Origin of the sequence: Moheibacter sediminis, assembly GCF_900176425.1 — a bacterium.
GTDB classification, from domain to species: domain Bacteria; phylum Bacteroidota; class Bacteroidia; order Flavobacteriales; family Weeksellaceae; genus Moheibacter; species Moheibacter sediminis.
In genome coordinates this window covers 1-57,671 of record NZ_FWXS01000012.1, presented here as the reverse complement: position 1 = coordinate 57,671, position 57,671 = coordinate 1, and the positions used below count along the sequence as shown (strand labels likewise).

The 57,671-nt window shown below is 39.7% G+C and carries 51 protein-coding genes (1 of these 51 running past the window's edge); 37 read left to right on the top strand and 14 right to left on the bottom strand.

The window, feature by feature from the left end:
* Positions 1-26, bottom strand: the 5' end (the start) of a protein-coding gene (locus B8977_RS15140; RefSeq protein WP_123842502.1) for a hypothetical protein. It extends 163 nt beyond the left edge of the window; 26 of the gene's 189 nt are visible here — the first part of the coding sequence; its start codon is at positions 24-26; the stop codon falls past the left edge of the window.
* Between the two features lie 545 nt (positions 27-571).
* Here B8977_RS15140 and mobA point away from each other — a divergent pair.
* From mobA to B8977_RS14325, 27 genes are all read left to right on the top strand, one after another.
* Positions 572-1,003: a conjugal transfer protein MobA gene (gene mobA / locus B8977_RS14455; RefSeq protein WP_084019006.1), complete on the top strand. Its 432-nt coding sequence runs from the start codon at positions 572-574 to the stop codon at positions 1,001-1,003.
* 8 nt (positions 1,004-1,011) lie between these two features.
* Positions 1,012-2,298: a conjugal transfer protein MobB gene (gene mobB / locus B8977_RS14450; RefSeq protein ID WP_084019005.1), complete on the top strand. Its 1,287-nt coding sequence runs from the start codon at positions 1,012-1,014 to the stop codon at positions 2,296-2,298.
* A 100-nt stretch (positions 2,299-2,398) separates the two neighbouring features.
* Entirely contained in the window at positions 2,399-4,399 is a 2,001-nt protein-coding gene (gene mobC, locus B8977_RS14445; RefSeq protein ID WP_084019004.1) for a conjugal transfer protein MobC, read from the top strand.
* A gap of 149 nt (positions 4,400-4,548) precedes the next feature.
* Complete coding sequence (locus B8977_RS14440; RefSeq protein ID WP_084019003.1) at positions 4,549-4,923, top strand: ArsR/SmtB family transcription factor; 375 nt, start codon at positions 4,549-4,551, stop codon at positions 4,921-4,923.
* A complete protein-coding gene (gene merTP, locus B8977_RS14435; RefSeq protein ID WP_084019002.1) occupies positions 4,920-5,522 on the top strand; it encodes a mercuric transport protein MerTP in 603 nt (200 codons plus the stop codon). The genes B8977_RS14440 and merTP overlap by 4 nt, the downstream gene beginning before the upstream one ends.
* The gene (locus B8977_RS15225) at positions 5,522-5,728 is read left to right on the top strand and encodes a GDCCVxC domain-containing (seleno)protein (RefSeq protein ID WP_084019001.1); all 207 of its coding nucleotides are present in this window, start codon (positions 5,522-5,524) and stop codon (positions 5,726-5,728) included. Before merTP ends, B8977_RS15225 begins: the two co-directional genes overlap by 1 nt.
* A 79-nt stretch (positions 5,729-5,807) precedes the next feature.
* Entirely contained in the window at positions 5,808-6,146 is a 339-nt protein-coding gene (locus B8977_RS14425; protein WP_072885930.1) for a hypothetical protein, read from the top strand.
* Between the two features lie 6 nt (positions 6,147-6,152).
* Positions 6,153-6,560 (top strand): Fur family transcriptional regulator, encoded by a 408-nt coding sequence (locus B8977_RS14420; protein WP_084019000.1) that lies wholly within the window; start codon positions 6,153-6,155, stop codon positions 6,558-6,560.
* Positions 6,561-6,618: 58 nt separating this feature from the next.
* Positions 6,619-6,945 (top strand): DUF6660 family protein, encoded by a 327-nt coding sequence (locus B8977_RS14415; protein ID WP_084018999.1) that lies wholly within the window; start codon positions 6,619-6,621, stop codon positions 6,943-6,945.
* A 252-nt stretch (positions 6,946-7,197) separates the two neighbouring features.
* Positions 7,198-11,565 carry a CusA/CzcA family heavy metal efflux RND transporter gene (locus tag B8977_RS14410; protein WP_084018998.1) on the top strand — a complete coding sequence of 1,456 codons (4,368 nt, stop codon included), beginning with the start codon at positions 7,198-7,200 and terminating at the stop codon, positions 11,563-11,565.
* Positions 11,566-11,571: 6 nt separating this feature from the next.
* Positions 11,572-12,858: an efflux RND transporter periplasmic adaptor subunit gene (locus B8977_RS14405; protein ID WP_084018997.1), complete on the top strand. Its 1,287-nt coding sequence runs from the start codon at positions 11,572-11,574 to the stop codon at positions 12,856-12,858.
* A 165-nt stretch (positions 12,859-13,023) separates the two neighbouring features.
* On the top strand, positions 13,024-13,470 hold the full coding sequence (locus tag B8977_RS14400; RefSeq protein ID WP_198418292.1) for a methyltransferase family protein: 447 nt from the start codon (positions 13,024-13,026) through the stop codon (positions 13,468-13,470).
* A complete protein-coding gene (locus B8977_RS14395) occupies positions 13,470-15,506 on the top strand; it encodes a heavy metal translocating P-type ATPase (protein ID WP_084018996.1) in 2,037 nt (678 codons plus the stop codon). The genes B8977_RS14400 and B8977_RS14395 overlap by 1 nt, the downstream gene beginning before the upstream one ends.
* Positions 15,507-15,866: 360 nt before the next feature.
* Entirely contained in the window at positions 15,867-16,691 is an 825-nt protein-coding gene (locus B8977_RS14390) for an RteC domain-containing protein (RefSeq protein ID WP_084018995.1), read from the top strand.
* A 115-nt stretch (positions 16,692-16,806) separates the two neighbouring features.
* Entirely contained in the window at positions 16,807-17,370 is a 564-nt protein-coding gene (locus tag B8977_RS14385; RefSeq protein ID WP_070566701.1) for a helix-turn-helix domain-containing protein, read from the top strand.
* Between the two features lie 89 nt (positions 17,371-17,459).
* The gene (locus tag B8977_RS14380; protein ID WP_084018994.1) at positions 17,460-19,874 is read left to right on the top strand and encodes a heavy metal translocating P-type ATPase; all 2,415 of its coding nucleotides are present in this window, start codon (positions 17,460-17,462) and stop codon (positions 19,872-19,874) included.
* A gap of 98 nt (positions 19,875-19,972) precedes the next feature.
* Entirely contained in the window at positions 19,973-20,194 is a 222-nt protein-coding gene (locus B8977_RS14375) for a heavy-metal-associated domain-containing protein (RefSeq protein ID WP_084018993.1), read from the top strand.
* A gap of 261 nt (positions 20,195-20,455) precedes the next feature.
* Complete coding sequence (locus B8977_RS14370) at positions 20,456-20,635, top strand: hypothetical protein (protein WP_084018992.1); 180 nt, start codon at positions 20,456-20,458, stop codon at positions 20,633-20,635.
* Positions 20,636-20,903: 268 nt separating this feature from the next.
* Positions 20,904-21,779 carry a DUF3347 domain-containing protein gene (locus B8977_RS14365; protein WP_084018991.1) on the top strand — a complete coding sequence of 292 codons (876 nt, stop codon included), beginning with the start codon at positions 20,904-20,906 and terminating at the stop codon, positions 21,777-21,779.
* A gap of 14 nt (positions 21,780-21,793) precedes the next feature.
* Positions 21,794-22,099 carry a hypothetical protein gene (locus B8977_RS14360; protein ID WP_013407366.1) on the top strand — a complete coding sequence of 102 codons (306 nt, stop codon included), beginning with the start codon at positions 21,794-21,796 and terminating at the stop codon, positions 22,097-22,099.
* Positions 22,100-22,138: 39 nt separating this feature from the next.
* Positions 22,139-24,238 carry a heavy metal translocating P-type ATPase gene (locus B8977_RS14355; protein ID WP_198418304.1) on the top strand — a complete coding sequence of 700 codons (2,100 nt, stop codon included), beginning with the start codon at positions 22,139-22,141 and terminating at the stop codon, positions 24,236-24,238.
* 6 nt (positions 24,239-24,244) lie between these two features.
* Positions 24,245-24,910 (top strand): DUF3347 domain-containing protein, encoded by a 666-nt coding sequence (locus tag B8977_RS14350; RefSeq protein WP_084018988.1) that lies wholly within the window; start codon positions 24,245-24,247, stop codon positions 24,908-24,910.
* Between the two features lie 10 nt (positions 24,911-24,920).
* A complete protein-coding gene (locus tag B8977_RS14345; RefSeq protein ID WP_084018986.1) occupies positions 24,921-25,445 on the top strand; it encodes a DUF305 domain-containing protein in 525 nt (174 codons plus the stop codon).
* Positions 25,446-25,469: 24 nt separating this feature from the next.
* On the top strand, positions 25,470-25,886 hold the full coding sequence (locus B8977_RS14340; protein ID WP_078797523.1) for a hypothetical protein: 417 nt from the start codon (positions 25,470-25,472) through the stop codon (positions 25,884-25,886).
* A gap of 32 nt (positions 25,887-25,918) precedes the next feature.
* Complete coding sequence (locus B8977_RS14335) at positions 25,919-26,374, top strand: heme-binding domain-containing protein (RefSeq protein WP_072885944.1); 456 nt, start codon at positions 25,919-25,921, stop codon at positions 26,372-26,374.
* Positions 26,375-26,387: 13 nt separating this feature from the next.
* Positions 26,388-28,661 (top strand): multicopper oxidase family protein, encoded by a 2,274-nt coding sequence (locus tag B8977_RS14330; RefSeq protein ID WP_084018984.1) that lies wholly within the window; start codon positions 26,388-26,390, stop codon positions 28,659-28,661.
* Positions 28,662-28,922: 261 nt separating this feature from the next.
* Positions 28,923-29,735 (top strand): RteC domain-containing protein, encoded by an 813-nt coding sequence (locus B8977_RS14325; RefSeq protein WP_084019043.1) that lies wholly within the window; start codon positions 28,923-28,925, stop codon positions 29,733-29,735.
* A 6-nt stretch (positions 29,736-29,741) separates the two neighbouring features.
* Here B8977_RS14325 and B8977_RS14320 read toward each other — a convergent pair whose 3' ends face one another.
* Together B8977_RS14320 and B8977_RS14315 are read right to left on the bottom strand one after the other, a co-directional pair.
* Positions 29,742-35,180, bottom strand: coding sequence for an N-6 DNA methylase (locus tag B8977_RS14320; RefSeq protein WP_084018982.1), 5,439 nt, complete (start codon positions 35,178-35,180; stop codon positions 29,742-29,744).
* Positions 35,167-35,604 (bottom strand): DUF1896 domain-containing protein, encoded by a 438-nt coding sequence (locus B8977_RS14315; protein ID WP_048499054.1) that lies wholly within the window; start codon positions 35,602-35,604, stop codon positions 35,167-35,169. Before B8977_RS14315 ends, B8977_RS14320 begins: the two co-directional genes overlap by 14 nt.
* 226 nt (positions 35,605-35,830) lie before the next feature.
* Here B8977_RS14315 and B8977_RS14310 point away from each other — a divergent pair, with 226 nt between their 5' ends.
* Genes B8977_RS14310 through arsB form a run of 5 tightly spaced genes read left to right on the top strand, consistent with a single transcriptional unit; the run spans position 35,831 to position 38,932 of the window.
* Positions 35,831-36,160: an ArsR/SmtB family transcription factor gene (locus tag B8977_RS14310; RefSeq protein WP_047094742.1), complete on the top strand. Its 330-nt coding sequence runs from the start codon at positions 35,831-35,833 to the stop codon at positions 36,158-36,160.
* Between the two features lie 59 nt (positions 36,161-36,219).
* Positions 36,220-36,684 carry a DUF6428 family protein gene (locus B8977_RS14305; RefSeq protein ID WP_084018980.1) on the top strand — a complete coding sequence of 155 codons (465 nt, stop codon included), beginning with the start codon at positions 36,220-36,222 and terminating at the stop codon, positions 36,682-36,684.
* 43 nt (positions 36,685-36,727) lie between these two features.
* Positions 36,728-37,501: a metallophosphoesterase family protein gene (locus B8977_RS14300; protein ID WP_084018978.1), complete on the top strand. Its 774-nt coding sequence runs from the start codon at positions 36,728-36,730 to the stop codon at positions 37,499-37,501.
* Between the two features lie 17 nt (positions 37,502-37,518).
* A complete protein-coding gene (gcvH, locus tag B8977_RS14295) occupies positions 37,519-37,896 on the top strand; it encodes a glycine cleavage system protein GcvH (protein WP_084018976.1) in 378 nt (125 codons plus the stop codon).
* Positions 37,897-37,903: 7 nt separating this feature from the next.
* Complete coding sequence (gene arsB, locus B8977_RS14290) at positions 37,904-38,932, top strand: ACR3 family arsenite efflux transporter (protein ID WP_084018974.1); 1,029 nt, start codon at positions 37,904-37,906, stop codon at positions 38,930-38,932.
* Between the two features lie 75 nt (positions 38,933-39,007).
* Here the strand turns inward: arsB and B8977_RS14285 are convergent, their stop codons facing one another.
* The 6 genes from B8977_RS14285 to B8977_RS14260 all read right to left on the bottom strand — a co-directional run bounded on the left by B8977_RS14285 (position 39,008) and on the right by B8977_RS14260 (position 45,293).
* Positions 39,008-39,889, bottom strand: coding sequence for an ORF6N domain-containing protein (locus tag B8977_RS14285; protein WP_084018972.1), 882 nt, complete (start codon positions 39,887-39,889; stop codon positions 39,008-39,010).
* A complete protein-coding gene (locus B8977_RS14280) occupies positions 39,879-41,972 on the bottom strand; it encodes a type IA DNA topoisomerase (RefSeq protein WP_013632654.1) in 2,094 nt (697 codons plus the stop codon). Before B8977_RS14280 ends, B8977_RS14285 begins: the two co-directional genes overlap by 11 nt.
* Before the next feature lie 6 nt (positions 41,973-41,978).
* On the bottom strand, positions 41,979-43,439 hold the full coding sequence (locus B8977_RS14275; protein WP_084018970.1) for a DUF3945 domain-containing protein: 1,461 nt from the start codon (positions 43,437-43,439) through the stop codon (positions 41,979-41,981).
* Positions 43,440-43,522: 83 nt separating this feature from the next.
* Positions 43,523-43,831, bottom strand: a complete 309-nt coding sequence (locus tag B8977_RS14270; protein ID WP_084018968.1) for a helix-turn-helix domain-containing protein — start codon at positions 43,829-43,831, stop codon at positions 43,523-43,525.
* 12 nt (positions 43,832-43,843) lie between these two features.
* Positions 43,844-44,197, bottom strand: a complete 354-nt coding sequence (locus B8977_RS14265; RefSeq protein ID WP_013632656.1) for a helix-turn-helix domain-containing protein — start codon at positions 44,195-44,197, stop codon at positions 43,844-43,846.
* A 250-nt stretch (positions 44,198-44,447) separates the two neighbouring features.
* Entirely contained in the window at positions 44,448-45,293 is an 846-nt protein-coding gene (locus tag B8977_RS14260; RefSeq protein WP_084018966.1) for an RteC domain-containing protein, read from the bottom strand.
* A 377-nt stretch (positions 45,294-45,670) separates the two neighbouring features.
* Here B8977_RS14260 and B8977_RS15135 point away from each other — a divergent pair, with 377 nt between their 5' ends.
* From B8977_RS15135 to B8977_RS14240, 5 genes are all read left to right on the top strand, one after another.
* A complete protein-coding gene (locus B8977_RS15135; protein ID WP_159447504.1) occupies positions 45,671-45,808 on the top strand; it encodes a hypothetical protein in 138 nt (45 codons plus the stop codon).
* A 147-nt stretch (positions 45,809-45,955) separates the two neighbouring features.
* A complete protein-coding gene (locus B8977_RS14255) occupies positions 45,956-47,653 on the top strand; it encodes a glycoside hydrolase family 28 protein (protein WP_084019042.1) in 1,698 nt (565 codons plus the stop codon).
* 91 nt (positions 47,654-47,744) lie between these two features.
* Positions 47,745-48,686, top strand: coding sequence for a pectinesterase family protein (locus B8977_RS14250; RefSeq protein WP_084019041.1), 942 nt, complete (start codon positions 47,745-47,747; stop codon positions 48,684-48,686).
* A 12-nt stretch (positions 48,687-48,698) separates the two neighbouring features.
* A complete protein-coding gene (locus tag B8977_RS14245; protein ID WP_084018964.1) occupies positions 48,699-49,664 on the top strand; it encodes a pectinesterase family protein in 966 nt (321 codons plus the stop codon).
* Positions 49,665-49,679: 15 nt separating this feature from the next.
* The gene (locus B8977_RS14240) at positions 49,680-50,417 is read left to right on the top strand and encodes a rhamnogalacturonan acetylesterase (protein WP_084018962.1); all 738 of its coding nucleotides are present in this window, start codon (positions 49,680-49,682) and stop codon (positions 50,415-50,417) included.
* Positions 50,418-50,578: 161 nt separating this feature from the next.
* On the opposite strand, the gene B8977_RS14235 is transcribed toward B8977_RS14240, so the two are convergent.
* From B8977_RS14235 to B8977_RS14215, 5 genes are all read right to left on the bottom strand, one after another.
* Complete coding sequence (locus tag B8977_RS14235) at positions 50,579-51,781, bottom strand: DUF4861 family protein (protein ID WP_245828575.1); 1,203 nt, start codon at positions 51,779-51,781, stop codon at positions 50,579-50,581.
* 20 nt (positions 51,782-51,801) lie between these two features.
* Positions 51,802-52,818 (bottom strand): glycoside hydrolase family 43 protein, encoded by a 1,017-nt coding sequence (locus tag B8977_RS14230; RefSeq protein WP_084018960.1) that lies wholly within the window; start codon positions 52,816-52,818, stop codon positions 51,802-51,804.
* A 114-nt stretch (positions 52,819-52,932) separates the two neighbouring features.
* The gene (gene xylE, locus B8977_RS14225; protein WP_084018957.1) at positions 52,933-54,360 is read right to left on the bottom strand and encodes a D-xylose transporter XylE; all 1,428 of its coding nucleotides are present in this window, start codon (positions 54,358-54,360) and stop codon (positions 52,933-52,935) included.
* Positions 54,361-54,363: 3 nt separating this feature from the next.
* Positions 54,364-55,692, bottom strand: a complete 1,329-nt coding sequence (xylA, locus tag B8977_RS14220; RefSeq protein WP_084018955.1) for a xylose isomerase — start codon at positions 55,690-55,692, stop codon at positions 54,364-54,366.
* Between the two features lie 20 nt (positions 55,693-55,712).
* Positions 55,713-57,206: a xylulokinase gene (locus tag B8977_RS14215; RefSeq protein WP_317043220.1), complete on the bottom strand. Its 1,494-nt coding sequence runs from the start codon at positions 57,204-57,206 to the stop codon at positions 55,713-55,715.
* Between the last annotated feature and the right edge of the window lie 465 nt (positions 57,207-57,671).

The window sequence follows — 57,671 nt, the reverse complement described above, 5'->3', positions numbered from 1 at the left end:
TTCGTTCCGTCCGTCATTCTATCCATCACGCAGGCTTGATTGTCTGATAGCAGGCTGTCACGCTTTCCGTCATTCCTGCGCTCTTGGTTTCTTGCATTCCTGCAATCTTGCAGGCAGGATAACCTGCCATCTTGAATGTATGCCGTCTGCTCGTCCTGAAGCACGGGCTGCCTGCCTGCCTGCCTGTCAACATTCAGGGGCAAAGAACTCATCAAATTCAATCGGTTGTATAGCGGTGGCAGTGTTTGGCGTTCAGAGGCAGCATTTGGCACTGTGTCACAGTGCAACGCTATCGTAAACAGGGCTTTACTTTGTATTGTGATTTTTATTAACGGATTTATGCAAAAGTCTTTTGACATATCAGGGGGTAACGGGAACGGCAACGAGCCGTTTTTCCCTGTTACATTCAATCCGTCCCGCAGGGCGGATTTTTGTGTTCACCGGAACACGGCAAGTTGTGTTTTGAGCATCTCGGAATGATTTCCGATGCTCAAAACAACTTGCCCTTTGCAGGGGGCAGAAAACACCTTCCAAAGTCAGGGTTTTGTATGGATTTTAAAATGGATTAGTGATGAACGATAACAACAAAAAGCAATTGAAAAAGACCGGACGTCGCCCCAAAGAAGACCCGGCGACCATCCGCTATACGATTTCCTTTAACGAGCAGGAACACGCCCATTTTCTTGCCCTGTTTGATAAATCAGGTATGCAGGTAAAGGCTCATTTCATAACGTCCTGCATCTTTGACAAGACCATAAAAACCATTCAGATTGACAAGGGAACGGTTGATTTTTATATGCGGCTGACCTCTTTTCACAGCCAGTTCCGCTCCATAGGTGTAAACTATAACCAGATTGTAAAGCTGTTGTACAAGAATTTTTCGGAGAAAAAAGCCGCAGCGTTCCTGTACAAATTGGAAAAACAAACGGCTGAAATGGCGATGCTATGCCAAAAAATCATTCAGATAACCGAAGAATTTGAAGCAAAGAACCTGAAAAAATAGCAGTACAGATGATAGCAAAGATTGGCAGAAGCGGGAATTTATACGGTGCATTGGCGTACAATCAGCTCAAAGTAGAGAATGAAAACGGGAAAATTCTGTTCGCAAATAAGATAATCGAAACGCCAACTGGAGCATATACTGTTGCACAATTAGCACAATCTTTTGCACCTTACCTGATTGCCAACCGCAATACGGAAAAGCATACGTTGCATATTTCGCTCAATCCCGACCCGAAAGATAAGGTTAGCGATGACAGGTTTCGGCAAATGGCGGAAGAATATATGCGGGAAATGGGCTACGGCGAACAGCCTTTTGTGGTATTCAAACATACCGATATCGACCGCAGCCATATACACATTGTATCGGTTTGCGTGGACGAGCAGGGCAAAAAGATTTCGGACAAATTCGAGAAAATGCGGTCTATGAATGTGTGCCGTGAACTGGAAAGACAACACGGCTTGATACCCGCAACCGATAAAGAACACAAGCAGAACGACAAGATTTTCCGTCCGGTAGGTTATCGGGCTGGCGATGTAAAAAGCCAAATTGCTTCCGTCGTTCGCCACTTGCCGAACTATTACCAATACCAAACTTTAGGCGAATACAATGCTTTGCTTTCCCTGTTCAATATTACCACCGAAAAGGTAGAGGGCGAATTGCAGGGAAAAATGCAGCAAGGCTTATTGTATATTCCGCTAAATGAAAAAGGCGAAAGAGCCGGGCATCCGTTCAAGGCTTCGCTGTTCGGAAAAAGCGCAGGGCTTCCGGCTTTGGAATTGCATTTTGCGAAATGCAAAACGGCTTTGAAAGACAGCCCAACCAAACAGACCCTAAAATCTGCCGTTACTATTGCCCTGAAAACCACGAGCGCTGAACAGGCTTTTAAGAAGCAATTAGCGGAACAGGGCATTAACGTTGTGGTTCGTAGAAATGACACAGGGCGTATTTACGGAATAACTTTTATTGACCACAATTCTAAAACGGTTTGGAATGGTTCAAGATTGGAAAAAGAACTTTCTGCCAATACCTTTAATGATTATTGGAACAATAACATCAAACCAGATATTAAAGAACCTGCCGTTTTAGAACCCAAACTGTCCACATCAAATGATGCGGATCTTCCTGCGGAAGAACCACACCATTTGTTTGACTTCTTAGCTATTGACAAACACGAAGACGGCTTGATTGAAGCATTGGGCGGCTTACTGTCCGAAACCCAGGGCGACGATTACGAAGAACAGGACTTTGCCAATAAGATGAAGAAGAAACGCAAACGTCAAAGAGGGCAGAAATAATATTTAGCCAAATACTGCCACACAACGCCACAGACTGCCACATTCTTATAGCCACTCCATAGAGCCTTTAAATTCAGGCCCGAACATTAAACTTAAAATAATGCAGGGAGAAGACGATTTAAGAGGACTTGCCAAGATAATGGCTTTTATGCGGGCTGTCAGTATTCTTTTGGTGCTGATGCACCTTTATTGGTTCTGCTACGGTTTCTTTTTAGAACGTGGTTGGACGTTGGAAGTAATCAACAAGATATTAGTCAATTTCGACCGGACGGCGGGTTTGTTTTCACATACCCTTTACACCAAAGCATTCGCTTTGGTTTTACTGGCTTTAAGTTGCTTAGGAACAAAGGGCGTAAAAAATGAGAAAATAACCTGGTCTAAAATTTACGTGGCGTTGGGCGTTGGCTTTGTGCTGTTCTTTCTAAACACACCGTTGCTAAAGTTATTTCCGGCAACAGGCACATTCCTATATATCCTTACTATCTCATTAGGCTATATCGCTTTGCTGATGGCAGGTGTATGGATGAGCCGCTTGCTCCGCACTAATCTGATGGACGATGTTTTCAATAACGAGAACGAGAGCTTTCAACAGGAAACCAAGCTGATGGAAAACGAGTATTCCGTCAACCTGCCCACCAAATTTTACTACAAAGGCAAATGGAACAACGGTTGGATAAACATTGTAAATCCTTTCAGGGCATCAATCGTGTTGGGTACTCCGGGTTCAGGTAAATCTTATGCAATCGTAAATAACTACATCAAGCAGCAGATAGAGAAAGGCTTTAGTATGTACATTTACGATTTCAAGTTTGATGACCTTTCAACCATTGCCTACAATCATCTACTGAAGCACAGGGACAAGTACAAAGTTCAGCCGAAATTTTACGTGATAAATTTCGACGACCCACGCAAGAGCCACCGTTGCAATCCACTCAATCCCGATTTTATGACGGACATTTCTGATGCCTACGAAGCGGCTTACACCATAATGCTGAACCTCAACAGGTCGTGGATACAGAAGCAAGGGGATTTTTTCGTGGAAAGCCCAATCATTCTTTTAGCTGCCATTATTTGGTATCTGAAAATCTACGAAGATGGTAAGTATTGTACGTTCCCACACGCCATTGAATTACTGAACAAAAAGTATTCGGACGTATTCACGATTTTAACCTCGTACCCTGATTTGGAAAATTATTTATCGCCCTTTATGGATGCTTGGCAAGGTGGAGCGCAAGACCAATTACAGGGACAGATTGCATCGGCAAAAATTCCTTTGTCAAGAATGATTAGTCCACAGTTATATTGGGTAATGACTGGCGATGATTTTTCATTGGACATCAACAATCCTAAAGAACCAAAAATTTTGTGCGTGGGTAATAATCCCGACCGTCAAAATATCTACTCCGCAGCTTTGGGCTTGTACAATTCAAGGATTGTAAAGCTGATTAATAAAAAGGGACAGCTTAAAAGTTCCGTTATCATAGATGAGTTGCCTACGATTTATTTCAGGGGGCTGGATAATCTTATAGCAACGGCGAGAAGTAATAAGGTGGCGGTATGCCTAGGATTTCAGGATTTTTCGCAATTAACAAGGGATTACGGCGACAAAGAGAGTAAGGTAATACAAAATACAGTCGGTAATATATTCAGTGGTCAAGTGGTTGGCGAAACAGCAAAGAGCCTATCGGAACGCTTCGGTAAGGTATTGCAGAAACGCCAAAGTATGACGATTAACCGCAATGATAAATCAACTTCTATTTCCACACAGTTAGACAGCCTTATTCCAGCTTCCAAAATTTCAACGCTTACACAGGGTATGTTCGTGGGTTCTGTATCGGATAACTTTGATGAACGTATCGAGCAAAAGATATTTCACGCCGAAATTGTGGTGGATAATGAAAAGGTAGCAGCAGAAAGCAAAGCCTATCAGCAAATACCGCAAATCTTATCTTTTGTGAATGAGCAGAGCGAGGATAAGATGAAGCAGGAAATTGAAAGTAATTATAAACAAATAAAAGCAGACATCCTGAATATTGTTTCAAGTGAAATGGAGCGCATCAAGAATGACCCGAACTTACAGCATTTGGTACAGAAAGAATGATTATACTAAATATTTTTGTGATGTCTCTGTTAATATATTGTTAGAAGAATTGAAAGAAACGGCACCATTACATCAACATATAAAATACCAAATTTTAATACTTATATTTTAGCATTTGCTTAAATAAGAAAATTAGCTATATTTGCATTATGGATAATACTTCTTGCATAAGACAACAGGCTGACATTAAACAAATCAATCGCTGTAAAGAACGAGTTTCAGAACTCCACGGCTCGTTTGACTATTTGTCGAACGGACTTGAGTTGACGGGAAACAATGTAAGACTGAAAATTCTGTTTCTTCTTTTTGAAGAAAAACGACTTTGTGTTTGTGATTTAAGCGATATTCTTGGTATGACAATTTCAGCAATTTCTCAGCACTTGAGAAAACTCAAAGACCGAAAGCTTATTGAAACCGAAAGAGAAGCGCAAACCATTTTTTACTCGTTGACGAAAGAGTATGAAAAAATGTTGGAACCATTTTTTAAAATACTTGACGACAACAAAATTTTAGAAACAATATGAAAACGGACAACAAACTAATCGGGACTGGACTTTTGACAGCAATTGTAGCTTCATTGTGTTGCATTACACCTATTTTAGCTCTCATAGCAGGGACGAGCGGACTTGCTTCAAACTTTTCCTGGCTCGAACCTTTCCGACCATATTTTATCGGTTTAACAATTTTAGTAATTGGTTTTGCTTGGTATCAAAAGTTGAAACCGCAAAAGAAAATTGACTGTAAATGTGAAACAACTGAAAAAATAAATTTTATGCAAACAAAATCATTTTTAGGAATTATTACCCTTGTGGTGGCTTTACTTTTATCATTTCCAATTTACGCTCACATCTTTTTTCCAAAGCCCGAAAACAAAACAATTATTACCCAAAGTTCCAAAATTCAGAAAGTTGAGTTTACAATTAAAGGAATGACTTGTTCAGGTTGTGAACATCATATTAAAACAGAGGTTAGCAAACTAAAAGGAATTATCGAAGTTGTCGTTTCCTATGAGAAAGGCAACGCTATTGTCAAGTTTGATAATAAGCAAACCCGTATTGCTGAAATCGAAAAAGCTATCAATTCGACAGGTTATAAATCACTAGAAAGTAAAGTTATATCATAATGGAAATTAAATTACAATCAATAATAACTTGCCCAAAATGTGGGCACAAAAAAGAGGAAACAATGCCAGTTGATGCTTGTCAGTATTTTTATGAATGTGAAAATTGCAAAACAAGGTTAAAACCACTACAAGGCGACTGCTGTGTGTATTGTAGCTATGCCAGTGTTCCTTGTCCACCAATACAACAGGATAAAAAATGTTGCTAAATAGAACGCATTTTATAGAAATCACATAAAAAATCGGTAGGTTTTACTAATTATTTGTAAACACTTATAAAAATAACTTATGCTATCAACAGAAAAAACATTATCAGAGGTAATTGAAATATTAAGACTAAGAGGTTATACCGAAGATTTTAACCTATTGGAAGAAAATATCTCATACAAAATAGGAGGCGAAAAGGTCAATTTAAGTGACATAGTTATTGATAAAATTTATCGTTTTACAGGACTGAATGACTTGGAAGATGAAGCTATCTTGTATGCGATGAGAAACCAAAAAGACGGAGCAAAAGGGATTTTCGTAAATGGCTATGGCACGTACTCCGACAGTGTATCGAACAGCATCATAGAGCAAATAGCAGTTAACGAAGATGACAAGGATGATTGGACAATAGAAATTTGAATTAGAATGACTGAATTAGAAAATGTTTTACAACAAAGAAATATAAAACCTACCGCAATGCGCTTGTTGGTGGCAGAAAAATTGATGCAGCAACAATACGCCATCAGTCATAAAGAATTGGCAGAACAGTTCGAAAATGCAGATAATGTCACTTTGTTTAGAACTTTAAAAACATTTTTAGAGCACAAACTTATCCATACAATCGATGATGGAACGGGTGTTGTAAAATATGCACTTTGCCAATCCGGCTGCAGTTGTAATCCTTCGGAGCAGCACACGCATTTCCATTGCTCACAATGCAAACGAACTTTTTGCCTTACAGATGCAGAAATTCCCAACATCAATATTCCTCTAAACTTCAAATTAGAAGGTATCAATTTGGTGCTTAAAGGAAGGTGTGACAGATGCAATTAAAATAATCTGAAACTTTGCAATCCGATTGCACAAATTATTTTTCTATATTTGTACCCTAATGAAATGGTTTCTCACAATATGGACTTTTTACCTGATGGTACTCGCAGCGTTGCCTTGCAGCGATGCAAGCAATCAGTGTGAAGATACCGTTCCTAAATTTGAAACCGCCCAATCTCACGACCATAACCAGGATAGCGACGACAATTGTAGTCCTTTTTGCTATTGCAGTTGTTGCAGTGTAAGCATCGGGTCTTTTAATTTCAAGCCTTTTGAAATCAAGCAACCTAAACTTGCTTTCGTTACTAAAAAAATCACAATCCGTGATTACACCTTAATTTCCCGCTACCAAGGAAATATCTGGAACCCACCCAAGTTTAATGTTTAATTTTTACAGATTTTCCAAATGCTGTTGATGGCTGATGTTTAGCCTTAACTGATGATGCTCCTGTCATTCATTTTATAATGATATGTGCAATCCATTTAAGTTTTCCTGTTTGTTTCAGATAAATCCATAAAGCTTTTGCTTTTGTGATAATAGGCAAATAGTACGTTTTCCATTCCATAGACATTCATAAATCTGTTGGCTGCTTACCACAAGTGGCAAGTATATTTTTTGTAAAATATTAAACAGAAATACGTGTTAGATAACATTATAAAATTCAGTATCAAGAACAAGCTTGTCGTTGGTATAATGACCTTGTTGCTCATTATTTGGGGAGTGTGGAGCGCCACAAAATTACCCATTGATGCCGTACCCGATATTACTAATAATCAGGTACAAATAATTACGGTTTGTCCCACATTGGCGGGGCAAGAAGTAGAACAATTAGTAACTTTTCCTATTGAACAAAGTATTGCCAATATTCCAGATTTAGAAGAAACACGGAGCATTTCGAGGTTTGGTTTGTCGGTAATTACGGTTGTATTTAAAGACAATGTAGATATTTATTTTGCCCGGCAATTAATCAATGAAAAATTAAAAGAAGCCGAAGAGAAAATCCCGAAAGGAATTGGTACGCCGGAACTGGCTCCCGTAAGTACAGGTTTGGGCGAAGTGTATCAATACATCATCCATCCCAAAAAAGGAAGCGAGAAAAAATACGATGCCAAAGAATTGCGCACAATGCAGGATTGGATTGTAGCCCGACAATTGTACGGAACACCAGGAATTGCCGAAGTCAATAGCTTCGGTGGCGAGCTGAAACAATATGAAGTAGCCGTGAACCCGAACCGCCTTAGAGCAATGGGTGTAAGTGTTACTGATATTTTTACGGCATTAGAAAAAAACAATCAAAATACAGGCGGTGCCTACATTGATAAAAAACCAAATGCTTATTTCATTCGTGGAATTGGCTTGGTTACTTCTTTAGATGATGTAAAAAATATCAGTGTAAAAAATGACGGTGGCAGTATTCCTATTTTTATTAAAGATGTAGCCGATGTAAGATTTGGAAGTGCGGTAAGATATGGCGCAATGACTTATAACGGCGAAGTAGATGCAGTGGGCGGTGTGGTAATGATGCTGAAAGGCGAAAACAGTAACGAGGTTGTCAATCGTATCAAAGAAAAACTACCCGTTATTCAAAAATCTTTACCCGATGATATTATCATTGAACCTTATTTAGACCGCACCGATTTAGTAGGCAGAGCAATGAGTACCGTAGAAAAAAACCTGATAGAGGGTGCATTGATTGTCATCTTTGTATTGGTTATTTTCTTGGGAAATTTCAGAGCGGGATTGATTGTCGCTTCCGCTATTCCTTTAGCGATGCTATTTGCTTTAGCCTTGATGAATGTCTTTGGCGTGAGTGCCAATTTAATGAGTTTGGGTGCGATAGATTTTGGTTTAATTGTAGATGGTGCGGTAATTATTGTAGAAGCCACTTTGCATCATTTGGGTTTAAGAAAATCTAAGCAAAAACTTACACAATTGGAAATGGATAACGAAGTTTTTACATCCGCTTCTAAAATCCGTAGCAGTGCAGCTTTTGGCGAAATCATTATCTTAATCGTTTACATTCCTATCTTGACGTTGGTAGGTGTTGAAGGAAAAATGTTCCGTCCTATGGCGCAAACAGTAGGTTTTGCAATATTTGGCGCATTGATTTTATCCCTTACTTATATTCCGATGATGTGTGCTTTGTTTTTATCTAAAAAGCCGATGCACAAAGAAACCATTTCAGATAAAATGATGAATTGGTTGCAAAAAATGTATCAGCCTTTATTAGAAAAAGCCATCAAAATAAAATATTGGTTAGTGGGCATAACCGTTGCTGTATTTGCTTTTACACTATTTCTATTTGGCAGAATGGGTGGCGAATTTATACCACAATTGCAGGAAGGCGATTTTGCCTTTCACTGCATTTTACCACAAGGAAGTTCATTAAGCCAAAGTATCGAAACATCAATGCAAGCTTCAAGAATTATTAAAGAATTTGATGAAGTAAAAATGGTGGTCGGTAAAACAGGAGCAGCAGAAGTACCCACCGACCCAATGCCACCCGAGGCAACCGATATGATGATTTTGCTGAAACCTCAAAGCGAATGGAAAAGTGGCAGAACTTACGATGAATTAGCAGATGCCATTAATGAAAAATTAGAAGCAATACCTGGAGTATTTTTTGAAAAAAACCAACCGATACAAATGCGTTTCAATGAATTGATGACAGGCATTCGACAAGATGTGGCAGTAAAAATATTCGGAGAAAATTTAGATACATTGGCGTTGAATGCCGATAAAGTAAGCAAAGTTATTCAAACCGTAGAAGGTGCTACAGCTCCACAAGTAGAACGTGTAAGCGGATTACCACAAATTAATGTAGAATATGACCGAACTCGTTTAGCCAATTACGGCATTAATGTAGAAGACGTAAACAACGTTGTAAGTACCGCCTTTGCAGGGAAAAGTGCAGGTGTGGTTTTCGAAAATGAAAGAAGATTTGATTTGGTGGTTCGGTTAGATAGTATTCACAGAAGCAGTATTGAAGATGTAAATAATTTAATGATACCAACTTCCACAGGCAATCAAATTCCGTTATCACAAGTTGCTACGATTGATTATAAATTAGGTCCGGCGCAAATAAGTCGTGAAGCAGGAAAAAGAAGAATTGTAATCGGGTTCAACGTTGCAGGCAGAGATGTGCAAAGTGTGGTTGAAGAAATTCAACAAAAATTAAATGCACAGGTAAAATTACCACCAGGTTATTATTTCACTTACGGCGGTCAGTTTGAAAATCTGAAAGAAGCCAGCAATAGATTAATGATAGCCGTTCCTATTTCCTTGTTATTAATTTTTGTGTTGCTCTATTTCACGTTCCGTTCCTTTAAGCAAGCAGGTTTAATATTTACCGCAATTCCGATGAGCGCCATTGGTGGCGTATTGGCTTTAATGCTTCGTGGAATGCCTTTCAGCATCAGTGCAGGAATTGGTTTTATCGCCTTGTTTGGTGTAGCCGTTCTTAACGGAATTGTATTGATAGGCACTTTCAACCAATTGGAAAAAGAAGGAATAAAAGATGTTTTCAAACGAGTAATCGAAGGAACAAAAATAAGACTTCGACCTGTATTGATGACGGCAACCGTTGCGAGCTTAGGATTTTTACCGATGGCACTAAGTAGCAGTGCAGGTGCAGAAGTTCAAAAACCTTTAGCAACCGTAGTAATCGGTGGTTTGGTTACGGCAACTTTCCTTACGCTGTTCGTTCTGCCTTTACTCTACATCATTTTCAATTCAAAAATTAATTTAAAAAGAAAACCCAAAGTGAAACCTATTGCAACTATCATTGTATTGCTTCTGTCATTAACAGGCTTTACAGCAAATGCACAAACACAGCATTTATCAAGTGTTGATGATGCGATAAATATTGCGCTTCAAAATAATCAAGCCATTAAAGCTTCAGATTTAGAAATTGATGCCAGCAAAGCGTTGAAAAAAACAGCCGGAGAATTACCTAAGTTGGATATTAATGCACAGTTGGGACAGTACAACAGCACCAAATTCGACCAGTCTTTTCAGGTGTCACAAACCATTCCTTTTCCGTCATTATTCGGAGCAAAAAAGGAGTTGATTAATGCTGAAATTAAAGGTAAAGAATTGCAGAAGAACTTGAGTGTTTTAGAATTAAAAAACCAAGTACGTACTTATTATTATCAAATTTTGTACTTGCAACACAATCAAAAACAACTACAGGAATTAGACAGTTTGTACAACAATTTCATAGGCATTGCAAAGCTTCGTTACAAAACCGGCGATACCAAAAAAGTGGACATCAGTACGGCAGAAGCCAAGAAAGGCGAAATCAATTTGTTATTAAAACAAAATGAAGTTTTCTTAAATAATGCCGTTGCCAATCTGAAAACATTGATGAATACGAAAGAAGATTTTACCATATCAGGAAATGGAAATTTTCAGCCTTTACAAATTTCAAATTTGTTGGATAATGATGCAGTAGCCAATCATCCTGCTATTCAATCTTTGTATCAGGAAGCAGTTATTGCGGAAAAAACCAAAAAAGTAGAACGGGCACAAGGTTTACCCGATTTTACGATTGGGTATGTCAATCAGTCTTTAATTGGTTTTCAAAATGTGAATGGAGCTGAGAAGTTTTTCAATGGCGGAAACCGGTTTAATTCTGTAAACATCGGCATTGCAATTCCCATTACTTACGGTGCTACCAAAGCCCGAATAAAATCTTTGGATTATAGAAAGCAAGCAGCCGAAGCCAATGCACAACAGCAACAGAGAACGTTGGCAACGCAAATGCAAAATGCTTTGTTGCAATACCAGCAGGATATGAAGCAGTTCAATTATTTTCAGCAAGAAGCTTTGCCTAATGCTAAAGAAATTGTTTCAGCAGCACAATTAGGTTACAAAACAGGCGACATCGGTTATGTAGAATATCTTTTTGCCTTGCAAACCGCAACCGATATTCAGTTGAATTACCTCAAAAGTATTCAGCAGGTCAACCAATCTGTAATCAATATTTATTCATTCATCAATCAATAAGTACAAATGAAATTCAATATAAAAAAAATCACGTTGATGACAGCCATAGCTGTTTTACTATTTGCTTTTTCTGCCTGTAAAAATGATAAGAAAGCAGAAGATAAATCTGCCGAAACCAAAACTGCAGGAAAAGAAGAAGCACCACACGAGGAAGAAACGCCAACCATTGCCACACTTACCGAAGAACAAATAAAAACGGTAGGCATACAATTAGGCACCATTGAACACAAGGAATTAACAGCAACCATCAAAGCAAACGGAAATCTGAAAGTTCCCAATAACAATAAAGCCAACGCCACTTCTTTGTATGGCGGTGTGATAAGAACACTGAAAGTTCAAATTGGAGATTATGTAAGAAAAGGTCAGGTTATTGCAACCATTGCCAATCCGCAGTTCATCCAATTGCAGGAAGAATATTTGAGTACAGCAAGCAGAATTACGTTTGCAGAACAGGAATTAGCAAGGCAAAAAGAACTGAATGAAGGCAATGCAGGTGCAAAGAAAAATCTGCAAAGTGCTACTGCCGAATTAAGCAGTTTAAGAACCCGCAGAGCTTCCTTGCAACAGCAGATACAATTAATGGGCATCAATCCAGGTTCGGTATCAAACGGAAATTTAAAATCCGCATTGGTCGTAACCAGTCCGCTGAATGGTACGGTTAGCAACGTTTTTGCCAAAATTGGAAGTTATGTAGATGTTTCTTCGCCGGTTATCGAAATTGTAGATAACAGTTCATTGCATTTAGATTTACAGGTGTTTGAAAAAGATTTACCACAGGTAAAAGTTGGACAAACTATTCATTTTACTTTAACCAATAATCCTACTGCTGAGTATGATGCTACAGTTTTCAGCATTGGTTCATCCTTTGAAAACGAGAGCAAAACCATCGCCGTTCATTGTCGTGTAAATGGTAATAAAAGTGGTTTAATTGATGGAATGAATATCACAGGAATTGTAAGCCTTAATAATGTAACAACGCCTGCTGTACCAACTGATGCGATTGTAAATGCCGATGGCAAATACTACATTTTTGTACAAACCAATAAAGAAGCAGAAGCCCATCACGAAGAAGGCGAAAAAGAAGGCGACCACAAAGAGGGCGAAGAAAAAGACCATAAAGAAGATAAAACTGCTAAGAATTTTGAAAAGGTAGAAGTGCTGAAAGGCGTATCTGATATGGGTTACACCGCTGTAACTTTTGTAAATGAAATTCCTGCCAATGCTAAAATTGTAGTTAAAGGTGCGTTTTTCGTCAATGCAAAACTAAGCAATGCAGGTGGTCACGAACATTAAAAATTGAACGCTATGGTTTGGTTAAAATTTTATTTGCCGGTGTATTTGGTGTTGTATATTATGGTAGCTTTTGTGCTACCATAATACCGAACCTACAAGCAAACGGGCATCAATCCCATAACTTTTGGCAAAACAGATATTGCACACGACTATATCGGTTTTGTGATGAAAGTATTGATAGCATTGCTTTTCGTTGCGGTATTCATCTATTCGTTCAGCGATAAAATGTATCAATATTTAGTACCGATTTCTTATTTAATGAAAGACGTGTTTTTAATCATTGCATTAATACTGATACACCTTTCATTACTATGGATTTCAGTAGCGCAATATCAAATGAGTAACAGTTGGCGTGTCGGTATTGATGAAAATAACAAAACCGAATTAATCACAAAAGGATTATTCTCTTACAGCCGGAACCCGATTTTTTTGGGAATGATAATCAGTGTTGCAGGAATATTTTTTATACTACCCAATACACTTACATTTTTCCTGATGCTTACTACCTATATCGTTATTCAAATTCAGATAAGACTGGAAGAAGAGTTTTTGGAAAAACAACACGGAGAACAATATTTAATTTATAAAAAAACAACTAAAAGACTACTCTAATGGAACACAAACATAAATACGATGCACAAGGCAAACAGCTTTGCTGCACACCACAGGAAGAAAAAATATATACCGATGCTAATGCTAAAAAATTATTAGAAAAGCATCACAACAATGACGGTCACAACCACGAACACAGCGATGATGACGGTCACAACCACGGAAGTACCGACAAATCTACCTTTCAAATGTTTTTACCTGCCATTATCAGTTTTGTTTTACTGATGATTGCTATTGCTTTTGATAATTGGCTACCGCAATCCTGGTTTACAGGTTGGGTAAGAATTATTTGGTATGCAATAGCCTATTTACCTGTTGGATTTCCTGTAATTAAAGAAGCATTTGAGAGCATCCGCAAAAGCGATGTATTTTCAGAGTTTTTATTGATGAGCATTGCCACTATCGGAGCTTTCGCCATTGGCGAATATCCCGAAGGTGTTGCCGTTATGCTGTTTTACGCCGTTGGCGAAGTGTTCCAAACATTAGCCGTAACAAGAGCCAAAGCCAACATTAAAACCCTGCTCGACCAAAGACCCGATGAAGTAACGATTTTAGAAAATAACCAACCTAAAACTGTAAAAGCAGCAACTGTAAGCATCGGCAATATCATTCAATTAAAACCCGGAGAGAAATTAGGATTAGATGGCGAATTATTATCCGAAACGGCAGCATTCAACACCGCAGCATTAACTGGCGAAAGCAAACCCGACACCAAAACCAAAGGCGAAACTGTTTTAGCAGGAATGATAAATTTAAACACAGTTGCACAGGTAAAAGTAACCACGGCATATACCGATAGCAAGCTTTCAAAGATTTTGGAATTGGTTCAGAATGCTACTGCACAAAAAGCACCAACAGAGTTATTCATCAGAAAATTCGCAAAAATCTATACACCAATTGTTGTGTTATTAGCAGTGCTTATTACTGTTGTTCCTTACTTTTTTGTTGATAATTATTTGTTCAGTCAATGGTTATACAGAGCATTAGTGTTTTTGGTTATTTCTTGTCCGTGTGCTTTGGTTATCAGTATTCCTTTAGGGTATTTTGGTGGAATTGGTGCCGCTTCAAAAAATGGGATTTTATTCAAAGGAAGTAACTTTTTAGATGTGATTGCAGGTATTCAGAATGTTGTGATGGATAAAACCGGAACAATGACCGAAGGCGTTTTCAAAGTACAGGAAGTTAATTTGAAACCTGAATTAAATAAAGACGAAATTCTGAAATTGGTAAATGCCTTAGAAAGTCAAAGTACACATCCTGTTGCCACAGCCATTCATCAATATGTAGGAGAAATTGACAATTCCCTAAAATTAGAAAACACAGAAGAAATAGCAGGTCACGGTTTAAAAGCCAACGTAAACGGAAAAGAATTATTGGTAGGTAATTTCAAATTGATGGACAAGTTCAATATCAGTTATGATTTAGACCCAAGTACGATTGTTTACACTTTAATCGCCATTGCTTACGATGGAAAATTTGCAGGCTACATTACCATTGCCGACAGTATTAAAGAAGATGCACAGATTACAATTGACAAACTAAAAGCATTAGGCGTAAAAACTACAATGTTGAGCGGAGATAAAAGCACCGTGGTAAAATTTGTTGCCGATAAATTAGGAATTAATAATGCCTTTGGCGATTTATTGCCGGAAGACAAAGTAAATAAAGTAAAAGAAATCAAAGCCAAAAACGAAACCGTAGCATTTGTTGGCGATGGCGTGAATGATGCGCCTGTAGTAGCTTTGAGCGATGTAGGAATTGCAATGGGTGGTTTAGGAAGCGATGCCACTATTGAAACTGCAGATGTTGTAATTCAGGATGATAAACCAAGTAAAATCCCAATGGCAATCAATATCGGAAAGCAAACCAAGAAAATAGTTTGGCAGAATATCATTTTAGCATTTGGTGTAAAAGCTGTCGTTCTCGTTTTAGGAGCAGGTGGTTTAGCCACAATGTGGGAAGCTGTTTTTGCAGATGTAGGTGTAGCATTATTGGCAATTTTGAATGCTGTAAGAATACAGAGGATGAAATTTTAGAATTAAGCTTATTCTAATAATGAATAAAACTAACAATGCATAGGAAAGGCAAAAGTTATCAAAAAGTACCTCCGTACAAAAGATACAAAGCTTCTAAACCCTCAAATGGTAATTTGTTGAAGTCGAAAAAACCTTCGCTCTTTATGATACTTTTTGGGATATTTTTAGCTGTGTGCCTTATTGCTTTGATATACATAAAAATTAGACACTATTATATCTATCACTATCACTAAAAGTGGAATTATAAGTTATCAAGCAAAAACCAAAGTTTCAAAAGAGAAGCCTGAAAATGTAAATTCTTTTCAAATATTACAGTATTTAGGCTTCTCAATTATTTTTTTAATAGATTTAAGATAAGGAATGGACAAATTCTACAAAGAAACACTCTCTAAACTGGAATTAGAAATTAGCGAATTGGAGGTTGAAGTCGATTGCTCCTTACAACGTATTGAAGCTGCCATACACCTTATTCTCGAATGCCTTTCGGAATTAAAGGAATACGTTTTGAAAAAAGGATTTAAGAATACTAATGAAGAAATCCGCTTTTTCAAATATCAGAAACCTGTTATTGTTTCAAAGCTCATCTACTACAACGCCATTTATAAAATAGAAACGAGAAGACCGTATGGGAATAAGCGCATCAGGAAATATTTTATCAAAGAACTGAAAAAGCTAAAAAGGTTCTTTGATAACAACCTTGATTTTTATAAGTATTACCGAAGCAATAATTCTTTTGTGGATGAAAAAATATTTGTACGGGGAAAACACGATATAAGGCTATGGTTAGATACCTTTTATTTTGAGGCAGACCATACTTTTTCTACTTCGCACGATTATAAGGTTGCCAAGATAATTGCCAATGATCTGATACAGGTTTATTTGGAAGACAAGTTGAATAACCTTAATCTAAAAAAGACTTCAGAAAATTCGTTGAAATGGACGGCAAGCAAAACAGCACTGACGGAACTTATTTATGCACTATATTCCCAAAGTGTATTTAACAATGGGAATACAGACATAAAATTGATTGCTAAAGCATTTGAAGATGCCTTTAATATTGAATTAGGTGATTTCTATCACACGTTTATGGAACTGAAAGCCCGCAAAATAAACCGAACGAAATTCCTTGACAATCTATGTGAAGCACTGATTAAAAAAATGGACGAACAAGACGAAAAACAGTAAACATATATGTACAACGCCTTTATTCCTCGTGACAAGAAGTCATAGTAATTAAACTTAAATCGTAAATTTGTTTATTGTTTTTATATTAAATACAAAATGTGGGCAGAGAATAAATATGAATACACTCTTTATAAAAAATATGGTCTGTAACCGCTGCATTATAGTGGTGCAAAATGAATTGGAAAAACTCGGTTTAGGCATTAAGAATATAAAATTGGGCGAAGTAACCTTAGCACAAGAGATAACCCCTACAAAAAAAGATGCTTTGGTAAAAACTTTAGAGCCATTGGGATTTGAGATAATTGACGATAAAAAAAGTAGGATAATAGAGAAGATAAAGAACACTATCATTGACTTGGTACACCATCAAGATAATGATGTAAAAATCAATCTTTCAGATGTATTGAGCGATAAATTGCATCACGATTATAATTACCTGTCCAATCTGTTTTCAGAGGTAGAGGGTACTACTATTGAAAAATACTTTATTGCCCAAAAGGTTGAAAAAGTAAAAGAATTGCTGGTGTACGATGAGTTGTCTTTGAGTGAAATTGCTTTTCGTCTGAACTATTCGAGTGTATCCTACCTAAGCAATCAATTCAAAAAAGTAACAGGACTGACACCGAGCTATTTCAAACAGATAAAAGAAGATAAAAGAAAGCCATTGGATAAAGTGTAAATAAATTTTACAAATCAATTCCAAAATTTCACAATAGCACCCGTTGATATAATAGCCAATTTTGCATTGTTAATTAAAGCAAGCAGAATATGGCAACTAATAATAAAGAAACAATATACATTCCATTGGAGGATGTGGAAAGCGAACATTGTGCATTAATCGTTGAAAAAGGGTTGACACAAGTAAAAGGCATAGAAACCCACAAAGTAGAGCTAAATAACCGCAGGGCAGCTATTACAGTAGATAGCAATGAAACAGTAGGCGAAGCTGTTAAGGCAATTAAAGATTTAGGTTACGGAGTTCCTACGGTTAAAAGTGCTTTTCCGGTATTGGGCATGACCTGCGCATCCTGTGCGGGCAGTGCCGAAAGCATTGTTAAATACCAATCGGGAGTAGTTGATGCTTCCGTGAATTTTGCAACGGGTAATCTTACGGTAGAATATCTACCAAACATGACCAATGCTTCAACGCTGCAAAAAGCAGTACAAGGAGTTGGTTATGACTTATTGATTGAAGACGAAACCACACAGCAGGAAACGTTAGAAGCTATTCACACCGAGAAATTCAGGAAACTCAAAAACAAAACCATTTGGGCAATCATCCTCTCTTTGCCTGTGGTAGTAATCGGTATGTTCTTTATGGATATGCCTTATGCAAACCTGATAATGTGGCTTTTCTCAACTCCGGTACTTGTCTGGTTAGGAAAAGACTTTTTTATCAATGCGTGGAAGCAGGCAAAACATCGTTCTGCCAATATGGATACACTGGTTGCATTAAGTACTGGTATTGCTTACCTGTTCAGTGTATTCAATATGTTATTTGCAGACTTTTGGCATCAAAGAGGGCTACACTCTCACGTTTATTTTGAAGCCGCTGCCGTAATTATCGCATTTATCCTCTTGGGGAAACTGTTAGAGGAAAGAGCCAAAGGAAATACATCTTCAGCCATTAAAAAGCTAATGGGCTTACAGCCTAAAACGGTTATTGTGATAGAAGCTGATGGCACAGAAAGACAGAAGGCTATTGAAGATGTAAGTGCAGGTGATATTATACTCGTAAAGCCCGGCGAAAAAATTGCGGTGGATGGTATGGTAACATCAGGTAATTCCTATGTGGACGAAAGTATGCTAAGCGGTGAGCCTGTGCCTGTGTTGAAAAAGGAAAATGAAAAGGTATTTGCCGGAACGATTAACCAAAAAGGCAGCTTTCAATTTAAAGCGGTGAAAGTTGGCAAAGAAACCATGCTTGCACACATCATCAAAATGGTACAGGATGCACAGGGAAGCAAAGCTCCAGTACAGAAGCTGGTAGATAAGATTGCAGGCATCTTTGTTCCGGTAGTAATGGGTATTGCTATCCTTACATTTATCTTATGGTTGGTGTTAGGGGGCGAAAACGGAGTTGTGCAAGGCTTGCTGGCAGCCGTTACGGTATTGGTTATTGCCTGCCCTTGTGCTTTAGGCTTAGCGACCCCGACCGCCATTATGGTAGGCGTTGGCAAAGGTGCTGAAAACGGTATTTTGATTAAGGATGCGGAAAGCCTTGAACTGGCTAAAAAGATAAACGCAATTGTATTGGATAAAACCGGAACCATTACCGAGGGAAGACCACAAGTAACAGATATTGCCTGGCTGAACAATGACGATATGACCAAAAATATTTTATTAAGCATCGAAAAGCAATCGGAACATCCATTAGCGGAAGCAGTAGTAAAACATTTGAACGGAGCAGGAAACGCAACTTTATCATTGTTCGACAGCATTACAGGTAAAGGCGCAAAAGCAGACCATAACAACGAAACCTATTATGTAGGAAATAAAAAGCTATTGGCAGAAAACAACATCGCTATTGCTGACGAATTACAAAACAAAGCCGAAGAATGGGGCAAACAATCCCAAACCGTTATTTGGTTTGCAAACGGCAAACAGGCTCTGTCTGTAATTGCCATTTCCGATAAGATTAAAGAAACATCGGTGCAAGCTATCCGGGAAATGCAGGATATGGGTATAGACCTGTATATGCTGACCGGAGATAATGAAGCAACCGCCAAAGCCATTGCTGCGCATACTGGCATTAAACATTACAGAGCCGAGGTATTACCACAGCATAAAGCCGATTTTGTGAAAGAGCTACAAAGCAAAGGTAAAATAGTGGCAATGGTAGGTGATGGTATCAACGATAGCACCGCATTGGCAACAGCCGATGTAAGTATCGCAATGGGCAAAGGTTCGGACATCGCAATGGAGGTAGCCAAAATGACCATCATTTCATCAGACCTTACCAAGATACCACAGGCAATACGATTGTCAAAACAGACCGTAGCCACCATTAAGCAAAACCTGTTTTGGGCGTTTATTTACAACCTAATCGGTATTCCGGTGGCAGCGGGCATCCTTTACCCAATTAACGGCTTCTTGCTAAACCCGATGATAGCGGGCGCAGCAATGGCGTTGAGCAGCGTGAGCGTGGTAAGTAACAGCCTGCGGTTGAAGTGGAAGAAGTAAAACAGTAAAAATCACAAATCAAATAAGAAATTACACAACAATTCTGAACCAAATAGCACTGAAATTTGCATTATCAATAACTCTTAAATTTATTAGCAATGGAAAATAAACAATTTCAATTCAAGACAAACATTAATTGCGGCGGTTGTATCGCATCTGTAAAACCACACTTGGACAAGGCAGAGGGCATCTGCCATTGGGACGTGGACACCAACAATAAGGACAAGGTGCTTACCGTGAAGTCCGAGGGAATTACCGAGCAAGAAGTAATATCCACTGTGCAAAAGGCAGGCTTCAAAATAGAGCCTTTGAACGTCTAATCCAAAGTCTTTTAAAATGCCCTTTTCTGACCGAACTTTTACAAGGGTAGGCTTTCAGGAAAGGGTATTTTATCAATTCTGAAAAAAGACTGAAAGGCTATTGCGGATGTAGTATTTTTTGTTTATATAGCAAAAAAAAGGCAAAACGATAAAAAAAAACCAATCTTATTTGTAACTTTGTAGCGTTGAAAAATTTGAGAATACATATAAGCATTTTAACACTTTTCTTTTTGGGTTTCTTCCTGATGCCCAATCAGAGTTATGCTTGTTCCAAAAAATCAACACAAACCGAGCAGTCTTCCTGCTCAAAAGAAAAATCCAAAAAATCAGAACATAAAAAAGGTTGCAAGGGCAAATCCTGTAAAAAATGCAAAAGTGACAATTGCGGGGGCGGTTGTTCACACAGCTCTTGCAGGTGCGGTGCTTCAATCACTTCTTTAAGTTTACCAGTTATAATCGAATTAAAAGCAAAAAATCAATTTGCAGCAAGTAAAAAGCAAAAATTCGGTTTCAAAGAAGCCTATTATTCTTCGGGCTTTTTCTCCATTTGGCTACCGCCTAAAATAAGCTAAAACTATGGCCTGATAGCCATAGGTGTGTCCTGTCAGAAGCTGTTCCGGCTTTTGCAAATCCCCTATTTGTATCATTTACTTAAAATTTAAAACAGAAACGGGTTTATCAATCCCCCGTTTCTCAAAATGTAATTATTATGAAATCATTATCAAAAATAGTGATGGTAATCGCCGTGTTACTATCATCAATAAACGGCTTCGCACAAATCAAGAATGCGAAAACAGAAACCGTAAAGATTTACGGCAATTGTGGTATGTGCAAAACCACCATCGAAAAAGCAGGTAACGTAAAAAAGGTAGCCAGCGTGGACTGGAACAAAGATACCAAGATGGCTACGCTCACCTATGACGGCGACAAAACAAATCAGGATGAAATCCTGAAACGTATTGCTTTGGCTGGTTATGACAGTGAGAAGTTCCGTGCGCCGGATGACGTATATGCTAAACTGGCTGGTTGCTGCCAGTATGATAGACCCGTGAAGACGGTTGCCAAAAACAAAGAGGCTGGCATGGACATGAATGCCGGACATGGCAATCACGACCATAGCCAAATGGCAGCTAATAAAGATGCAGCTCAAAACCAATCACAGCTAAAAGCTGTATTTGACAACTACTTTTCAGTGAAAGACGCTTTGATAAAAACCGATGCGGCGACCGCATCTGCCAAAGCCGCTGAATTGGCTGCATCCCTTAAAGCAGTCGATATGAACAAGCTATCGGCAGAGGAACATACGGCTTGGATGAAAGTGATGCAGGATTTGACGGCCAATGCGGAAAGCATTTCAAAATCAAAAGATGTTGCAAAACAAAGAAGTTCTTTTGCGGCACTTTCGGAAAGCATCTACACACTTGCCAAAGTTTCTAAACAGGACACCCCCATTTATTACCAGCACTGCCCTATGTACAACGGAGGTAAGGGAGCCAATTGGCTAAGTAAAGAGAATGCGGTTAAAAATCCATATTACGGCTCACAGATGCTCACCTGCGGAAGTACGGTCGAAACCATTAAATAACAGGTCTGAAAGCTATGGTACAGTACAATGACATGGTGCAGGCGCTTAAAGACCTAAGACAACGTGGGTACAGTATGGACTTTAGTCTGTTGCCGGACTGTCTGTACTGTACGTCAAGGAGCCTGAAACTAAAACCGGAGGATTTTACGGTTACGGAAACTCATAGGTTTGAAAGCCTCGACAGCAGTCCTGATAACAATGCCGTAATTTATGCCATATCGTCTAATGATAGTAAGAATAAAGGCGTACTTGTTGATGCCTATGGTACTTATGCCGAAGAAATGACCCATGAGATGGCAAAAAAATTAAGTGCAACATAACTTTTAAAACCCCTTGTTATGAAAAAATATACTTGTCCTATGCACCCACAGGTGCTAAAAGACGAACCGGGCAAATGCCCGCTCTGTGGCATGGCATTGGTTCCCGTTGGCGGTGCGTCAGTTTCTCATGAACACACATCAGAACATGGGCATTCCGGGCATTCTCAACATGGCCATGCTGACGAAAACTTTAATAAACATGAGGGACATCATACAGGTGATTTCCTCACTCGTTTTTGGATAAGCCTTGTCATTACAATCCCTATACTGCTCCTGTCGCACATGATACAGCAATGGTTAGGTTTCTCGCTTGCTTTCAATGGCGATAAATATGTGTTGCTGGCATTGGGTACGGTGATTTATTGCTATGGAGGCTTACCATTCCTAAAGGGAATGATTGGCGAGGTGAAAGCCAAAGCCATAGGGATGATGACACTTGTTGCTATCGCCATATCCGTAGCCTATGTCTATTCCGTAGCCGTTGTATTTGGCTTGCAGGGTATGGATTTCTTTTGGGAACTGGCAACCCTAATTGACATCATGCTGTTAGGGCATTGGCTGGAAATGCGTTCCCAAATGGCTGCTTCACGGGCATTACAGTCATTGGTAGCGTTACTGCCCAACGATGTTACCGTGGAACGAGGCGGAGAAGCTGTAAAGATAAAGCTCGAAGACCTGCAAAGCGGTGAAACGGCTATCATAAAACCGGGTGAAAAAATTCCAGCCGACGGATTGGTTCTGGATGGGCTTTCATATATCAACGAGAGTATGCTTACCGGAGAAAGTGTTCCCGTAAAAAAGGAAAAGGACGGAAAGGTCATCGCAGGCTCTATCAATGGCGATGGTGCGCTGAAAGTTAAGGTAACAGCCGTTGGAAAAGACAGCTACCTGAACAGGGTTATCAATCTTGTGCAGGAGGCACAAGCTACTAAGTCCAATACGCAAAACCTTGCGGACAAAGTTGCCAAATGGCTCACCTTTATTGCCATTGCCGTGGGCATAGGCACATTTGCCTATTGGTATGCAAGCAGTGGAGATATTGCCTTTGCGCTTGAAAGAATGGTGACGGTAATGGTAACGGCCTGCCCGCACGCATTGGGCGTGGCTATCCCGTTGGTGGTCGCCATTTCCACAACGCTATCGGCGACCAATGGTCTGCTCATCCGCAACCGCACAGCATTTGAAACCACCCGTAAGCTATCTACCATCATTTTTGACAAAACCGGAACGCTCACCAAAGGTTCCCATGCCGTGGAAAAGGTTATTCCCTTTACGGACGAATACAATGCCGATGCAGTTATCCAGTATGCTGCCGCAGTACAGCAAAATTCGGAACACCATATCGCAAAAGGCATTATGGCTACATTGAAAGAAAAGAGGCTTGCGTTATGGAAGTCTGAAAACTTTAGCTATATGCAGGGTATAGGTGTAAAAGGTGTTGTAAACGGAAAGAGTGTTGTAGCTGGTGGCCCGAATTACTTCACCGAAAACCACCTTTCTTTGCCGGAAATTCCAACCGAAATTAATCAGGAAGCCGAAACAGTAAACTTTGTTCTCATTGATGACCGGGTAATCGGCCTCATTACTTTGGCAGACAGCATCCGTGAGGGGTCGGCACAGGCGATTGAGGAACTCAAAAAAATGGGCATCAAGTCCTTTCTGCTCACGGGGGATAACGACAGGATTGCTGCTGCCGTAGCCGGAAAATTGGGTATGGACGGGTATTTGGCCAATGTGCTTCCGCATAACAAGCAGGAGAAAGTAAAGGAGTTTCAGGCAAAAGGCGAAATCGTAGCAATGACTGGTGATGGTGTAAATGATGCACCTGCACTGGCACAGGCAGATGTTGGAATTGCCGTGGGTTCCGGTACGGACGTGGCTGCCGAAACAGCGGATATCATATTGGTAGACAGTGACCCGAGGGATGTGGTCAAACTGATTGACTTCGGCAAACTTACCTACAAAAAGATGGTACAGAACCTGATATGGGCGGTTGGCTACAACGTGGTGGCAATACCGCTTGCGGCAGGCGTACTCTATCCGAATTTTGTTTTAAGTCCCGCTATGGGTGCTGTGCTGATGAGTGTAAGCACCATTGTAGTGGCTATTAACGCAAGTTTTTTAAAAATCAAAAAATAAATAAAAATGAAAAATCTAACATTATCAATCATTGCTGTTATCATGGCATTTGTAACAGTATCATGCAATCAGGCATCCAACAAAAACGAGCAGTCTTCAAGTGATACTGCTGTGGTATCACAAGAACAGCCAGCTTCCCAACCAAAAGAGGATGATACGGTAGCTGCGCCCGCTGTGAGCGAAACACCGAGCGGTCAGGAAGCAATAGCAACAGGAAAAGAAGAAACAAAAAACTTTTCTATTGCGCCCATAGTTACCGATTATCTGTCCTTAAAGAACGCCCTTGTTTCGGACGATGACAAAGCTGCCGCCAGTTCAGGGAAAAAGCTGTTAGCTACCCTGAATAAAGTGGACATGAAAGCCGTTCCTGCTGATAAGCACAAAAAGTACATGGACATAGCGGACGATGCTAAAGAACACGCAGAACATATCGGGGAAAATGTCGGCAACATCCACCACCAGCGGGAACATTTGGCCTCGCTTGGCGAAGATTTGAAAGACCTGATTGATTTGTTCGGTACATCGCAAACATTGTATCAGGACCATTGCCCGATGTTCAATGACGGTAAGGGTGCTGTTTGGTTCAGCGAAAACAAGGAAATCAAAAACCCTTACTACGGTTCTAAAATGCTGACCTGCGGTAAGGTGGAAAAAACAATTAACAGCAAATAAATTTCGGGTTATGGAAAATATGCAAAACAATCACAATGCGGGTCATGCCTCGGAGCATGGCACGCACAATCCAAAACATGCTTCGGGCATGTACAAACGCTTTGCGGTGATGGCTGTCGCCATGTTCGCAGTGATGTATTTTATCATGTACGCCATGATTGACGAGTGGCAGAACCTGATACCCAATATCAATAACCTGTACATGACCCTGCTGATGACCTCGGCAATGCTGCTTATCGAATTAGCGATAATGAAAGTGATGTACCCCAACAGGAAGATGAATTGGGCGATAGCCATCATCTCGGTTGCCGTTGGCATCTTTTCATGGTTTGGTATCAGGGAACAAATCAATGTCGGGGACAAGCAGTTTGCAAAGGGTATGATACCCCATCACGCAGCAGCCATATTGATGTCCGAAAAGGCACACCTGACCGACCCGGAACTGATAGAGCTGCAAAAAAACATACTTAAAACCCAAGCGGAAGAAATTGAACTGATGAAGCGCAAGCTAAAAGAGTTTGAAGAAAGTAAATAATAAAATTTAAAAAACAGTTTCGACATGAGCAAAATAATAATCGGCTTTATTTCCTTATCAGCCCTGCTATTCACCGCTTGCGGACAGGTAGGGTCAAATAAGGATGAAGCGACACAGCATTCGCAGGCAACTCCGGAAAGCCACGGGCATAGTAACCAAATAGGTGAATTGGTTCCATCGGATGAAGTCTGCATGGTCAACGATGCCTATATGGGCAAAAGGCAGTTTGACGTAAAATTTGATGGTAAAACCTATTACGGATGTTGCGAAATGTGTAAGGAACGTATTCCAAAAGATGCGACCGTGCGGATGGCGATAGACCCCTATTCCCATAAGCAGGTAGACAAAGCTAATGCGGTGATTGCTGTGACAGGAAATAACGGTGAAGTTTCTTATTTTGAAAACAAGGAGAATTATGCCAAGTATGTGAAAAAACAGTAGACACAAAAAGATGAAGCCACAATAAAATAATTATGACCATAAAGAAGAAAATCATATTGGGGCTGGCTGTCGTCCTGATTGCCATACAGTTCTTTCAGCCCTTACGGAACCAGGCGGTTGAAGTGCCAGCCACCCATATCGAAAGGGTGTACACCGTACCCCAAAATGTAAAGGCTATCCTTGTTCAGTCCTGTTATGACTGCCATAGCAACAATACCCATTATCCGTGGTACAGCCGTATCCAGCCCGGCGCATGGTACATGGCAGAGCATATAAAAAAGGGGAAAGAGGAACTCAACTTTAGCGAATTTGGCGACTATTCTGTCCGCAGGCAGCGAAACAAGTTCAGGGCTATGGCCGGGCAGGTTAAGGACGGGGAAATGCCGTTGTCATCATACACACTAATTCATCGCAATGCAGTATTGTCACCGGAGGATAAGCAGGTTTTGATAGCGTGGTTTAGCACAATGGAAGACAGCATTAAATAAAATTTTTCAAATCATGAACAGATATAATAAAATACCTATAAGAATTTTGCAAACAGTGCTGATACTGCTTTGCACGCAAACGCTGTTTGCACAGAGAGTGGTGCATTACGAGCTGTATGTAAAAGATACGCTTGTCAACTATGCAGGTAAGCAAAAAAGGGCAATTGCCGTAAACGGGCAAATCCCCATGCCCACCCTTACCTTTACCGAGGGCGACACTGCCGAAATAGTGGTGCACAACCAATTGAAAGAAAGCACATCACTTCACTGGCATGGTGTGTTCCTGCCCAATAAAGAAGACGGTGTGCCCTGGCTTACACAAAAACCCATCGCACCGGGCACAACCTACACCTACCGTTTTCCGATTATCCAGCATGGTACGCACTGGTACCATTCCCACTCAGGATTGCAGGAGCAGATTGGCATGTACGGAAGTTTTATCATGAAGAAAAGAAGCGATGATAAGACATTCAGAAAAGGAATTGACGATTTGCCGACCGTTCCAATTATATTAAGTGAGTGGACAAATCTTAACCCCGATAATATCAACCGTATGCTACACAATGCAAATGATTGGGCGGCCATTAAGAAAGGCGCAACACAATCATATGTTGAAGCTATTAAGGAGGGAAAATTAGGGGTAAAGGTAAAAAACGAGTGGAAGCGGATGCTGGCGATGGATGTCAGTGACGTTTACTATGATAAAATCCTAATAAATGGTAGCCATAGCACCGATTTGAAAACAATTGATGGTAAAAAGCTAAAAGCAGGCGACAAAGTCAGATTGCGTGTTTCCAATGGAGGGGCGTCTTCATATTTCTGGCTACGGTATGCTGGAGGAAAAATTACAGTAGTAGCGAATGATGGGAATGATGTTGAGCCTGTAGAGGTGGACAGGTTAATCATTGCCGTTTCTGAAACTTACGATATTGTAGTGACTATCCCTCAAGATGGTTTGGCTTACGAGTTCTTAGCAACAACCGAAGACAGGACACAATCTGCGAGTTACTTTATAGGTGATGGGGTCAAACAGCTTATTTCTCCACTCCCACGATTGAAGTATTTCGAGGGGATGAAGATGATGAACGATATGATGAAAATGAATGGCGATTTGGACGATATGGGCATGAAGATGAGCCTTAACCAAATGGACATGAATGTAGTGATGTATCCCGAAATTACCGGAGATGCAACAAAAAAAGCAGACCACAGTAAGCATGAGGGTATGGATATGGATAACGACGCTAACCGTTACAACGCTAATGCCTTGGGAGACATCAAAACATTAAATTATGCTATGTTGCAATCACCTTATAACACCTCTCTTCCAAATGATGCGCCTGTAAAAGAGTTGAAATTCACACTTACTGGCAACATGAACCGCTATGTATGGAGCATGGATAATAAAATACTTTCGGAAACTGACAAAATACCTGTAAAAAAAGGAGAAATTCTACGGATTACCATTTATAATAATTCAATGATGCGGCATCCAATGCATCTTCACGGATTTGATTTCAGGGTGATAAACGGAAAAGGCGAAAAATCGCCGCTTAAAAATGTGTTGGATATCATGCCTATGGAAACAGATACCATTGAGTTTTTAGCAAATGAGGAAGGTGATTGGTTCTTTCATTGCCATATATTATATCACATGATGGCGGGAATGAACAGGGTCTTTGAAGTTGGAGACTACAATAACCCCTATCTACCCGACAAGGTAAAAGCCTATAAAGAATTGCAAAGAGAAAGTAATATGCCTCATTTTATGGCACAAAACGATTTTGCAACCAATGGTAATGATGGAGAAGCTATGCTAATGAATGCACGCTACCAATTAGGAACAGAATGGCGTTTAGGCTATAATAGTATGCACGGTTATGAAGTAGAAACCCATTTAGGTAGATACATTGGAAAGATGCAATGGTTCATGCCCTTTGTAGGTTTTGATTACCGCTACCGTAAAATGGGAGAAGATGAACACGAAAAGAACATATTTGGACAAACCAACAAGAAAGACACCCGCAGGGCGTTCAGTTTAGGGTTTATGTATACGTTACCTATGCTGGTCAATTTTCAGGCAGAAGTATATCATGATGGAATTGTGAGATTGCAGTTAATGCGTGAAGATATACCAATTTCAAAAAGACTAAGAGGTGGTTTTATGGTGAATACCGACTTAGAGTATATGGGAGAACTTAGGTATATCATTAATAAGAATATAGGTATACGTACCCACTATGATAGCGATATGGGCTTTGGTGTGGGGCTGGCATTGACTTATTAAAATTAAATAACTAAGGGTTGTAAACTGCATAACCGTAAAAAAATATCGGTAAAAAAAAGGAGGTGATGCAGGTGTAATTCGCAAAGACTAACCTGCATCATACTACAACCCTTTAAAGTATGCAACAAAAATCTATCTATCGTTCCATCATCAATACGGTAGAGGTTGAATTTTTTTAAGCAGTAATTGCATCATAAGCTAATACGAACAGTGTTAGCTTTTCTGTATTAACCAATAATATATTACATCAAAATGAAGCGAATGGATAAATTTTACAATGAAACATATCTTAAATTGGAAACTGCAATCCAGGAACTGGAGATTGAAACCGACTGCCCCATAAAAAGAATTGAAGCCGTTATACACCATATCATACAAAGCCTTGCCGACTTAAAGGACTTTGTACTGAAAAATGACTTTAAGAATATGGAAGAAGAAATCCATTTTTTCAAGTATCAGAAACCTGTTATTGTTTCAAAGCTCATCTACTACAATGCCATCTATAAAATCGAAACAAGAAGACCCTACGGGAACAAGCGTACCAAGAAATATTTTACCAAAGAACTGAAAAAGCTAAAAAGGTTCTTTGAAAACAACCTTGATTTTTACAAGTATTACCGCAGCAATAATTCTTTCGTTGACGAAAAATTCTTTGTGCGTGGCAAGCACGATATAAGGCTGTGGTTAGACACATTTTATTTTGAAGCAGACCATCGTTTTTCTACTTCACACGATTATAAGGTTGCCAAGATTATTGCCAATGACCTGATACAAGTTTATTTGGAAGACAGGCTCAATAACATCAATGTGAAAAGGGGTTCGGACAATTCATTGAAATGGACGGCAAGTAAAACGGCACTGACGGAACTCATATATGCACTGTACTCCCACGGTGTATTTAACAATGGGAATACAGACATAAAATTGATAGCTAAAACTTTTGAAGAAGCCTTTAATATTGAGTTAGGCGATTTTTACCACACGTTTATGGAACTGAAAGCCCGTAAGATAAACCGAACCAAATTCCTTGACAGCCTGTGTGAAGCCCTAATAAAAAAAATGGACGAAAAGTAACGACTATTATAATACGCCACGAGGTGAATGAACGCCTTTTGTCCGTATAATGCTTTCCTGCACCTTTGGGGCTTCATTCTGCTTTTCTGCCTGCTCCGAAGCATCTTGTTTGGTTTCCGGCGTAATAGATAGCTGTATCTTTCTTTCTACGGCAGCCAGTTCCGTTTTAAGCTCACTCAATCGACTTTCCTTAGCCCAAGTACCGTTAACCACTTCCTGAAGTATCGGCAGGTCTTTTTGTATTTCAGCGATTTTCTCCTGCTCCTGCTTCACAAAGCCCGGCAGTTTTTCCAAAGCCCTTAAAAAATTCATTGCGGCGGTTTCGGGGTCTTTTGCCATCAGACCGTTATTGTAGGTGTACTTGATATTGCCCTCGCCAGTTATAAAAAATCTATTGACCCTTTCGAGTGTTGAATTATCCTTTGGAAGTTCTGTTTTAACCAATAATTGAAACCCGTAGAGGTTGCCTATTTCACGATAGTCGCCTGCCGTGCGGGCTTTGTTCGCAATCTCGTTCAGTTTTGCGCCTATTTGTTTCGGATTTGCATTGGGCGGCAAGCCATCTAACAGCACAGGGTTTTCGATTGTACCGTCCGAACGCTTTTGCAGGCGTTGCTGTAAGTTTTCCCAGTCGGTACTCATCCGGCTCAAACGGGATTGAGTGCTTTGCAACATTTCCATATAATCCTGTACCTTAAATTTGGCACTGGATTTAGAGCGGTTGAACGCCTGCTTTTCGCTTTCCAGTCCGGCAATCTGTTTTTCCAGTTTGGCTTTATCCAACAGGTCTGTATTTCCTGACAGGATTGCCACATATTCCGAAAAGTTCATTCCCGATTTTTCGTCCATACTTCCCTCGTCAATCGTTCTTTTGGTCAGGTTGTTAGTCTTTAACTGGTCGATGAAAAGCTGCTTATTATACAGCAGGTTGAATTTGTAACTGTCCAACGATTTTTCAACTGCATAGATAATCACAGCAACTTTATTATCGGCAAAGAATTTGGCAATCTCATTGCCTTTTCTGATTGCCCGCCCGTCCCTTTGGGCAAGGTCAGACGGTCGCCACGGTGTATCTAAATGATGAACGGCAACAGCTCTTTTCTGTGCGTTTACGCCAGTTCCGAGCATACTTGTAGAACCGAACAGTACACGGATTTTGCCCTCGTTCATTCCGTTGATAAGTTCCTTACGTTGCTTATCATTTTTCGCTTCCTGAATAAACCTTACTTCGTGCGCAGGTATGCCGTGGTCCTCCACGAGTTTGCGTTTTATTTCGGAGTACACGTTCCATTCGCCGGGCTTGTAGGTTCCCAAATCGGAGAAAACGAACTGCGTTCCTTTCTGTGCGTTGAACTGGTTGTAATACTTGGCGATATTTACCGCACAATGCGAAGCCTTGTTGTCGGGATGGTCGTCGTATATACCACTTACCATACGCATATCGAGCGACATCTTACGGGCATAGTCCGTCGCAATGAGCATCTTTGCTTTTTCTTCCCTTTGCGATAATGGTTCTCTACCGAGCAAAGTAGCATCGCCCGTTTTGGCAAACTGCATCAGGCTTTGGATAAAGGCTTCTTGGTCGGGCGTTGGCGGTATGTTGTACAATACCTCGTTCTTAGTGGGGCGGTCAATACCAATATCCTTAGCCGTTCTGTAATCCGTGTTTTCAGAATAGAACTGTGCCAGTTCCGGCACTTTGATAAAGTAGCGGAAACGCTCTTTTGCTACAATATTGTTAGCTACCGAAAATTCATAATCGGTCGTTTTCCGTGCATAGATAGCTGCCCACGCATCAAAGGAATGAATACCCTGTTTTTCCAATGCACGGGGGCGCAGGTATTTAAACAGCAGGTACAATTCCGTTAATGAATTGCTGATGGTTGTACCCGAAAGAAAGGTTGCACCCATATCCGCATTGGTACGCTCCTGAATGGTGCGGATTGCAAACAGCAGGTTCAGTGCCTTTTGGCTGCCGTCCACGTTCCCCAGTCCGGCAACCCGTGTATGACGGGTGTTGAACATCAGGTTTTTGAACTGGTGGCTTTCGTCCACAAACAAATGGTCTATGCCCATCATCTTAAAGTCCACAATATCATCCTTACGGTTTTCAATATCGTGTTGCAGCGTTTTCAGCTTTACTTCAAGATTTTCTTTCCGCTTGATTACCCCGGCGAGCATTCCCCTTGTCACTTCCTTGCCCTGCGATTTCAGGGCATCGAGATTGCGCTCTACGCTGTCCAGTTCTATTTCGAGGATTTCCTTTTGTATTTCGGGCGATTGCGGTATCATTCCGAACTGGTCGTGCGTAAGTATCACGCAATCCCAATCATTATTTTTAATATCCCCGAAAATCCGCAGGCGTTTTTTCGGCGTAAAATCATCAATACCCGGATAAAGGATTTTGGCGTGTGGATAGGCTTTACGGTAGTCTTCGGCAATGGCAGGTATATTTGCTTTCAGCCCGATAATCATCGGCTTATGGGCTAATCCCAAACGCTTCATTTCCTGCGCTGCGGTACACATTATCAGCGTTTTTCCTGCGCCTACTTCGTGGTCGCAGATAGCACCGTTGTTCAGCTTTATCATCCAAACGGTGTCCTTTTGACTTGAATACAGGTCTTCAATGCCTGCTCCCTTGCGGTCTAATCCCGGAAATTCCTGATGGCTTCCGTCATAGTTTGGGCGAACGAAACAATTAAAGGTATCGTTGTACTGGTCGGTCAGCCTGTTTTTAAACTCATCGTTCTGTGCGTGTAGCCAGTCGGTAAAGGCGGTACGGATTTCGTCAATCTTGGTGTTCGCCATTTGTATGGCTTCCATATCCCGTACTTTAACCTCTTGGTCGCCAACCATTACTTTTTTGGTAATATCAGGCGTGGTATTGACAAGGGCGTGTTTAAGCAGGGCAATACCGTCAAACGTGCGGCTTTCCGCTTTGACCGCATATTTTTCCCAAATGTGCATATTGCCCTGATGACACTTTACGGAAAAGTCGTCGGAGCTTTCGGAGTAATGAACCAGTACATCCGCATCGAACAAATGCGAAGCGAAACGGGCATAAATTCCGGTAGGTATCCACCGTTCGCCGAGGTTAAAATCCAGTTCCTCAAATTCGATACGTTTTGGTCGGGCTTCCTCTAAAGCGGTAAGGCTTTCTTTGGCTTCGGTATCATCGGGATAGTTTTCGAGATAGGCTCTTACTTCATCTGCTTTCTCCACCACGTTGCCTGCAATCCAACGTTCGGCTATTTCATATTCCTGTTGTAGCGGATTGTAGAACAACCGCCCGTGCAGGGCTTCTTTCAGGGTATCGGCAGGCAGGCTGCTGATTTCGGACATAAAGTCCAAATCCACATTTCCGTATTTGTTCAGGGAGGCAGCTAAAGCCTCTTCGGGATTGTCGGTTGCTAACGTGGTAGTAGAGAAACTGACCGGACGGCTGAAAATATCCGCTTTATGGATTATGCCGCCAATGACACGCTCCAGATAGGGGATTTCTTTACCTGCACTGTCTGTTTTTATCAGCTTGGCATTGTCGGCAGTATTGAGATTGCCGTATTTTTTGGTAAAGGCATCGTACAGCAGGTTCAGGGTTTCCCGTTCTTCCCTGTGTTCGGTCTGTTTTTCAGCTTCTTTTTGGTACAGGTTGATATAACTGTCCCTTACGGCTATGTAGGCTTCGGCTCTTGCTTTCTGTGCCGACGGCAATTGCAATGGATGAAAGATAGCTTTTTTGTCTTCCTTATCCACCTCTTGCAAATAGCCGACCCAACCGTTATCCACCACAAGGCAATCATTCCGGTGGAATAATTGCAGTTCGCCGCTATACGGAGCAGGTTCAGGAACGGTGTTAATATCGGTAACGGGAATGGCAGTCTTATCAGACTGGCCATTGCCGTTTATTTGTGAAAACAGGTCGCCGATGGCTTCCTGTTTTTTGCTGTTTACTTGGCTTTTTCCATTGGTAGCACCATTGGATTTTAGCGGTGTATAAGGTTGCTGCCTGGCACTGCTGAACAGGTCGGGTTGACGACCTATTGTGCCTCTTCTTTTATTACTACTTTGCCTTTTGTTTTGGGTAGTTCTTTTAGGTGGAGCAAGCACCATTACAGGCTCACCCGCACTTTCAAACAGGTCAAAAATGCTTAGTTGTTTTAGTTCCTGTGGGCTTTCCTGATGGACTACCGGAGTGGTTATAAGCTGCGGTTTTTGCTGAACGATTGCAGGGTCTATGACCGGAGGTGTAACCTTTGGTTCAATCGGAATTTGTATCATAGGCTGATCATTGCGTTCGCCTTTGTATAAATTCAAATTCAGATGGTTCCCAAAATCTTCGGAAAGCATTTGTTTCAAATCTTTGGCAATACCCTCAACACCGTCTTTATGCGTATAGATTAAGGCAGGTTGACCGTATGGGTCGGTATCTAATTTTTGGTCGGTATGGATAATTCTTGTACCGTCCTGAAAGAGCGCATTGCCCGGCGTATTGTATTCGGTTGGCTTGCTTTGGCAAAACAGATCTTCCCTGTCGGTCAGATTTTGTTTTGCCGTATTTTTTTGCAGGATAATCAGGTCGCTGCCCACTTCCGTACCTGCATATTCGGTAAACAGATTGTTGGGCAGTCTTACAACCGAAACCAAATTATTATCCTGCATCAACGCCCTGCGTATGGGTTCGTTCTTAGGGCTATTCAGAATGCCCTGCGAAGTGATGTAAGCCAACAAACCACCCTCACGGAGCATATCAGCACCTTTCAGAAAAAAGTAATTGTGTATGCTTCGGGCAGCCTGTTCCTTTGCGCTGTTTCTGCTGCGTGAATAAGAAAGGTCAAATACAGAAGTATCGCCGAACGGTATATTACTGGCGATTATATCATAGTTGTTTTGTTCCCTTTCGGGAATTTCCTCAAAACCGTTGATACGGATATTGCTTTCAGGATAAAGCTGCTTTAAAATCTTACCTGTGAGCAAGTCTTTTTCATAGGCGGTAACACTGGCTTTCTGATTTTCCGAAAAGGATTGGATGAATGAGCCGATACCTGCGGAGGGTTCGAGGAATTTATCAATATGCAGACCCTTATCCCGCAAGGCGGATGAAATGGCATCTATAACCTTTGGCGGGGTATAAAAAGCCGTCAGTACGGAACTTTTCATACTGTCCACATACCTGCGGTACTGCTTATCGTCTTCGGAATTTTCTTTGAGTAATTGGTGGAGTTCCTGCGTTAATGGAAAAAGGTCGTGTTCTGTTTTTCTCCAATGATTGATGTCTATTTCGTTTTCTACGGGGTTCAGAACGAATTTAAGACCGCCAAATCCGCTGTATCGCATCATTAGCAGTCTTTCGCCTACGGTGGCTTGGCGTTTCTCCTTTTCCAGTTTAAAAGCAATTCGCAGGGCATCAATATTCAGTTGGAGATGTTGCTTTTTACTGAAGCCCATTTTCCTCAATCCATATTGAGATGGTTCCGGTCAGTTCGGTGTAGAGTACATCAAACTCATTTCCGTTGGCGAAATCATCGGTTAATTCATATCCTGCGAAAACAGGCTCACAAACGGGGAACATTTTCAGGGCGAACGGTCGCAGTTCCTCGTCTGCCATTATGGTATCAAATTCATTGCATACCACTTTGAAAACCGTGTCGAACTTGGAGAAGTGCAAGCCCTCAAAAAGTATGTAGTTGGCTATTTCGTCGCATTGCTCAACGGCGTTTCCCGAACGGAAAGCACCCTCATAAGCATTGGCAGCCCACGAAGACCGTTGGTCAATAAATTTTTGGTCGTGTGCCTTTTCGGGAAAGCTGCTGTTTAATAATTCTTGCAGTCGTAATCTGAAATACGACAGGTCTTTTTGCTGTACATCCATACTTATTTTGATTAGAATTTTACTTAAATCCTAAAATTATAAGCAGGAGCAATTGCCTTTGATAATGTTGCAGCGTTTGGCTTTGAAAGGCAGGATTTGGCGATTTACAATAGAAAATTGAACTGATTATTTATACAGAATTGGTGCTTGGCTATATGTTTTTTCACAAACTACTTTTGTGGTTTAAATATTTATCGTAATATTGCGATATATTATTACAAATAAGATGGGCGTAACAAAAACAGAAATATTTACAGAACAGCAAAACAGCTTGGCAACCACTTTAAAGGCACTGGCTCATCCTGCCCGTATAGCTATCCTGCAATACATCATCAAGCAGAATGCTTGCATTTGTAATGACTTAGTGGAAGAATTAGGATTGGCGCAGGCTACGATTTCACAACATTTAAAAGAGCTTAAAAACATTGGTATCATCAAAGGCAATATAGAAGGGACAAGTGTGTGCTACTGTATTGATGAAAATGTTTGGCAGCAGATTAAAAAGGAACTCAATGCTTTCTTTATAGATAATGTAGAGGTTGATAAATGCTGTTAAGCATTTTTTTTAAGCACATTAATCGCAATAAAGCAATATAACAATTAAATAAAAAAATAATGAAACTATCAAACATCAAAGAAATCTTACCAGCATTGGATAATGTTGAATTTCAATTAGAGAACGGAACATTTGTACCCGAACACTTTCACGTTACCGAGATAGGTGTTATTACAAAACATTTTATTGATTGTGGCGGAACAATTAGAAACGAAAAAGTTGTCAATTTCCAATTATGGAATGCCAACGATTTTGAACACCGATTAAAGCCAACAAAGCTATTAAACATCATTAAGCTATCCGAAGAAAAGTTGGGTATTGAAGATGCCGAAATAGAAGTAGAATACCAAAGTGAAACGATTGGTAAATTTGATTTGGATTTTAACGGAAATCATTTTATACTGAAGAATAAACAAACCGCCTGTTTAGCTCAAGATGCTTGCGGTATTCCTGCCGAAAAACAGAAAGTAAAATTATCAGACCTGAATAATGCTTGCTGTACACCTAATTCGGGATGTTGCTAAAATTAATGAAACATTAAAAATATAATTCTTAAAATCAATAAAAATGAAAATTGCATTATTCAGCGACATTCACGCCAATCTACCTGCATTAGAAGCATTCTTTGATGATGTAGAAAAAAGAAATCCCGATAGTATTTATTGCTTAGGCGATTTGGTCGGTTATAATATTTGGGCAAATGAAGTAGTGAACGAAATCCGTAAACGCAAAATACCAACCATTGCAGGGAATTATGATTTTGGTATTGGACGTATGAGCAACGATTGCGGATGTGCGTATAAAACTGAACCCGAAAAAGACAACGGCAGTATATCTATTTCTTTTACCAACTCTATTATGAAAGATGAAGAAAGAGCCTATTTGCGTACACTTCCGGCACATATCAAAGTAGAATTTCAGTTGAACGAGGATAAGCTCAATTTGCTATTGGTACACGGTAGCCCAAGAAAAATAAACGAATACTTATTTGAGGACAGGGAAGAAAAAAGTATGCTTAGAATTATGGAACAGGCGGACGCAGACATTATGTGTTTCGGACATACACACAAGCCATACCACCGCATTTTAAATTCGGGCATTGACGGACAAGACCATTTCAGACACGCCATCAATATAGGTTCGGTAGGAAAGCCGAAAGACAGCGATGTAAGAGGCGGTTATGTAATGCTTACTATCAATGAGCAAAGTTCTGTATTGGACAAAGACAGTATCAGTGTGGAATTTATACGATTTGATTATGATATTGAAAGAGCCGCAAAAGCAGTAGAGGAAAGCATTTTACCAAACGAATACGCAGAGAATTTAAGGAGAGGTTACTAATCAAAGAATTTATAAAGATGGAATTTCCAACCGATAGAAAGTATTCAAAAGAACATACGTGGATAAGCGTACAGGACAACACAGGTACAATAGGCATTACCGAATTTGCACAAAGCGAATTAGGCGAAATCGTATATGCAGATTTACCCAATGTTGGATATAGTTTTCGGCAGGACGAAGTATTCGGCTCTGTTGAAGCGGTTAAAACGGTCAGTGATTTATTTATGCCTGTATCGGGTAAAATCGTTGAAACGAACGAACTGCTATTGAAAGTGCCCACACTCATAAATGACAATCCTTATAAAGACGGTTGGCTTATTAAAATAGAAATACAGGACATCGCAGAATTAGAAAACCTGCTTACCTCAAATCAATATAAAGAACTCACAAATTAACCACGCAATGCAATCAAAACTAAAATTCCTTGACCGTTACCTAACCTTATGGATATTCCTTGCAATGGCATTAGGCATAGGATTGGGATATTTCTTTCCGGATATATCAAAAATTACAAATGCTCTATCCGTAGGCACTACAAATGTTCCGTTGGCAATAGGTTTAATATTGATGATGTACCCACCATTGGCAAAGGTTGATTATTCATTATTACCTATGGCATTTAAGGACAAAAAAGTAATCGGTATATCCTTATTGCTGAACTGGGTTATCGGCACAGTACTGATGTTCGGTTTAGCAGTTTTGTTTTTACGGAACGAACCCGATTATATGACAGGCCTGATATTGATAGGTTTGGCAAGGTGCATCGCAATGGTAATCGTTTGGAGTGACTTAGCTAAAGCAAACAGAGAATATACAGCTATGTTAGTTGCATTAAATAGTATCTTCCAGATACTTTCTTATAGCTTCTTAGTTTGGTTATTCATCAATGTATTACCTGAAAAATTAGGAATAGCTAACTTCAATGTAAGCGTATCAATGAAAGACGTAACCGAAAGCGTATTGATATACTTAGGCATTCCATTCTTAGCAGGTTTTATAAGCCGTTACGCATTGGTGAAATCAAAAGGTATAGAATGGTATAACAGGAAATTTGTATCCCGAATATCGCCCATTACATTGTATGCTTTACTGTTTACGATAGTATTAATGTTCAGTCTGAAAGGAGATAAAATATTAGAACTGCCAATGGATGTAGTAAAAGTTGCCATACCGTTAGTAATCTATTTTGTACTGATGTTTTTCGTCAGCTTCTTTATCAATAAATCCTTAAATGTTCCTTACGACAAAAACGCCTCAATCGCATTTACAGCCACAGGAAACAATTTTGAATTGGCAATAGCCGTAGCAATAGCGGTTTTCGGTATTCATTCTCCACAGGCGTTTGTAGGCGTTATAGGACCGTTAGTAGAAGTTCCGGTACTGATATTATTAGTAAGAGCAAGTTTATGGCTAAAGAAGAAATACTACTAAAGCTATTTAAGAACGATAAGGGTATTTTAGGTGTCAAATAGCAAAGAAGCTCTCCGAAAATTCGGAGGGCTTCTTTTATGGCTTATTTAGGATTTGAAGCATCCTGCCGACTTCAATATCCATTCTTGAAAAAGCAAACCATTTTTTGCCCAGGTCTTTGAGTGATGCCCCGATATGGTAGAGTTCTGTATGGTCAATAATCAAAAAACGGTCATGGGCATCGGAAAACACTTCAATTTCTATCGGAGGATATTGACTATTATAGCGTTGTAAGTCTAACTGTAACTGATTGCTGAAACTTTTGGTAAGAATTGTAGCAGTTACATTAGTCTTACGCTTACCCAACAAAGTAAGCACCGTATCATCCACATAATTATCAAGCAGGATAATAGAACTTTTGGCACTTCGGATAATATCGGAAACAAAGGCGTAGGCATCAAATACCTGTCCGTCGTAGAAAATGCCTTTTTCACTGTGGAGCTTGTCGCTTTCCAAAGCCTTAAAAATCTCTTCAAATTTTTGGTCGGCTTCCAGTTGCTTTAACTCGATATTATCCAAACGATGAAACAAAGAAGCGTTGCTAATGAGCATACGCCGCATTTCTACAAAGGCTTCCATTATTTCCACACTCATTTTAACGGCTATATCTGAACGGAGTATGGCAGATGCCATTGCAACGCCTTGTTCGGTAAAAACATAGGGCAAATAACGTCTGCCGCCGTAATTTAAACTTGAGGTTCCAATTTGGAACCTCAAGTTTTCAACTTCCTCTTCGGTCAGTTGAAAGCAGAATGATACAGGAAAACGCTCAATATTTCTTTTTACGGCTTTGTTCAGGTTCTTTGTTTCCACCTGATATAAGGCGGCGAGGTCGCTATCCAACATTACCTGTTTGCCCCGAATGGTATAAATCAGGTTCCTGATTTTTTTGGGTACGATTGACGGTTTATTTTCCATTGCGTTTACTGCTTTTGTTTTTCTCAAACTCAAAGGAACTTTCAGCGTTTTCTTTCAGAATGATGTAAGCATCGAATTTCTTTCCGGCTTTGCTTGTCATTCCTTTGATAAGAGAGGTTTTGCCTTTATTGACAAGGTTTGTTACATTTTCGATACTGATTTGTACACCGCAGACGGTGCGGAACTGTACCCAGTTACAAGCCTCATCAGGGCATTTCACAATCTTGTCACGGATAATAAGCTGCTGACTTTTGCATTTCGGGCAGGTTAGTTTGGGTTGGTTGGTGCTTGCAATAGAGGTTTGTAGCAATTCATCGGTAATAGATTTGGCATAGGTTTCCATTTCCTTTTGGAATGTTCCGGCATCCGCTTCGTTATTTTCTATTTTCTGTAACGCCAATTCCCATTCGGCAGTCATTGCCACGTCTGCAATTTTCCGGTCTTTTACAAGCCCGTACACCTGCAATCCTTTTTCCGTAGGGATTAAAGAACGTTTATCCCGTTGGATATAATTACGGGTAAACAGGGTTTCGATAATGGCGGCTCTTGTTGCAGGAGTACCGATGCCGATATTTTTGAGGGCTTTGCGTTCTTCTTCGTTCTCAATTTCTTTCCCTGCGGTTTCCATAGCCGACAAAAGCCCGGCTTCGGTGTAAAGCACTGGTGGTTTGGTCTGCTTTTCCAAAACTGCGGCTTCCTTTATGGCAAGTTCGTCGCCTTTATGCAGTTCAGGTAATTCCTGCACTGGCTCTTCGCCGTCATCGGTAAAACTTCCTTTTATGGAACGCCAACCCGCTTCCTGAATTTTACAGCCTTTTGCCGTAAAGTCGTAATGCAATACCTGTAATGATACATCGGTTATTTCTTTGACACAGGCTTGCGATATGGCTTCAAGCAAGCGAAGCGCAATCATATTGTAAATCTTGTTTTCGTCTGCATTAAGTACGGACGGCACTTTGTCCGTAATCAACAAACCGTGATGGTCCGTTACACGGAGGTCATTCACGATACGTTTGTTGAACCGTCCCCATTTGATTTTGGTAAGGGCTTGCTTGCAATCCTCACGATTTTGCAATGCCCGCACGAGGTTTGGAATTTCTGCCCACATATCTTCAGGGATGTATTTGCTCCCGGTACGTGGGTACGTGATAAACTTCTTTTCGTACAGGCTTTGCGCAATATTGAGCGTTGCTTCAGCAGATAATTTCAGCCTTTTGTTGGCTTCCTTTTGTAAGCCTGTCAGGTCGAAAAGCAAGGGCGGTTGTTCTGTAACGCTTTTGGTTTCTACTGATGTAAAGGTTGCCGTTGCGCCACGCTGAATAGCTTTAAGGGTATCATCAGCAAGTTGCTTTTCGTCCCATTTGGTTGCGGAAATACTTTTGAAATCAACCTGGGCTTTGTTGTGCGTTAATTGTATCTGCCAGTATTTCTTTACCGTGAAATTCTTATTGTCGAGGTAACGTTTGCATATCAAAGCCAGTGTGGGCGTTTGCACTCTTCCAAGCGAATAGATACCATTGCCTGCGGCAATGCTCAATGCCTGTGTAGCATTGATGCCTACAAGCCAGTCGGCACGGCTTCTGCCTTGCGCTGCCTGATACAGTCCGTCAAATGCTGCCCCGTCTTTTAGGTTGTTGAAGCCTTGCTTTATTGCCTTTTCGGTAAGCGAACTTATCCAAAGGCGTTCAAAAGGTTTGTTGCATTTCAGGTATTCATAAATGTACCTGAAAATGAGTTCGCCCTCACGACCTGCATCGGTAGCAACGATGATGCTGTTGCTTTGCTTAAAAAGCTGCTCAATGACTTTCAGTTGCTTTAATGCGCCAGTATCGGCGGTGTACCCTTTGTCTTTTTTGACCTTGCGGACGGTCAATAAAAACGGGTTGGGCAATATCGGCAGGGATGCTTTATCAAATCCCGAAATGCCGTAATCTTCGGGCATTCCCAGTCCTATTAAATGACCGAATGCCCACGTAACAAAATAGCCGTTACCTGTCAGGTAGCCATCCTTTTTATCGGATGCTCCCACAAGTCCGGCTATTTCCCTTGCTACGCTTGGTTTTTCTGCAATGATTGTTTTCATACTGTATTACATTTTTCTGCCTTTGGATTTTTCAGGCTTGTTATCCTGTTGCTCCTGCTGCTTCTCGTTTTTCGGTCTTTGCTGCCCGGACTTCAAAGGCTCTTGGACGTTCTTGGTCGCTTCGTTGGTTTTACCCTCCGAATTGACGGCAGTTTGTGTTTTATGAGTTTCGGCAGGTTCTACCCGTGCTTTGTACTGACCGGGAAACTCAAAATTGGTCTTTCCGCTATCTTTGTCGAACGTGATATAACCCTTATACGGTTGGTCTTTTTTGTCTTTCAGTTCAACGTATATGGTTTGTCCAGCTTTGAACTTGTTGTACTGCTCATCATCCAGTTCTTTGCCCCTGAAAGTTCTTGGAGCTTCTTGCGGTTGGCTTTGCTGATTGCTTAGTTGGGTATTCTGTTGGTTCGTTTGCGCCTGCTGATTGTTGTTGCTTCTGTCAAACAGGAACTCAACATACCGTTTGTCCGCATTGAATTGTACAGTTGCCGAAAACTCCGTTCCTTTCGAGGAAATCATACCCTCTAAATAGAGCGGTTTGCCCTCCATCAGCGTTTGCTTTTGTTCGTCATTCAGCTTTACGCCCTTAATTTCATCGGGAATTTTTATAAACTCCGTGCGCAGTGCAATCACATCATTGGTCAGCCTGTCAATGCTGATAATGGACGGCATCAGTTCGCCTGTTTTAGAATTTACCAAATTGACGACACGCCCCATATTACCCGTTTCGAGCAGGTTTTTCTTGTCTTCGTCCGTAAACTTGTGACCGAAAAACTCAAAGTGGAGGTTAGGTTCTCTTTTGATACCGTGTATTGCCACGATAACATTGCCGTCTTCCGCTTGCTGCAAAGACAAGCGGGCATCTGTGCGGAGGATGGAACTACCGAGGTTAATACCTATCGGTAAAAGTTCATTGGTTTTATAACCTCGTAACAAAGGGTCGAGCAGGTTTCTTTTTTCAAGATACTCTTTGCTTAATCCGAGGTTTTTCATTGTGTCCCAATCAATCTGCTCCGGCTTGTAGCGGTATTCGCTTGTTTCTGTTGTTGTTTGTGCTGTTGCCATATTATTTTGATTTTCTTGTTTTTTATCCGGTTGGAGTTCTGCTTTCACTTCGTGTTCTTTCAGCACTTTCTCGCCCTGTGGAGTGGGCTTATATACGTGCTTTTGCAGTTCCTCCGCTTTTTCAGCAGCAACAGGGGCAGGCACTTTGAAGAAAGTAAAGTTTGTAGGGTTCTTTAACTGGCTGAAAAAATTGGAAAAGAAGTTGGAAAAGAAATCGCCGCTTTTGTCCACACGCATAAACTGGTTTTGGTTCTTCTTGGTGGGTTCTACGGTTTCCATTTTCCCGTTTTCGTCGATACTCTTTACCGCCTGGATTTTCATTTTCTCTTTATCCAGTACGAGTAATATGTCCGAAAGCTGTTCCGGCATTTCTTGTTTATTCGTTGTTTCTTCGCTCATAATCTGAAATTTTAAAATTCACGGTCGAATGTAAAGGAAGCCTTCACTGATTTGCGTTATGTGGCACTCAAAGGCAGTGTTTGTCACTTCTTGGCATCCAGTTTAGGCAGGGGCGGGTTAAAACTTTCCCTGATGAATTGATGCACATCGGACAGTTTGTAATACAGTTTTCCGCTAATGGTATAATAAGGGAGCTTACCTATGGAGCGATACCGTTGCAGGGAACGGTTACTGATTTTCAGCATTTGCAATAAATCCTGATTATCCAGTAACTCTTCGCCGTCTATGCTGTTGCGCTTCTTTTGTAAATCGTCGATGTGGTTGCCAAGAATGTCCAGCCTGTCCATTATGCGTTCCATCCACGCCACAAATTCCATTTTGTCAATATTCATACGGGTACGCTTTTAATGATTACCTGATTTCAGCTTTCTGCCTTTCTCGATATAGCTTTTGCCTTTCGCCATAAGCTGCTCCACATATTCATCGGTCGTCTGCACGGCGTTAGCGTTGAGCATTTCCTTGATAGCACCAATCGTATAGTAATACTGCCCGTACATTTTTGAAAAAGCTATCTGCCCGTTGGTGCGCATACGCCACAACGTTTTTTCGCTGATGTGGAGATACTGGCAGACTTCGTGGTTGTTGAGCCATAAGCTATCGTAGCTTGTATCTTCCAGTTTGAGGATATATTCGCTAATGGCTTTCAACCGTTCGTTGAGGTGCTTCCACACTTCTTCGTCAACTGTTATAATGTTCATTGCACTATTGTTTAATATTCACAGTACAAAATTCAGAAGTGTGGCAGTGTTTGTCTGCCAATGCGTACCCATTGGTTTGGCACTTTTTTTCAAATTTTTTGCAATGAGAAAAACCCTTGTTTAATAAGGGTTTTAGCGTGTTTCGGTTATTTTGTAGTAGCCTTTTGCCCATATATGCCAATTGGCATATATGGGCAAAGAAAAAGCAGTACATTTTGTGTACTGCTTTCAAACACCCGTGCTGATGTTGCTAAAGGTCTTTATCCATATACTCTTCGAGGGAAATTTTGAGCTGGTCTAAAAACACCGTTCGGGAGCCTGCCCTTGTTTTCATTCGGTGGAAAGAATGATGTATATCGTTCAAGGGCGTTCGGAAGAGGATTTGGAAAATCAATGCTAATTTCCTGATGCCTATTTTCCCGTATGCAATAGATTTGGAAACATACAGGGCGTAAATCAATTCTATCAGTGCATTTTGCGAGTTCGTCCACGAAATGTCTTTGTTTCCATCACCGTTTATTGAAATGGTATCGGGATTTTTTTCAGGGTTTATTTTGGTAAGCAAGAAAGTATAAAGTAATTCATTGGCTATAATATGGGCAACTTTGTTATCGTAATAAGTAGAAAAGCTAAGGTCAATTTCAAATACACTACTTTTTAGACCATCGTGGTAATTGATTTTTCCGAGCCTGAAATAACTGTGGTCACGGTCAGTTCTGCCTGCACGATAGTACCTGTAAAAATCCTCATTGGATATGCTTTCCTTGTATTCGGATTTGAGGATTTTAAGTTGGTTTTCAAAATAACTTTGGTGTATTCTCCCTGCACTTACGGGGCAGGTAGTTTCAATGCGGAATACCTTATTGTAATAAATAAGTTTTCCTAAAATCTGCGGTTTGATATTCTTGAAAAAATTGATTTCCTGCCGTTCGTCCTTAAATCCGGTTTGTAAGACTTTCATCTTTATGGTAAATAGCATTTCCTTCAGGAATAAGGTCATTTGGTAAGCCTCATCAGCAGTTTGCATAATTTGAGAAGAAAGATTATCTTCCTGATGCTGAATTTGCGATAATATTTTACTCAACACGATTTCCATAGCTTAGTCTGTTAAAAGTTATCACTACTTGTTTCGGAACCACATTTTAATTGATATACCAAAACTTGGAAATAATATGTAAACCATTATCACATTGTGTCCCCATATTGGGAAAGATTTATTTCCAATTACGCTTTTTGATGTATATTGGAAAAGCAGAAAAAGGGTTAAGTACACTACGACTTAACCCTTTTTTTATTAAATTTGCAATAATGATTTACAAGGTAATCAGATGAAAGCGAGTGCAGTAAGCACCATTACTAAATCGTTACCGATAGCACTTTCGGTTCTTGTAAACTACTCTTTATTAGCCACTTTGGGCTATATTAATCTTTTTTTTAAAAAAAGGAAAAGATTTTGTTTCGGAAAAATACTTCATGAATCTTCCAAAAGGGAAATATGAAGCATATCCTGAAGGTCAGGAAGACAATACACATTTCCAAACAGAAGGTGCTAAAGTTGTGGCCGGATTGGTTTTTAATGAATTGAAGAAAATAACAAACAGCAATGATTAAATTTATTCATATCAAATTTATTGCTTTTGTATTGGCCTTTTTTATGCTGATTCTACCACAACAGCCTACATTTTCAGGAGAAAATCATGCCTATACAACTGAAGTTATTTCTGCAAAATTTAAATTTATAATTAACACATGACTAAAATGAAACATTCAACAGAAAAATTAAATAAAATGTCAAAATACACTCAATTGTTCACGAGCATCCTCGCATTGTTTTTTTCATTTCAAATTCAGGCACAGACTGACGTCTACAAAGATATTGAGTTCAATATGCCAAAGGTTTTAGAAACCGGTTTCCCAAACAAATCAGTCAACATAACTGAATTTGGAGCAAAACCGGACGGGATTTTCAAAAATACAAAAGCCATCAACGATGCCATTTCGGACATCAATAAAAAAGGCGGCGGAAAAGTAATCGTTCCAAGAGGTATTTGGTTGACGGGTCCGATTTATTTCAAAAGCAATGTAAATCTGCACATGGAAGACGGTGCTTTGATTTTATTCAGCCGTGATTTTGATGATTATCCTTTGATTGAAACGAGTTTTGAAGGGTTAAACACCACCAGAAATGCTTCGCCTATCATGGCGCACAACGTACAAAATATCGCCATCACAGGAAAAGGAATCATCGACGGAAGCGGAGACGCTTGGCGTTACGTGAAGAGAGGAAAAATGACCGATGCCCAATGGAAAAAATTGGTTGATTCGGGTGGATTGGTTTCACAAGACGGCAAAATGTGGTTTCCATCTGAAAGCTCAAAATTAGGTCATGAAAGCAGTTCAAATTTCAATGTTCCTGATAAAATCACCAAGGAAGATTTAGTGAAAGTCAAAGACTTTTTGCGTCCCGTGATGGTCAGTATCGTGAAATCTGACAGAATCCTTTTAGACGGTCCGACTTTCCAGAATTCTCCTGCCTGGAACATTCATCCATTGATGAGCTCCAACATCATTATCAGAAACCTCGATATCAGAAATCCCTGGTATTCGCAAAACGGTGACGGTTTGGATTTGGAATCTTGTAAAAATGTTTTGATTTACGACAATAAATTCGATGTGGGTGACGATGCGATTTGTATCAAAGCAGGAAAGGACAAAGACGGTAGAGACCGAGCAATTCCGACAGAAAATGTAATCATCAAAAACAATGTTGTGTACCACGGACATGGCGGATTTGTAGTGGGAAGTGAAATGTCAAGCGGTGTGAAAAACGTTCACGTTTCAGGTTGTACTTTCATCGGAACAGATATAGGATTGCGTTTCAAAACGACACGGGGCCGCGGTGGTGTGGTGGAAAACATTTACATCAGCAACATCGATATGATCAACATTCCTTCGCAAACCATCGGATTCAATATGTTTTACGATGGAAATTCTCCAATTATCGAAGAAGACCAAAGTTCTGATGCGGAAGCAAGAAACGAAAAATTGGTCCCGGTTACGGAAGAAACGCCGGCTTTCAGAAATATTTTCTTTAAAAACATCAATGTAATTAATTCTGATGAAGCCGCATATTTTGTTGGTTTGCCTGAAATGAATTTGAAAAATATCGTGATTGAAAATTCAAATTTTGAAACAAAAAAAGGAATCACCATCATCGATTCAGATGAAATTATTTTGAAAAATGTAACCTTGAAAACTACCGAATCAGGAATCCCTGTGACCATTTACAACAGTAAAAACATTGACATTTCAACGCTGGAAATTGATTCAAAAGAGTCTGTTTCACTAAAAGTATTGGGTGAAAAAACAACGAATGTGAAGATTCCTGAAAATGTAAAAAAGAATCAGAAATTACTTCAGACTTCTAAAGATTTACCGAAAAATGCCATTAAATAATTGATTTAATTAATTCATAATTTTATAAAAAATCACTCTGAAAAACATTTTGAAACAAAAGAGTGATTTTTTTTTCGAAATTAAATTTAACATGAATAAAATATTTTCTTTGTTATTAATTCTCTCTTCTTTGTCATTTTTAAATGCACAAGAGGAATTTCATTTTACGATTGCAAAAGACGGTTCCGGAAATTTCAAAACCGTTCAGGATGCGATCATGCATTTGCCGGATTTCAGTAAAGTTCCGGTCAGGGTTTTGATCAAAAACGGCACTTACAAAGAGAAAATAATTCTTCCGAGCTCCAAAACCAACATTCATTTTATCGGAGAAAGCAAAGAAAAAACCATTTTGACCTTTGACAATTATTCCAAAAAATTAAATGCAATCGGACAAGAAATAGGAACTTCAGGTTCAGCTTCATTTTTTGTTTTCGGAGATGATTTCACTGCGAAAAACATAACTTTTGAAAATTCTGCAGGCGAAGTAGGACAAGCCGTTGCGATGCGAGTGGAAGCGGATAAAGTTTATTTCAAAAATTGTGATTTCCGCGGAAATCAGGATACGTTGTATTTGGTAAAAGGCGGCGGAAGACATTATTTCCTGGATTGTAAAATCGAAGGAACGGTTGATTATATTTTCGGTGCGGGAACGGCCTTTTTTGAAAATTGTGAATTGATCAACAAAAACAACGGTTACATTACCGCAGCATCCACGCCGGAAGGACAGAATTACGGCTATGTTTTCTGGAACTGTAAAATAAGCGGCGACACGCCTGATTCATTTTATTTGGGAAGACCTTGGCGTCCTTATGCGAAAGTAATTTTTGTGAATTGTGAAATGGATGAATCTATCAAAGCAGAAGGATGGAATAATTGGGAAAAAGAAAGCAGCGAAAAAACCGCTTATTATGCTGAAATCGGTTCCAAAGGAAAAGGCGCGTCGAAAACCAGAATCAAATGGAGCTATATTTTAGATCCAAAAGAGACGCATAATTTCACCAAAGAAAAAGTATTGGGCGATTGGAAACCTTAAAAATTCATCATTATGAAATTAAAATCATTAGGATTGGTATTAATGTTGGGAAGCATTTTAAATGCAGCTGAACCCTACATAAAATTGGTCGTGGCACAGGATGGAAGCGGCAATTTTACTTCTGTTCAGAAAGCAATTGATTCTTTGCGTGATTTGGGTCCGGGTGAAGCTTTGGTTTACATCAAATCCGGAACTTACAATGAAAAAATTGAAATCCGTTCATCAAAACATCACATTACCATTCAGGGAGAAAATCGCGAAAATACCATCATTGTGAATGATGATTATTCAGGAAAAATTGATGAATGTACTCAGCAAAAAATGACGACTTTCAATTCTTACACTTTTCTTGTTGTAGGCGACGACATCAAAATTGAAAATATCACGATTAAAAATTCTTCTTGTAATCAAGGACAAGCAGTTGCTTTGCATGTGGAAGGCGACCGATTTATCATGAAAAATTCAAATATTTTAGGTTGTCAGGATACGCTTTATACTGCGACAAACCAAAGCAGACAATACTATGAAACCTGTCACATCGAAGGAACAACCGATTTTATTTTCGGGCAAGCTACAGTAGTTTTTCAGAATTGTACCATTAAAAACCTGACTGATTCTTATGCTACCGCCGCAGCGACTGACAAAGAAAATCCTTACGGTTATGTGTTTTTCAATTGCGAACTAATTGCCAAAGAAGGAATTACAAAAGCCTTTTTGGGAAGACCTTGGCGTCCTTATGCGAAAACAGTTTTCATCAATTCAAATATCGGGAAGCACATTGTCCCTGAAGGTTGGGATGCATGGCCGGGCGATAAAATGTTTCCTGAGAAAGAGAAAACTGCTTATTATGCCGAATATAATAACAAAGGTGAAGGCGCAGAGAATTCTAAAAGGGTAATCTGGTCACATCAATTGACCAAAAAAGAAGCTAAAAAATATAATTTGGAAAATATTTTCAGAGGATGGATTCCAAATTAATTCAAATTTAAATTCATGCAAAAATTCATTTTAATCATATTCATGGTATTCAATTCAATTTCTTTCGCGCAGGAAAAAGCAACCTTATTTTTGATTGGCGATTCAACAATGGCAGACAAAAAAGATCCGGATAAAAATCCTGAACACGGTTGGGGACAAATGCTTCCGGAATTAATGTCGGGAATTGAAATTCAAAATCATGCTGTCAACGGAAGAAGTTCCAAAAGTTTCCGAAGCGAAGGCAGATGGGAACCTGTTCTCAAACAAATTAAAAAAGGAGATTTCGTCATCATACAATTCGGGCATAATGATCAGAAAGACCAGGATTCTGTAAGGTTTACCAATCCCGCGACGCAATACCGCACCAATCTGGAAAGATATGTAAACGAAGCCAGAGAAAAAGGTGCAATTCCGATTTTGATGACTTCGATTGTTAGGAGAAATTTCAATGAGAAAGGTGTTCTCATCGATACGCATGGCAATTATCCTTTGGTGGTGCGAATGGTTGCAAATGATTTAAAAGTTGCTTTTGTGGATTTGCAATTGCTGACCGAACAATTGGTTATTTCTTATGGTCCTGAAAAATCAAAAGATCTGTATCTGCATTTTGAAAAAGGTCAAAATGCTTATTATCCGGAAGGAAAAAATGACGATACACATTTGTCTAAATTGGGTGCGGCTTTGACAGCTGAAATGGCTTTGAAACATTTGGCGGGATTAAATGTTGGATTAGAAAAATTTATAACAAATTAATATCATTCCGACAAAGCAGGAATCTCATTCTTTCATAAATTCTTCATTTTGCTGCACTGTATTCAAAAAAATTTTGTCAAAGTTGTAGAGCACCCAGAAAATTTAAGAATAAAAAAAGCCAACATCTAACGACGTTGGCTTTCAATTTAAAGTAACGCAAATTACTTCACAACAACAATCTTCAACGGACTTGCCAGTATCTGTGCCTGCTTGTCCAGTATTTTTTCCCAATCTTTTACAGTATTCACTTGTCCGCTTTTTTGCCATGCAAACCCTGCGTAGTAAGTTAATTTCCCTGCCGGTTTTGTAACCACCAAAAGGTTGCTTTGATCAACGACATCTGATTTATGTGTGAATGCCGTATCTACAATCGAAGGATCAATGACGATTCCTTGTCCCACATAAGCATCATCGATTTTTTCCCAATGACGAAACCATCCTTTTTCGGAATTGATGTTCGCTTCGCCTTCATTTCTGTGGAGGGTAATCCCTGCAGTATAGTTCGGAACAGGTTTTTCTGATTTGAAATTAGATTCAAATTTTGAGAAATTGGAACCGATATCCAATGTGATTCTTTTCGTTTCGCTGATTTTATAATCGCTCCAAGGTGCATAAGTCAATTCGAAAACGGTTCTCAAAGGACCTGCAGAAATTGTTTTGTGCGCAGTGAAATTTTGAGAAACCAATAATTCCCCATTGTCCCAAACACCCAAAGCTCCGGTTCCACGGCTGTCGCCCACATGGTATGGGTCATAACCTTCGCCTTTGTCCACATGGTAAAACATTGGGTCGGTCAGATAACCTTTGTACCATTCGTCAATTACAGATTTATCTGTTCTTTTTAACCAAATATCCACACCGCTGGAAAGGGTCGCTCCTTTTGTTTTTTTGAGTGCTTCCTCCTGCCCTTTCGGTCCATAAACGCGGAAAGCTATCTTTTCATTTTCCCAAGTATAATCGTCAAATCTTTCAGGGACGATGCGCGAATAAGCAACTGCTTTGCTCTTCGGGTTTATCTTTGAAGCATCTGCTACAAATTCATAAAAGAGTTTTGTTTTTGGCTCAATTTTCACTTGGAAAACCAATTCATCTTCTTTACCGTCACTGTCATAATCGATCCACTGAAGAGGCAGATATTCGGTTTCTCCCTGCAATTTGACGCGGATATCGGCAGGTTTGTTTTTTTCGAGTAAATTTTTCAATTCAGCTGCCTGAACAGCCACTACTTCTTCTCTCGCAAAATCAAGTTCATTCTCTACCGAAACAGAAAATGCATCTGCAGCAACGGAATCTTTTTTACAATTAACAGCAATCATACATGCGGCTAACAATAAGAGATTGGGTACTTTTTTAACTGAAAACATATTTTTTATTTTGAATTAATTTAATCTAAACCATTTAATGTTTGAATCGTTCCGTCAGGATTATGCGTCAATTTTCTATACTTCACATTTCTGAGATAATTCTTCCCTGACTTTTTCGTGTCATGGTAAAAAATGTACCACTCGTCCTCCACTTCAATAATGGAATGGTGCGTCGTCCAGCCTTTCACCGGCGTCATAACAACACCCTGATAGTTAAACGGTCCATAAGGATTGTCACCCATAGCATAACAGATTTTGTGCGTGGTTCCGGTGGAATAAGACAAATAATATTTACCATTAAACTTATGTACCCAAGCACCTTCAAAAAATCTTCTATCTTCATCTCCTGCTTTGATTGGATTTCCTTTTTCGTCCAAAATCAAAACGTCTTTCGGCTCTTCTGCCAATGAAATCATGTCCGGTTTAAGCAAAGCTATTTTTGGTGATAATGCATTTTCGTCTTTGGCAGGTTCATCGTTATTTTTTGAATAAATGTTGTTTCTGTATTTCTGAAGCTGCCCGCCCCTGATTCCTCCGAAATAGAGATAATATTTTTGATTGTCTTCGTAAACCGCAGGATCCATGCTGTAAGTTCCCTTTACGTAATTTTTTTCAGGTTTAAATGGACCTTGAGGTTTGTTTGATTTGGCAACACCAATTCTGAAAATTCCATCTTTGTCTTTTGCCGGAAAATAAAAATAATAAACGCCGTCTTTGTGTGCCGCATCAGGTGCCCAAAGCTGTTTTGATGCCCACAGAACATCTTGCAATCCAAATGCCACGCCATGGTTTGTGATTTCACCGCCGATTTTATCCATCGAATAGACGTGGTAGTCTTTCATGTTGTAATGTGCGCCGTCGGTACCGTCTGTCACTCCCGTTTCGATGTCGTGTGAAGGATAAATGAAAATCTTTCCGTCAAACAAATGCGCAGAAGCATCGGCACTATAGATGGTATCTGTCAGGTATCTGATTTCGTCTTGTGAATAAATGAATATACTCAAGATAAACAATGACAAAGACAATTTAATTTTCATTTTTGTTTAAATTAATTATAAAAAAAGAACTCTCTAAATTCCTAACAATCAAAAAAAATGAGAGCTCTTTAAACTAAAACATTAATCCTTTATTTTTAAATTCTTTCAAACAAATTATTTTTTCCAAATTCCTTCGATTTCTTCCAATGATTTCCCCTTGGTTTCGGGAACCATTTTCCAAACAAAGAACAAAGAAACTAGACTCATTACGCCATAAAATCCATAGGTAAATGCGCCACTGAATTCCATCATAAACGGATAAGTAGATGATATCAAATAATTGGCTGCCCACTGAATTGCAACTGCAATTGCAATGGCTCCGCCACGAATTTTATTCGGAAAAATTTCTGAAATCAATACCCAGCAAATCGGTCCCCATGACATCATGAATGATGCGGTGTAAACGATAATGAACACCAATGTCCAGATGCCGATGATTCCGTAATAGGACATGATAGAAATGGCGAACATACCAATTGCCATACCTACTGAACCAATGATGAGTAAAGGTTTTCTACCCCATTTGTCAACCGTGAAAATTGCGATTACCGTAAATACTACGTTGATCAATCCCATCACAACGGTCTGCATCATGGAAGCATCTTTGGCTACACCCATGCTTTCGAAAATACGTGGTGCGTAGTACAATGCCACATTAATTCCTACAAATTGTTGAAATACAGAAAGCAAAATACCGATGATAATTACTTTTTTACCAAAAGAAAAAATGCTGCTTTTCTTTTGTTCAACCGTTTCTTTGATTTCTGCGAAAATTTCTTTTGCGCGTTCTGCTCCATTGATTTTTGTAAGAATTTTCAATGCTTCATCGTCTTTGAGGACAATCGTCAAATAACGCGGCGTTTCAGGAACTAAAAACAATAAAAGTCCGAATAATCCTGCAGGAATGGTCAATGACAAAAACATATAACGCCATCCGATTTCGTTGATCCATTCGATGGTTTGTCCGTCAGCAATTCCCCAATTCACAAAATAAACGACCAACATCCCGAAAATAATCGCAAACTGATTGAGTGAAACCAATCTTCCGCGAATCTCTGCCGGAGCGATTTCGCCGATATACATCGGACAAACTGCGGATGCTAATCCGACACCGATCCCACCTAAAATTCTGTAAAAATTAAATGCAAGCAATAATCCCATGGAATGTTCTCCTTTTTCAAAGAATAAAAATTCCGGATAAGCAGAACCTAAAGCACTGATAAAGAATAAAAAAGCTGCGAGCATTAATGATTTTTTACGACCTAAACGGGAAGAAAAGAAACCTGAAACAGCACCTCCCATGATACACCCAATCAAGGCACTTGAAATCGTGGCGCCATGCGCGAGTGAGCTCAATCCCAAAGGTTTTATCATGTATTCTTCCACAGAACGTTCTGCACCGGAAATCACCGCTGTATCGTAACCAAAAAGCAATCCACCCAAAGTCGCAACGAGCGTCAGCACCGTCACATAAACCATGTTGATTTTGGCTTTGGTTTTACTGGGCGTGAATTTAGGACCTGAATTTATAATGACAGCCATCGCTTATAAATATTGATTGATAATACTTTCTAAATATTCCTGTTTTCCGCTTTCTCTCCCTACTTCGCCCAATCCTTCTGCGTGTGCGGCCAAATCAGCCAAAGAAAGTTTTCCTTCTTCGAAATTTTTACCTTTTCCGCTGTCAAATGAAGCGTATCGGTTGGTTCTGATTTCGGTATATTTTGATTTTTCTAAAATTGCATCTGCCGCTAAAAATGCTCTTGCGAAATTATCCATTCCACTGATGTGCGCGATGAAAATATCTTCTAAATCTGTTGAATTTCTTCTGATTTTTGCGTCGAAGTTAACTCCACCGCCTGCAAATCCACCCGCTTGGATAATCACTAACATCGCTTGTGTCATTTCATACAAATCAACCGGAAATTGGTCTGTATCCCATCCATTCTGATAATCTCCGCGATTCGCGTCGATGCTTCCCAAAACGCCATTGTCAGCCGCTACTTGTAATTCATGTTCAAAGGTATGCTGCGCCAAAGTTGCATGATTAACTTCAATATTTAATTTGAAATCACCTAATAAATCGTATTGACGTAAGAAATTTAAACAAGTCGCCGCATCGAAATCGTATTGATGTTTTGTAGGTTCCATCGGTTTTGGTTCCAGAAAGAAAGTTCCTTTGAAACCATTGGCACGTGCGTAGTCTTTTGCCAAATGTAAAAACTTAGCCAAATGCTCCTGCTCGCGTTTCATGTCCGTGTTCAACAAAGACATATAACCTTCGCGTCCACCCCAGAAAACATAGTTCTCACCGTTTAATTTAATGGTCGCATCCAAAGCATTTTTCACTTGTCCGCCTGCATACGCCAACACATCAAAACTTGGATTAGTTGCCGCACCATTCATGAATCTTGCATTGGAAAAACAGTTCGAAGTTCCCCACAATAATTTCACATCGGAAGCCGCTTGTTTTTCTTTGGCGTAATCGGTGATGAATTCTAGTCTTTTCGTCGATTCATTGAAATTTTCTCCTTCGTCAATTAAATCAAAATCATGGAAACAATAATAAGGCACGCCTAATTTTGTAAAGAATTCAAAGGCAGCATCCATTTTATCGGTTGCTTTTTGTTTGGCATCTGAACTCGCTAACCAATCAAATTGCTGTGTTCCCACACCAAACGGATCTCCGCCCGTTGCGCAGAACGTGTGCCAGTAAGCCACCGCGAATTTGAAATACTCTTTCATGGATTTTCCACGAACAACTTTATTTTCGTCATAATATTTGAATGCCAAAGGATTGTTTGATTCTTTCCCTTCGAATTCAATTTTTCCAAGTCCTTTGAAATATTCTTTGTTTCCTGTGATTATTGACATTGTAAATTGTATTTTTTATGTTAATTATTTAATATTTGATTTAGTTTGTCTCTCCACTTATTGTAGCTCTCTTCGTAGTGTGATTTGTTTTCATTGTGAGGATGATAAGTGGTGATGATGTCTTTGTCCATCAGAATTTCGCCGATAGAATTAAACGCACCTGCTCCCATTGCAGCCGCACGGGCCGCACCTGTAGAACCGGTAGTATCTATTATTTGGATTTCCACATTTTGTAGTGTAGCAATAGTTTCCGCAAACATTGGCGAACGGAACAAATTGTCGCCTCCGGCTTTGATTATTCCTTTTTGCAATCCGTCATTCATCAAAATATCCATTCCATACACGAATGAATAAGCGATTCCTTCCAAACCTGCTCTGTACAAATGTTCGCTTTTATGTCGGTTGAAATTTAAATTGTGAATGGACGAACCAATATCTTTGTTGTTTAACATCCTTTCCGCACCATTCCCAAAAGGAAAAATCAATAAGTCATCTGAACCAATCGGAATTTGCGATGAAATCAGATTCAGATCATAATAACTCTCTTTCCCCTGTGCAACCTGATGGCGTAACCAACTATATTGAATTCCGGCACCGTTGATGCAAAGCATTTTTCCGATTCTTGGATTTTCATTTGTATGATTGATGTGTGCAAAATTGTTGATGCGAACGGGTTCTTTGGAAATAATGTTATCCGTAATTCCGTACACAACGCCTGAAGTACCGCCAGTTGCAGCGATTTCTCCGGGATTCATCACGTTCAATGACAAAGCATTGTTAGGCTGATCGCCTGCCCGGTAATAAATCGGAATATCCCTGGCCAGTCCGGATTCTTCCGCACCTTTTGCTGAAACTTTACATTGAATTTTGAAATTTTCGACTACATCAGAAACCAATTGAGAATCGATTCCAAATTGATTCATAATCGTTTCCGAAACCTGACTTTTTTCAAAATCCCAAAACACACCTTCGGAAAGTCCAGTGATGGTTGTGGTCGCTTCGCTCGTCAATTTCAACGCGATGTAGTCTCCAGGCAGCATGAATTTCCAAACCTTATCGTAAATTTCCGGTTCGTTTTCTTTAACCCATTTTAATTTGGATACTGTGAAATTTCCTGGAGAATTTAATACTTCTTTCATGCATTTCTCCTCGCCTATTGCGTTGAAACCCTCTTCACCAACACTTACCGCACGGCTGTCGCACCAAATGATTGACGGTCTGAGCGGCATTTTGTCTTCCCCTACCAAAACCAATCCGTGCATCTGATAAGAGATTCCAATTCCTTGGATGTCGTTTGGATTGATTTTATTTTCTGTGAGAATTTTCTGGGTTACGGTACAGAATATTTTCCACCAATATTCAGGATTTTGCTCTGCCCATCCAGGTTCTGGAGAATCAATCGGCATTTCATTATTTGGATGTTTGGTATGCGCAATCAATTTTCCTTTGGCATCAACGATTGATGCTTTGATAGATGAACTTCCTATGTCGTAACCTATAAATTTCATGTTCATTTGTGAGAAAAGCTGTCTTTTCTTTAATTAATAAATTAGATTATGTGTTAAAAATTAAATCCAAACAAGTAATGCAATCGATTACAATATTTAATTAAAATATTTAACTTGGTGTCAATTGGACAATATTACAAAAAATATATAAATGTTGAGCTTTTTGATAAATTAAATTATACATCCTTTCAATTAATAGTTTTAAAATTCTGACAATCATAGTTTTAAATAATAATTAAATATTAATTCTTATAAACTATATACCTGATTTTTAAGAATAACTCTTAAGATTGTTCACTATACGTCGATGTAATATTCATATTTAGTATTGAATATCATTAGATTTTTGTAATCGATTACAATATTTAAAATTAATAAAAAACCCTCTCGCCCATTTGACAGAGAGGATTTCAACAATCTCAACTATGAAACAATTTTAATTTAATAATTCCTGATGTTCACACTCCCGCT

What these genes read in the sequence shown, in the direction of transcription:
- B8977_RS15135 (WP_159447504.1), top strand. Translation starts at nt 45,671, where the DNA reads ATGAATCTTCCAAAAGGGAAATATGAAGCATATCCTGAAGGTCAGGAA.
- xylE (WP_084018957.1), bottom strand. Translation starts at nt 54,360, where the DNA reads ATGGCTGTCATTATAAATTCAGGTCCTAAATTCACGCCCAGTAAAACC.
- B8977_RS14390 (WP_084018995.1), top strand. Translation starts at nt 15,867, where the DNA reads ATGGACAAATTCTACAAAGAAACACTCTCTAAACTGGAATTAGAAATT.
- B8977_RS14250 (WP_084019041.1), top strand. Translation starts at nt 47,745, where the DNA reads ATGAATAAAATATTTTCTTTGTTATTAATTCTCTCTTCTTTGTCATTT.
- B8977_RS14265 (WP_013632656.1), bottom strand. Translation starts at nt 44,197, where the DNA reads ATGAACATTATAACAGTTGACGAAGAAGTGTGGAAGCACCTCAACGAA.
- B8977_RS14425 (WP_072885930.1), top strand. Translation starts at nt 5,808, where the DNA reads ATGCTATCAACAGAAAAAACATTATCAGAGGTAATTGAAATATTAAGA.
- B8977_RS14360 (WP_013407366.1), top strand. Translation starts at nt 21,794, where the DNA reads ATGGTACAGTACAATGACATGGTGCAGGCGCTTAAAGACCTAAGACAA.
- B8977_RS14400 (WP_198418292.1), top strand. Translation starts at nt 13,024, where the DNA reads ATGAAAGTATTGATAGCATTGCTTTTCGTTGCGGTATTCATCTATTCG.
- B8977_RS14240 (WP_084018962.1), top strand. Translation starts at nt 49,680, where the DNA reads ATGCAAAAATTCATTTTAATCATATTCATGGTATTCAATTCAATTTCT.
- B8977_RS14365 (WP_084018991.1), top strand. Translation starts at nt 20,904, where the DNA reads ATGAAATCATTATCAAAAATAGTGATGGTAATCGCCGTGTTACTATCA.
- B8977_RS14280 (WP_013632654.1), bottom strand. Translation starts at nt 41,972, where the DNA reads ATGAAAACAATCATTGCAGAAAAACCAAGCGTAGCAAGGGAAATAGCC.
- B8977_RS14380 (WP_084018994.1), top strand. Translation starts at nt 17,460, where the DNA reads ATGGCAACTAATAATAAAGAAACAATATACATTCCATTGGAGGATGTG.
- B8977_RS14370 (WP_084018992.1), top strand. Translation starts at nt 20,456, where the DNA reads ATGCTTGTTCCAAAAAATCAACACAAACCGAGCAGTCTTCCTGCTCAA.
- B8977_RS14230 (WP_084018960.1), bottom strand. Translation starts at nt 52,818, where the DNA reads ATGAAAATTAAATTGTCTTTGTCATTGTTTATCTTGAGTATATTCATT.
- gcvH (WP_084018976.1), top strand. Translation starts at nt 37,519, where the DNA reads ATGGAATTTCCAACCGATAGAAAGTATTCAAAAGAACATACGTGGATA.
- B8977_RS14305 (WP_084018980.1), top strand. Translation starts at nt 36,220, where the DNA reads ATGAAACTATCAAACATCAAAGAAATCTTACCAGCATTGGATAATGTT.
- B8977_RS14330 (WP_084018984.1), top strand. Translation starts at nt 26,388, where the DNA reads ATGAACAGATATAATAAAATACCTATAAGAATTTTGCAAACAGTGCTG.
- B8977_RS14235 (WP_245828575.1), bottom strand. Translation starts at nt 51,781, where the DNA reads ATGTTTTCAGTTAAAAAAGTACCCAATCTCTTATTGTTAGCCGCATGT.
- B8977_RS14420 (WP_084019000.1), top strand. Translation starts at nt 6,153, where the DNA reads ATGACTGAATTAGAAAATGTTTTACAACAAAGAAATATAAAACCTACC.
- B8977_RS14315 (WP_048499054.1), bottom strand. Translation starts at nt 35,604, where the DNA reads ATGGATGTACAGCAAAAAGACCTGTCGTATTTCAGATTACGACTGCAA.
- B8977_RS14245 (WP_084018964.1), top strand. Translation starts at nt 48,699, where the DNA reads ATGAAATTAAAATCATTAGGATTGGTATTAATGTTGGGAAGCATTTTA.
- B8977_RS14260 (WP_084018966.1), bottom strand. Translation starts at nt 45,293, where the DNA reads ATGGAAATCGTGTTGAGTAAAATATTATCGCAAATTCAGCATCAGGAA.
- mobB (WP_084019005.1), top strand. Translation starts at nt 1,012, where the DNA reads ATGATAGCAAAGATTGGCAGAAGCGGGAATTTATACGGTGCATTGGCG.
- B8977_RS14440 (WP_084019003.1), top strand. Translation starts at nt 4,549, where the DNA reads ATGGATAATACTTCTTGCATAAGACAACAGGCTGACATTAAACAAATC.
- mobA (WP_084019006.1), top strand. Translation starts at nt 572, where the DNA reads ATGAACGATAACAACAAAAAGCAATTGAAAAAGACCGGACGTCGCCCC.
- B8977_RS14350 (WP_084018988.1), top strand. Translation starts at nt 24,245, where the DNA reads ATGAAAAATCTAACATTATCAATCATTGCTGTTATCATGGCATTTGTA.
- B8977_RS14275 (WP_084018970.1), bottom strand. Translation starts at nt 43,439, where the DNA reads ATGAGCGAAGAAACAACGAATAAACAAGAAATGCCGGAACAGCTTTCG.
- arsB (WP_084018974.1), top strand. Translation starts at nt 37,904, where the DNA reads ATGCAATCAAAACTAAAATTCCTTGACCGTTACCTAACCTTATGGATA.
- B8977_RS14215 (WP_317043220.1), bottom strand. Translation starts at nt 57,206, where the DNA reads ATGAACATGAAATTTATAGGTTACGACATAGGAAGTTCATCTATCAAA.
- merTP (WP_084019002.1), top strand. Translation starts at nt 4,920, where the DNA reads ATGAAAACGGACAACAAACTAATCGGGACTGGACTTTTGACAGCAATT.
- B8977_RS14415 (WP_084018999.1), top strand. Translation starts at nt 6,619, where the DNA reads ATGAAATGGTTTCTCACAATATGGACTTTTTACCTGATGGTACTCGCA.
- B8977_RS14345 (WP_084018986.1), top strand. Translation starts at nt 24,921, where the DNA reads ATGGAAAATATGCAAAACAATCACAATGCGGGTCATGCCTCGGAGCAT.
- B8977_RS14310 (WP_047094742.1), top strand. Translation starts at nt 35,831, where the DNA reads ATGGGCGTAACAAAAACAGAAATATTTACAGAACAGCAAAACAGCTTG.
- B8977_RS14405 (WP_084018997.1), top strand. Translation starts at nt 11,572, where the DNA reads ATGAAATTCAATATAAAAAAAATCACGTTGATGACAGCCATAGCTGTT.
- B8977_RS14270 (WP_084018968.1), bottom strand. Translation starts at nt 43,831, where the DNA reads ATGAATATTGACAAAATGGAATTTGTGGCGTGGATGGAACGCATAATG.
- B8977_RS14285 (WP_084018972.1), bottom strand. Translation starts at nt 39,889, where the DNA reads ATGGAAAATAAACCGTCAATCGTACCCAAAAAAATCAGGAACCTGATT.
- B8977_RS14375 (WP_084018993.1), top strand. Translation starts at nt 19,973, where the DNA reads ATGGAAAATAAACAATTTCAATTCAAGACAAACATTAATTGCGGCGGT.
- B8977_RS14335 (WP_072885944.1), top strand. Translation starts at nt 25,919, where the DNA reads ATGACCATAAAGAAGAAAATCATATTGGGGCTGGCTGTCGTCCTGATT.
- B8977_RS14385 (WP_070566701.1), top strand. Translation starts at nt 16,807, where the DNA reads ATGAATACACTCTTTATAAAAAATATGGTCTGTAACCGCTGCATTATA.
- xylA (WP_084018955.1), bottom strand. Translation starts at nt 55,692, where the DNA reads ATGTCAATAATCACAGGAAACAAAGAATATTTCAAAGGACTTGGAAAA.
- B8977_RS14340 (WP_078797523.1), top strand. Translation starts at nt 25,470, where the DNA reads ATGAGCAAAATAATAATCGGCTTTATTTCCTTATCAGCCCTGCTATTC.
- B8977_RS14395 (WP_084018996.1), top strand. Translation starts at nt 13,470, where the DNA reads ATGGAACACAAACATAAATACGATGCACAAGGCAAACAGCTTTGCTGC.
- B8977_RS14300 (WP_084018978.1), top strand. Translation starts at nt 36,728, where the DNA reads ATGAAAATTGCATTATTCAGCGACATTCACGCCAATCTACCTGCATTA.
- B8977_RS14255 (WP_084019042.1), top strand. Translation starts at nt 45,956, where the DNA reads ATGAAACATTCAACAGAAAAATTAAATAAAATGTCAAAATACACTCAA.
- B8977_RS14355 (WP_198418304.1), top strand. Translation starts at nt 22,139, where the DNA reads ATGCACCCACAGGTGCTAAAAGACGAACCGGGCAAATGCCCGCTCTGT.
- B8977_RS15225 (WP_084019001.1), top strand. Translation starts at nt 5,522, where the DNA reads ATGGAAATTAAATTACAATCAATAATAACTTGCCCAAAATGTGGGCAC.
- B8977_RS14325 (WP_084019043.1), top strand. Translation starts at nt 28,923, where the DNA reads ATGGATAAATTTTACAATGAAACATATCTTAAATTGGAAACTGCAATC.
- B8977_RS14320 (WP_084018982.1), bottom strand. Translation starts at nt 35,180, where the DNA reads ATGGGCTTCAGTAAAAAGCAACATCTCCAACTGAATATTGATGCCCTG.
- mobC (WP_084019004.1), top strand. Translation starts at nt 2,399, where the DNA reads ATGCAGGGAGAAGACGATTTAAGAGGACTTGCCAAGATAATGGCTTTT.